The 55,453-nt window shown below is 66.5% G+C and carries 57 protein-coding genes and 1 other annotated feature (1 of these 58 cut by a window edge); of the genes, 35 read left to right on the plus strand and 22 right to left on the minus strand.

Going from position 1 to position 55,453, the window contains the following annotated elements; translation table 11 throughout:
* Positions 1–78: 78 nt before the first annotated feature.
* From sdhC to sdhA, 3 genes are read left to right on the plus strand one after another with little or no spacing between them, the layout of a single operon-like run.
* A complete protein-coding gene (gene sdhC, locus KYX69_RS12705) occupies positions 79–543 on the plus strand; it encodes a succinate dehydrogenase, cytochrome b556 subunit (RefSeq protein ID WP_300497931.1) in 465 nt (154 codons plus the stop codon).
* Positions 543–944, plus strand: a complete 402-nt coding sequence (gene sdhD / locus KYX69_RS12710) for a succinate dehydrogenase, hydrophobic membrane anchor protein (protein ID WP_300497933.1) — start codon at positions 543–545, stop codon at positions 942–944. Before sdhC ends, sdhD begins: the two co-directional genes overlap by 1 nt.
* Positions 941–2,743 carry a succinate dehydrogenase flavoprotein subunit gene (sdhA, locus tag KYX69_RS12715; RefSeq protein ID WP_300497936.1) on the plus strand — a complete coding sequence of 601 codons (1,803 nt, stop codon included), beginning with the start codon at positions 941–943 and terminating at the stop codon, positions 2,741–2,743. The genes sdhD and sdhA overlap by 4 nt, the downstream gene beginning before the upstream one ends.
* Before the next feature lie 42 nt (positions 2,744–2,785).
* Here sdhA and KYX69_RS12720 read toward each other — a convergent pair whose 3' ends face one another.
* Together KYX69_RS12720 and KYX69_RS12725 are read right to left on the minus strand one after the other, a co-directional pair.
* Positions 2,786–3,103, minus strand: a complete 318-nt coding sequence (locus KYX69_RS12720) for a type II toxin-antitoxin system RelE/ParE family toxin (protein WP_300497939.1) — start codon at positions 3,101–3,103, stop codon at positions 2,786–2,788.
* A gap of 14 nt (positions 3,104–3,117) precedes the next feature.
* The gene (locus KYX69_RS12725) at positions 3,118–3,360 is read right to left on the minus strand and encodes a type II toxin-antitoxin system ParD family antitoxin (protein ID WP_300497942.1); all 243 of its coding nucleotides are present in this window, start codon (positions 3,358–3,360) and stop codon (positions 3,118–3,120) included.
* 96 nt (positions 3,361–3,456) lie between these two features.
* Here KYX69_RS12725 and KYX69_RS12730 point away from each other — a divergent pair, with 96 nt between their 5' ends.
* The 6 genes from KYX69_RS12730 (at position 3,457) to zapE (ending at position 9,273) form a co-directional block, all read left to right on the plus strand.
* A complete protein-coding gene (locus tag KYX69_RS12730; protein WP_300497945.1) occupies positions 3,457–4,440 on the plus strand; it encodes a C13 family peptidase in 984 nt (327 codons plus the stop codon).
* A gap of 168 nt (positions 4,441–4,608) precedes the next feature.
* Positions 4,609–5,235, plus strand: coding sequence for an ATP-dependent Clp protease proteolytic subunit (locus tag KYX69_RS12735; protein ID WP_300498177.1), 627 nt, complete (start codon positions 4,609–4,611; stop codon positions 5,233–5,235).
* Positions 5,236–5,319: 84 nt separating this feature from the next.
* Positions 5,320–6,705, plus strand: a complete 1,386-nt coding sequence (creD, locus tag KYX69_RS12740; protein ID WP_300497948.1) for a cell envelope integrity protein CreD — start codon at positions 5,320–5,322, stop codon at positions 6,703–6,705.
* A gap of 199 nt (positions 6,706–6,904) precedes the next feature.
* Positions 6,905–7,687 carry a succinate dehydrogenase iron-sulfur subunit gene (locus tag KYX69_RS12745; RefSeq protein ID WP_300497951.1) on the plus strand — a complete coding sequence of 261 codons (783 nt, stop codon included), beginning with the start codon at positions 6,905–6,907 and terminating at the stop codon, positions 7,685–7,687.
* A 21-nt stretch (positions 7,688–7,708) separates the two neighbouring features.
* Positions 7,709–8,164 (plus strand): PaaI family thioesterase, encoded by a 456-nt coding sequence (locus KYX69_RS12750; RefSeq protein WP_300497954.1) that lies wholly within the window; start codon positions 7,709–7,711, stop codon positions 8,162–8,164.
* Positions 8,161–9,273: a cell division protein ZapE gene (gene zapE, locus KYX69_RS12755; RefSeq protein WP_300497956.1), complete on the plus strand. Its 1,113-nt coding sequence runs from the start codon at positions 8,161–8,163 to the stop codon at positions 9,271–9,273. The genes KYX69_RS12750 and zapE overlap by 4 nt, the downstream gene beginning before the upstream one ends.
* Here zapE and KYX69_RS12760 read toward each other — a convergent pair whose 3' ends face one another.
* On the minus strand, positions 9,274–9,819 hold the full coding sequence (locus KYX69_RS12760) for a helix-turn-helix domain-containing protein (protein WP_300497958.1): 546 nt from the start codon (positions 9,817–9,819) through the stop codon (positions 9,274–9,276). It abuts the gene before it with no gap.
* Between the two features lie 58 nt (positions 9,820–9,877).
* Between KYX69_RS12760 and KYX69_RS12765 the strand changes: the two genes are divergently transcribed.
* On the plus strand, positions 9,878–10,294 hold the full coding sequence (locus KYX69_RS12765) for a VOC family protein (protein ID WP_300497961.1): 417 nt from the start codon (positions 9,878–9,880) through the stop codon (positions 10,292–10,294).
* A gap of 43 nt (positions 10,295–10,337) precedes the next feature.
* Positions 10,338–11,768, plus strand: coding sequence for a transglutaminase family protein (locus KYX69_RS12770; RefSeq protein ID WP_300497964.1), 1,431 nt, complete (start codon positions 10,338–10,340; stop codon positions 11,766–11,768).
* Here the strand turns inward: KYX69_RS12770 and KYX69_RS12775 are convergent.
* Positions 11,746–12,183 carry a hypothetical protein gene (locus KYX69_RS12775; protein WP_300497967.1) on the minus strand — a complete coding sequence of 146 codons (438 nt, stop codon included), beginning with the start codon at positions 12,181–12,183 and terminating at the stop codon, positions 11,746–11,748. The genes KYX69_RS12770 and KYX69_RS12775 overlap by 23 nt on opposite strands.
* A gap of 133 nt (positions 12,184–12,316) precedes the next feature.
* On the opposite strand from KYX69_RS12775, the gene KYX69_RS12780 reads away from it, so the two are divergent.
* The 4 genes from KYX69_RS12780 to arsB are packed head-to-tail and all read left to right on the plus strand — an operon-like array spanning position 12,317 to position 14,621.
* Positions 12,317–12,655 (plus strand): helix-turn-helix transcriptional regulator, encoded by a 339-nt coding sequence (locus tag KYX69_RS12780; protein ID WP_300497970.1) that lies wholly within the window; start codon positions 12,317–12,319, stop codon positions 12,653–12,655.
* Entirely contained in the window at positions 12,652–13,122 is a 471-nt protein-coding gene (locus tag KYX69_RS12785; protein WP_300497973.1) for an ArsI/CadI family heavy metal resistance metalloenzyme, read from the plus strand. Before KYX69_RS12780 ends, KYX69_RS12785 begins: the two co-directional genes overlap by 4 nt.
* Before the next feature lie 10 nt (positions 13,123–13,132).
* Positions 13,133–13,564 carry an arsenate reductase (glutaredoxin) gene (gene arsC / locus KYX69_RS12790; RefSeq protein ID WP_300497975.1) on the plus strand — a complete coding sequence of 144 codons (432 nt, stop codon included), beginning with the start codon at positions 13,133–13,135 and terminating at the stop codon, positions 13,562–13,564.
* 10 nt (positions 13,565–13,574) lie between these two features.
* Positions 13,575–14,621, plus strand: a complete 1,047-nt coding sequence (gene arsB, locus KYX69_RS12795; protein ID WP_300497977.1) for an ACR3 family arsenite efflux transporter — start codon at positions 13,575–13,577, stop codon at positions 14,619–14,621.
* 7 nt (positions 14,622–14,628) lie between these two features.
* Here arsB and KYX69_RS12800 read toward each other — a convergent pair whose 3' ends face one another.
* The 11 genes from KYX69_RS12800 to KYX69_RS12850 form a co-directional block, all read right to left on the minus strand.
* Complete coding sequence (locus KYX69_RS12800) at positions 14,629–16,299, minus strand: tetratricopeptide repeat protein (protein WP_300497980.1); 1,671 nt, start codon at positions 16,297–16,299, stop codon at positions 14,629–14,631.
* Positions 16,300–16,355: 56 nt separating this feature from the next.
* Positions 16,356–18,962, minus strand: coding sequence for a methionine synthase (metH, locus tag KYX69_RS12805; RefSeq protein WP_300497983.1), 2,607 nt, complete (start codon positions 18,960–18,962; stop codon positions 16,356–16,358).
* An 86-nt stretch (positions 18,963–19,048) separates the two neighbouring features.
* Positions 19,049–20,095, minus strand: a complete 1,047-nt coding sequence (locus KYX69_RS12810; protein ID WP_300497986.1) for a homocysteine S-methyltransferase family protein — start codon at positions 20,093–20,095, stop codon at positions 19,049–19,051.
* A gap of 153 nt (positions 20,096–20,248) precedes the next feature.
* Entirely contained in the window at positions 20,249–21,169 is a 921-nt protein-coding gene (gene metF, locus KYX69_RS12815; RefSeq protein WP_300497989.1) for a methylenetetrahydrofolate reductase, read from the minus strand.
* Entirely contained in the window at positions 21,166–22,140 is a 975-nt protein-coding gene (locus KYX69_RS12820) for a metalloregulator ArsR/SmtB family transcription factor (RefSeq protein WP_300497992.1), read from the minus strand. Before KYX69_RS12820 ends, metF begins: the two co-directional genes overlap by 4 nt.
* A 273-nt stretch (positions 22,141–22,413) precedes the next feature.
* Positions 22,414–23,436, minus strand: coding sequence for a glycosyltransferase family 1 protein (locus KYX69_RS12825; protein ID WP_300498179.1), 1,023 nt, complete (start codon positions 23,434–23,436; stop codon positions 22,414–22,416).
* 11 nt (positions 23,437–23,447) lie between these two features.
* Positions 23,448–24,332: a UDP-2,3-diacylglucosamine diphosphatase gene (locus KYX69_RS12830; RefSeq protein ID WP_300497995.1), complete on the minus strand. Its 885-nt coding sequence runs from the start codon at positions 24,330–24,332 to the stop codon at positions 23,448–23,450.
* An 85-nt stretch (positions 24,333–24,417) separates the two neighbouring features.
* Positions 24,418–25,032 (minus strand): glutathione S-transferase family protein, encoded by a 615-nt coding sequence (locus KYX69_RS12835; protein WP_300497998.1) that lies wholly within the window; start codon positions 25,030–25,032, stop codon positions 24,418–24,420.
* Positions 25,013–26,698: a flotillin domain-containing protein gene (locus KYX69_RS12840; RefSeq protein WP_300498001.1), complete on the minus strand. Its 1,686-nt coding sequence runs from the start codon at positions 26,696–26,698 to the stop codon at positions 25,013–25,015. Before KYX69_RS12840 ends, KYX69_RS12835 begins: the two co-directional genes overlap by 20 nt.
* A 3-nt stretch (positions 26,699–26,701) precedes the next feature.
* Complete coding sequence (locus tag KYX69_RS12845) at positions 26,702–27,298, minus strand: YqiJ family protein (RefSeq protein ID WP_300498004.1); 597 nt, start codon at positions 27,296–27,298, stop codon at positions 26,702–26,704.
* Positions 27,299–27,378: 80 nt separating this feature from the next.
* Positions 27,379–28,380: an NAD(P)H-quinone oxidoreductase gene (locus KYX69_RS12850; RefSeq protein ID WP_300498007.1), complete on the minus strand. Its 1,002-nt coding sequence runs from the start codon at positions 28,378–28,380 to the stop codon at positions 27,379–27,381.
* A gap of 123 nt (positions 28,381–28,503) precedes the next feature.
* Here KYX69_RS12850 and KYX69_RS12855 point away from each other — a divergent pair, with 123 nt between their 5' ends.
* From KYX69_RS12855 to clpA, 3 genes are all read left to right on the plus strand, one after another.
* The gene (locus KYX69_RS12855) at positions 28,504–30,165 is read left to right on the plus strand and encodes a tetratricopeptide repeat protein (RefSeq protein ID WP_300498010.1); all 1,662 of its coding nucleotides are present in this window, start codon (positions 28,504–28,506) and stop codon (positions 30,163–30,165) included.
* Between the two features lie 48 nt (positions 30,166–30,213).
* Positions 30,214–30,405: a DUF1192 domain-containing protein gene (locus KYX69_RS12860; protein ID WP_300498012.1), complete on the plus strand. Its 192-nt coding sequence runs from the start codon at positions 30,214–30,216 to the stop codon at positions 30,403–30,405.
* A 140-nt stretch (positions 30,406–30,545) separates the two neighbouring features.
* On the plus strand, positions 30,546–32,858 hold the full coding sequence (gene clpA, locus KYX69_RS12865) for an ATP-dependent Clp protease ATP-binding subunit ClpA (RefSeq protein WP_300498015.1): 2,313 nt from the start codon (positions 30,546–30,548) through the stop codon (positions 32,856–32,858).
* A 217-nt stretch (positions 32,859–33,075) separates the two neighbouring features.
* Here the strand turns inward: clpA and KYX69_RS12870 are convergent, their stop codons facing one another.
* Positions 33,076–34,569, minus strand: coding sequence for a SulP family inorganic anion transporter (locus tag KYX69_RS12870; RefSeq protein WP_300498019.1), 1,494 nt, complete (start codon positions 34,567–34,569; stop codon positions 33,076–33,078).
* A gap of 55 nt (positions 34,570–34,624) precedes the next feature.
* Positions 34,625–34,680, minus strand: a sequence feature (sul1 is cis-regulatory element that is thought to sense ions involved in sulfur or methionine metabolism; They are found in Alphaproteobacteria).
* 115 nt (positions 34,681–34,795) lie between these two features.
* Positions 34,796–35,182 (minus strand): UrcA family protein, encoded by a 387-nt coding sequence (locus KYX69_RS12875; RefSeq protein WP_300498022.1) that lies wholly within the window; start codon positions 35,180–35,182, stop codon positions 34,796–34,798.
* Between the two features lie 205 nt (positions 35,183–35,387).
* Between KYX69_RS12875 and KYX69_RS12880 the strand changes: the two genes are divergently transcribed.
* The 4 genes from KYX69_RS12880 to KYX69_RS12895 all read left to right on the plus strand — a co-directional run bounded on the left by KYX69_RS12880 (position 35,388) and on the right by KYX69_RS12895 (position 39,764).
* Positions 35,388–37,055 (plus strand): diguanylate cyclase, encoded by a 1,668-nt coding sequence (locus tag KYX69_RS12880; protein ID WP_300498025.1) that lies wholly within the window; start codon positions 35,388–35,390, stop codon positions 37,053–37,055.
* 62 nt (positions 37,056–37,117) lie between these two features.
* A complete protein-coding gene (locus KYX69_RS12885; protein WP_300498027.1) occupies positions 37,118–37,327 on the plus strand; it encodes a hypothetical protein in 210 nt (69 codons plus the stop codon).
* A gap of 36 nt (positions 37,328–37,363) precedes the next feature.
* Positions 37,364–39,067 carry an AMP-binding protein gene (locus tag KYX69_RS12890; RefSeq protein WP_300498030.1) on the plus strand — a complete coding sequence of 568 codons (1,704 nt, stop codon included), beginning with the start codon at positions 37,364–37,366 and terminating at the stop codon, positions 39,065–39,067.
* A 400-nt stretch (positions 39,068–39,467) separates the two neighbouring features.
* Positions 39,468–39,764, plus strand: a complete 297-nt coding sequence (locus tag KYX69_RS12895; RefSeq protein WP_300498033.1) for an immunity 53 family protein — start codon at positions 39,468–39,470, stop codon at positions 39,762–39,764.
* 6 nt (positions 39,765–39,770) lie between these two features.
* On the opposite strand, the gene KYX69_RS12900 is transcribed toward KYX69_RS12895, so the two are convergent.
* Complete coding sequence (locus KYX69_RS12900; protein WP_300498036.1) at positions 39,771–41,129, minus strand: NAD-dependent succinate-semialdehyde dehydrogenase; 1,359 nt, start codon at positions 41,127–41,129, stop codon at positions 39,771–39,773.
* A gap of 238 nt (positions 41,130–41,367) precedes the next feature.
* Between KYX69_RS12900 and KYX69_RS12905 the strand changes: the two genes are divergently transcribed.
* The 8 genes from KYX69_RS12905 (at position 41,368) to KYX69_RS12940 (ending at position 47,411) form a co-directional block, all read left to right on the plus strand.
* The gene (locus KYX69_RS12905) at positions 41,368–41,613 is read left to right on the plus strand and encodes an exodeoxyribonuclease VII small subunit (RefSeq protein ID WP_300498039.1); all 246 of its coding nucleotides are present in this window, start codon (positions 41,368–41,370) and stop codon (positions 41,611–41,613) included.
* Positions 41,610–42,521, plus strand: coding sequence for a polyprenyl synthetase family protein (locus KYX69_RS12910; protein WP_300498041.1), 912 nt, complete (start codon positions 41,610–41,612; stop codon positions 42,519–42,521). The genes KYX69_RS12905 and KYX69_RS12910 overlap by 4 nt, the downstream gene beginning before the upstream one ends.
* Positions 42,522–42,625: 104 nt before the next feature.
* Entirely contained in the window at positions 42,626–43,132 is a 507-nt protein-coding gene (gene coaD, locus KYX69_RS12915) for a pantetheine-phosphate adenylyltransferase (RefSeq protein WP_300498044.1), read from the plus strand.
* A 416-nt stretch (positions 43,133–43,548) separates the two neighbouring features.
* Positions 43,549–44,142 (plus strand): peptidylprolyl isomerase, encoded by a 594-nt coding sequence (locus KYX69_RS12920; protein ID WP_300498181.1) that lies wholly within the window; start codon positions 43,549–43,551, stop codon positions 44,140–44,142.
* A gap of 48 nt (positions 44,143–44,190) precedes the next feature.
* Positions 44,191–45,228 carry a tRNA preQ1(34) S-adenosylmethionine ribosyltransferase-isomerase QueA gene (queA, locus tag KYX69_RS12925; RefSeq protein WP_300498047.1) on the plus strand — a complete coding sequence of 346 codons (1,038 nt, stop codon included), beginning with the start codon at positions 44,191–44,193 and terminating at the stop codon, positions 45,226–45,228.
* Positions 45,225–45,752: an EF-hand domain-containing protein gene (locus tag KYX69_RS12930; protein WP_300498049.1), complete on the plus strand. Its 528-nt coding sequence runs from the start codon at positions 45,225–45,227 to the stop codon at positions 45,750–45,752. Before queA ends, KYX69_RS12930 begins: the two co-directional genes overlap by 4 nt.
* A gap of 47 nt (positions 45,753–45,799) precedes the next feature.
* Positions 45,800–46,753: a cation diffusion facilitator family transporter gene (locus KYX69_RS12935; protein ID WP_300498052.1), complete on the plus strand. Its 954-nt coding sequence runs from the start codon at positions 45,800–45,802 to the stop codon at positions 46,751–46,753.
* Positions 46,746–47,411: an HAD hydrolase-like protein gene (locus KYX69_RS12940; protein WP_300498053.1), complete on the plus strand. Its 666-nt coding sequence runs from the start codon at positions 46,746–46,748 to the stop codon at positions 47,409–47,411. Before KYX69_RS12935 ends, KYX69_RS12940 begins: the two co-directional genes overlap by 8 nt.
* On the opposite strand, the gene KYX69_RS12945 is transcribed toward KYX69_RS12940, so the two are convergent.
* On the minus strand, positions 47,385–47,711 hold the full coding sequence (locus KYX69_RS12945) for a cupin domain-containing protein (protein ID WP_300498055.1): 327 nt from the start codon (positions 47,709–47,711) through the stop codon (positions 47,385–47,387). The genes KYX69_RS12940 and KYX69_RS12945 overlap by 27 nt on opposite strands.
* 34 nt (positions 47,712–47,745) lie before the next feature.
* On the opposite strand from KYX69_RS12945, the gene tgt reads away from it, so the two are divergent.
* The 4 genes from tgt to KYX69_RS12965 all read left to right on the plus strand — a co-directional run bounded on the left by tgt (position 47,746) and on the right by KYX69_RS12965 (position 53,230).
* Complete coding sequence (tgt, locus tag KYX69_RS12950) at positions 47,746–48,867, plus strand: tRNA guanosine(34) transglycosylase Tgt (RefSeq protein WP_300498056.1); 1,122 nt, start codon at positions 47,746–47,748, stop codon at positions 48,865–48,867.
* 50 nt (positions 48,868–48,917) lie between these two features.
* Positions 48,918–49,127, plus strand: coding sequence for a hypothetical protein (locus KYX69_RS12955; protein ID WP_300498059.1), 210 nt, complete (start codon positions 48,918–48,920; stop codon positions 49,125–49,127).
* A gap of 31 nt (positions 49,128–49,158) precedes the next feature.
* Positions 49,159–51,999 carry a pitrilysin family protein gene (locus KYX69_RS12960; RefSeq protein ID WP_300498061.1) on the plus strand — a complete coding sequence of 947 codons (2,841 nt, stop codon included), beginning with the start codon at positions 49,159–49,161 and terminating at the stop codon, positions 51,997–51,999.
* A gap of 184 nt (positions 52,000–52,183) precedes the next feature.
* Complete coding sequence (locus KYX69_RS12965) at positions 52,184–53,230, plus strand: cell wall hydrolase (RefSeq protein WP_300498063.1); 1,047 nt, start codon at positions 52,184–52,186, stop codon at positions 53,228–53,230.
* 61 nt (positions 53,231–53,291) lie between these two features.
* On the opposite strand, the gene KYX69_RS12970 is transcribed toward KYX69_RS12965, so the two are convergent.
* Entirely contained in the window at positions 53,292–53,873 is a 582-nt protein-coding gene (locus KYX69_RS12970) for a hypothetical protein (protein ID WP_300498064.1), read from the minus strand.
* A gap of 195 nt (positions 53,874–54,068) precedes the next feature.
* Here KYX69_RS12970 and KYX69_RS12975 point away from each other — a divergent pair, with 195 nt between their 5' ends.
* On the plus strand, positions 54,069–54,290 hold the full coding sequence (locus KYX69_RS12975; protein ID WP_300498065.1) for a hypothetical protein: 222 nt from the start codon (positions 54,069–54,071) through the stop codon (positions 54,288–54,290).
* 43 nt (positions 54,291–54,333) lie between these two features.
* Here KYX69_RS12975 and KYX69_RS12980 read toward each other — a convergent pair whose 3' ends face one another.
* Together KYX69_RS12980 and KYX69_RS12985 are read right to left on the minus strand one after the other, a co-directional pair.
* Positions 54,334–54,900 (minus strand): glycine zipper 2TM domain-containing protein, encoded by a 567-nt coding sequence (locus KYX69_RS12980; protein WP_300498068.1) that lies wholly within the window; start codon positions 54,898–54,900, stop codon positions 54,334–54,336.
* Positions 54,901–54,998: 98 nt separating this feature from the next.
* Positions 54,999–55,453, minus strand: partial view of a phosphoheptose isomerase gene (locus KYX69_RS12985; RefSeq protein WP_300498183.1) — the 3' portion only. It continues 370 nt past the right edge of the window; only the last 455 of its 825 coding nucleotides appear in the window; the start codon falls outside the window, past its right edge; it ends in the stop codon at positions 54,999–55,001.

Genomic DNA, 55,453 nt, shown 5'->3' on the forward strand with positions numbered 1-55,453 from the left:
TCGGCCCGAAGAGGCTCTAGCTTCGTGCATCGTCGGCGGCGGCGGCTATTTGGAGGCGCAAATCATAGGCGACACGCCGTGGCCAAGGCCCGCAATAACAACCGCCCGCTCTCACCGCACCTGCAGGTGTGGAAATGGGGCCCGCACATGCTCGTTTCGATCCTGCACCGCGTGACGGGCAGCGGCATGGCGACGGTTGGGGTCGGCGTGTTCCTGTGGTGGCTGTGCGCGCTGGCATCGGGGCCGGAGAGCTACGCCAAGTTTCTCGACTGTCTGACGGTCGACAGCGGTGCACCGAACGCCATCGGATATATCCTGGGCGTTGGCCTGACGCTCAGCTTCTTCCAGCACATGATGACCGGCATCCGCCACTTCTTCCTGGATGCCGGTGCCGGCTATGAGCTGAAGACGAACAAGAGCTTTGCGGTGCTGACCATGGTCGTGTCGGTCGCGCTGACCGCCGCGCTGTGGGGCTGGATCGTCTATGGCGAACTGGCCAAGGCACCGAAGACCGAAACCCCAATCGCGGTGGAGACGAAGTAATGGGCACCGGAACCAGCATCGGCCGCGTCCGCGGTCTCGGCTCGGCGCATGAGGGCACGCATCACTGGTGGCACCAACGGATGTCGGCAGGATCGAACCTGCTGCTGATGACCTGGCTGATCGTCAGCCTGATCCGCCTCCCCGACCTGGGCTATGAAACCGTGCAGGCATGGCTGTCCGCGCCGATCGCCGCCGTGCCGATGATCCTGCTCGTCCTCAGCGTCTTCTATCACCTCAAGGCCGGGCTTCAGGTCGTGATCGAGGATTATGCGCGCGACGCCGGCCGCATCGTGCTGATGACGCTACTCAACTTCTTCGCCATCGGCGGCGCGGTCTTCGCGATCTTCGCGATCCTCAAGATCGCCTTCACCACCGTCACCACCGGAGCGCCCGCAGCATGACCGCCGCCTACAAGATCATCGACCACAGCTATGACGCCGTCGTCGTCGGCGCGGGTGGTTCGGGCCTGCGCGCGACCATGGGCTGCGCCGAGGCCGGCCTGAAGACCGCATGCATCACCAAGGTGTTCCCGACCCGGTCGCACACCGTCGCGGCACAGGGCGGCATCGCCGCCTCGCTCGGCAACAATTCGCCCGATCACTGGACCTGGCACATGTTCGACACCGTCAAGGGGTCGGACTGGCTGGGTGACCAGGACGCGATCGAATATATGGTGCGCGAGGCACCCGCAGCGGTGATCGAGCTGGAACATGCCGGCGTGCCGTTCAGCCGCAACGACAATGGCACCATCTATCAGCGCCCGTTCGGCGGCCATATGCAGAATATGGGTGAAGGCCCTCCCGTGCAGCGCACCTGCGCCGCGGCCGACCGCACCGGCCACGCGATGCTGCACGCGCTGTACCAGCAGTCGCTGAAATATGACGCGGACTTCTTCATCGAATATTTCGCGCTCGACCTGATCATGGAAAACGGTGCGTGCCGTGGCGTGGTCGCGATGTGCATGGAGGATGGCAGCATCCACCGCTTCCGCAGCCACGCCGTCGTGCTGGCCACCGGCGGCGGCGGGCGCGTCTATCAGTCGGCGACCTCGGCGCACACCTGCACCGGCGACGGCAACGGCATGGCCCTGCGCGCGGGCATCGCGCTGCAGGACATGGAATTCGTTCAGTTCCACCCGACCGGCATTTACGGCGCGGGCGTGCTGATCACCGAGGGTGCACGCGGTGAAGGCGGTTACCTCACCAACTCCGAAGGCGAGCGCTTCATGGAGCGCTATGCCCCCTCGGCCAAGGATCTCGCCAGCCGCGACGTCGTCGCGCGCTCGATGGCGATGGAGATCCGCGAAGGCCGCGGCGTCGGCAAGGACAGCGACCATATCTTCCTGCACCTCGATCATATCGATCCGAAGGTGCTGGCGCAGCGGCTGCCCGGCATCACCGAAACCGGCAAGATCTTTGCGGGCGTCGACCTGACCAAGAAGCCGCTGCCGGTGGTCCCGACCGTCCACTACAATATGGGCGGCGTTCCGACCAACTATCATGGCGAGGTCGTGCAGTTGCGCGACGGCAACCCCGATGCGGTCGTCCCCGGCCTGTTCGCGGTCGGCGAAGCGGCATGCGTTTCGGTGCACGGCGCCAACCGCCTGGGTTCCAACTCGCTGATCGATCTGGTCGTGTTCGGCCGTGCGACCGGCCTGCGGCTCAAGGAGCTGCTCAAGCCCAACACGCCGCACAACCCGCTGCCCAAGGGGTCGGAGGAGTTCGCGCTCACCCGCCTCGACCATTTCCGCAACGCCAAGGGTGGCACCCCGACGGCGAAGATCCGCGCCGAGATGCAGCGCACGATGCAACGCAACGCCGCCGTGTTCCGCGACACCGCGCTGCTGGCCGAGGGCGTGACGAAGATGGACGCGGTGTATCAGAGCATGAACGATGTCGGCGTCACCGACCGGTCGCTGATCTGGAACACCGACCTGATCGAGACGCTGGAGCTGGACAACCTCATCAGCCAGGCCGTCGTCACGATCCGCAGCGCCGACAACCGCAAGGAATCGCGCGGCGCCCACATGCACGAGGACTTCCCGGAGCGCGACGACGCCAACTGGATGAAGCACACCGTGGCGAGCTTCGAAGGTTGGGGCGGCAAGGGCGGCGCGGTCGCAATCGACTACCGCCCGGTCCACGACTACACGCTCACCGACGAGGTCGAGTATATCAAGCCGAAGAAGCGGGTGTATTGAGGGATTTAAGGTCGGTTTCGTTGTAATGAGCGAAACCGGCCTTCATCCCCCCGGACGATACTCCATCGCCGGACTTTGCAAGGTAGCGCGCGCACTGAGGACATCCATGCGGGCGTGCAGGATGCGGACGATCAGCACGACATCGCCGCGGATGCGATAAAAGATATTGTGCGAACCGCTGCGCCACTTGCGCAGTCCGGGCGACACATCCCCGTGATCGCTGCCAGCGAGCGGCATTTTCAGAATCTGCTCCAGGCTGTCGGCAATTGCGTCAAGATAGCGCCGGGCCTGATCGCTTCCCCACCGCTCGTCGGAATAATCACCGATAGCGCGGACATCGGCCCGCGCGCGAGGGCGCATCTCAAGCCGGTAGGTCAAGCCTCGGAATACCGTTCGGCGATCCACGCCCGCATATCGAAGGGCTCGGGATCACCGCTCTCGTCCCCTTCCCGAATCGCCGCGCGCAATTCGGCAAGCCGCTGCTCCTCATCCTCCAGCAGCCTCAGCCCGGCGCGGATCACCTCGCTCATGGACCCATAGCGGCCCGACGCCACCTGCTGAGCGGCGAAGGCGGTGAAGTGGTCGCCCAGGGAGACGCTGGTGTTCTTGGCTGCCATGGCACCACATTACCAAAATCCGGTACCGGCAGCAATGCCCCCCGACGCTTGACCTGAGCGTCTGCGCCACGCACCTTCCTCTCAGGGGGTGATTTGATGCGTTCGATCCTGCCACTTGCTCTGGCGCTGCTCGCGCTTCCCGCTGCGTCGGCGCAGCAACAGCCCTATACACCGCCTAAGCACACCGCCCCGCCCCCGCCGGGTATCGCGCGCTCGACGCCCGAGGAGGTGGTGCAGCAGGCCGATGGCGGCACCCAGATCGAACGCGACCGGCCCGCCACCTATGCGCTCGCCGAACACCGTCGCCTCACCCGCGCGCTCGGCACCCTGCTCCCGCAGCGCAAGGGGGTGGTCGACGCCTATGTCCTGTCGGTCGCGCTCGACAGCGATCCCGTCTTTGGGCGGGAGGCGCGCGAGGCGGGCAAGGTGCTCGCGCGCCGCTACGACGCCGTCGGGCGGACGATCACGCTCGGCGGTAGCGACGGTAAGGCACCGTCGCCCCTCCCGATGGGATCGCCTGCCAACTTGGAAGCCGCACTCGCCCGCATCGCAGAGGTGATGGACGAGCAGGAGGATGTGCTGGTCCTCTACGCCACTAGCCACGGCGCGCCGTTCGGGGTGGTGTATAATGACGGCAATGAGGGGTTTGGCGCGATCTCCCCGCGCCGCCTCGCCGCATTGCTGCGCGCGCATGGGATCGAGCGGCGGCTGCTGATTATCAGCGCCTGTTATTCGGGCGTTTTCGTCCCGCCGCTGTCCGGGCCGCAGAGCGCGGTGTTCAGCGCCGCAGCGTCGGACCGGTCCTCGTTCGGCTGTGCGGCTGAGAATGACTGGACCTTTTTCGGCGACGCGCTGGTCAACCGCGCGCTGCGCAAGCCGCAACCGCTGGAGGCAGCGGTGACCGCAGCCATCGCCAAGATCGCCGCTTGGGAAACGCGCGGCAAGCTCAAGCCGTCGCTGCCGCAGCAAAGCATCGGGGTCGAGGTGCAGGCATGGCTCAAGCCGCTGGAAGCGCGCATGCCCAAGGTTGCGACCGCGCCGGTGGGCAAGCCGTCGGTGGATAGCCTGCAGGCTCCGTGACGCTGATCCTTTTGCGCGCTGGCGGGTTGAGGCGGCGTGGAACCGCTCATCCCGCTCGCCTTTCTGGCACTCATCGCGGCCGGCCTCGCGCTGGTCGCGATCGGCGTGCGCGATGCGTTGCGGCGCCGGCAACGGGAACCTAGTCCCCGGCCGATGGTTGCGCGGGCGATGACCCAGACATTCGACATCCCCGCCCCGGCCTCCGACGCGGCGCCCGCGCCCGCCGCGCCAGCCCCTCACAGCACGCGCTATCCGCTGCTTGCGACGCCGCACATCTGCCTGTCCGGCCCGGTGGACCATGCGATGTATCAGAGCTTTCGCGACCAGCTTGCCACCGCCCCGACCGACGGGACGCTGGTCATCGCGATCTCCACATTGGGTGGCGACCCGGAGGTCGCGCGGCTGATGGGCGACGAGGTGCGGCTGCTGCGCGAATATACCGGGCGCGAGATCCTGTTCCTGGGCAAGGTCGCGGTCTATTCGGCGGGCGCCACCTTCATGGCGCATTTCCCGGTCGACAAACGGTTCCTGACTCAGGGCACGCGCCTGATGATCCATGAGCGCAAGCTGACCGCCGACATCCATCTCGAAGGCCCACTCAAGACGCTCGTCCCGATCCTGCAGGCCAAGCTGCACGAGATCGAGGAATCGATCCGCATCGAGGAAGAGGGGTTCCGCGACATCGTCGCCGGATCGAAGCTCGGCTTTGACGAACTGTGCCAGAAGGCCCCGTCGAACCTGTATCTGGAGGCGGAGGAAGCGCGCGACCTGGGCCTTGTCCTCGACGTCATCTGACCCGCTCAGGAAAAGCTCACCGATCGCTCATGGCGGTTGGACGCCGATGCGCTACGCCAGCGACTTCTCTGACAGGAGTCGCCCATGGACCTATCCGCACCCAACCGTTCGCCGGGAATGAAGATGCTGCTCGCGCTGCTCGTCGGCGCGGTGCTGACCATTCCGCTCTTCGCGGTCTATCTGCTCGTCTATGACCGGCAGAGCCAGTCGGAGACCGCGCGCAGCAGCATTGCCGAGGGCTGGGGCGGGCCGCAGACGCTGGCCGGGCCGCTGCTCGTTATCCCCTATTCCTTGCCGGTGACCGAGACGGTGCAGGAAAATGGCAAGCCGGTGACCCGCACCACCACCCAGCGGCGCGAGCTGTTCATCGCCCCCGACACGCTCGACCTCGACACGCGGATCAAGCCCGAGCGGCGCACGCGATCAATCTATGAGTCGGTGGTGTATGACGCCGACATTTCCGGCAGCGCGTCGTTCCGCCTGCCACCAGACGCAGCGCGTATCGTCGATCTCACTAGCCTTGAGTATGACAAGGCCGAACTGCGCTTCGGTGTCGCCGACCCGCGCGGCCTGAAGCCTGCCAACCGCATCACCATCGACGGCCAGCCAGCTCCGGCCCAGCCCGGCAATGGCGTCGCCGTCACCGGCGGATCTGGCTTCTTCGCCAATCTCGACGCGTCCGCCCTGCGCGAACGCGCCATCACCGCCAAATTCGCCTTTGCCCTGCGCGGCCATTCGGTCGTCGCGCTCGCCCCGCGCGCCGGCGCGACGCGCTGGACCGTCACCTCGCCGTGGAAGCATCCCAGCTACACTGGCGGCTTCCTGCCCGAAACGCGCGACAACACGGCCGAAGGGTTCAGCGCGACCTATCGCATCTCCAACCTCGCGCTCGGCACGACGCTTGTGACGACCAGCGACTCGCCTGCAGCCACGCCCGACGCCCAGCCCGCTTATGACTCGCGCACGCCCGTCGCGGCGCCATCGTCCGCAGCGCAGGTCGGCCTGATCCAGCCCGTCGACCTCTACGCGCAGGTCAACCGCAGCGTGAAATACGGGTTCCTGTTCATCGGCTTCACCTTCATGGCGTTCCTGCTGTTCGATGTCGTCGCCGGGGTGCGCGTGTCGGCGGTGGAGTATCTGCTGGTCGGCGCGGGGCTGGTGCTGTTCTTCGTCCTGCTGCTCGCCTTTGCCGAAGTGATCGGCTTTGCCCCCGCCTATGCGGTGGCCGCGGGCGGGGTCATCGCCCTGCTGACCGCGTATAGCGCCGCCGTGCTGGGCAGCCGCCGCCGCGCCGGGTTCATCGCCGGACTGCTCGTGGCGCTTTATGGCGTGCTCTACATCCTGCTCAGCCTTGAGGCCTATTCGCTGCTGATCGGATCGCTGCTGCTCTTCGCGGCGCTGGCAGCCGTGATGTATCTCACCCGTAATCTCGACTGGAGCGGCCGCAGCGCCGACCCGTCAGAAACCTGACCGGGACCGCGTGGGAGAGGGTCGCAGCCCTCTCCCATAGAGTGGCCGCCGGACGACTATTTCGCCCCTGCTCCGATTGAGATCGCACCCACGTCACCTTATGTTTGCAGCGCGGGCGGGGGTTATGTATCTGGCCTGCAATCTGGGCTGGGGCGGCCGCGTCGCCACCCCGTCCGCGGTGAAGTTTAAGAGGTTCCCGATGGCCGATTTCGTCCTGCCGAAGAACAGCAAGATCACGAAGGGCAAGGCGCATCCGGCGCCGGCGGGCGCATCGCGGAAAAAAACCTTCACCATCTATCGCTATGATCCGGATTCGGGGAAGAACCCGCGTTACGACAGCTTCACCATCGACCTCGACGAGTGCGGCCCGATGGTCCTGGACGCGCTGATCAAGATCAAGTCCGAGATCGACCCGTCGCTCACCTTCCGCCGCTCGTGCCGCGAAGGGATTTGCGGGTCGTGCTCGATGAACATGGACGGCAAGAACGGCCTCGCCTGCACCACCGCGATCGAGGATATCAAGGGCGACATCAAGATCACCCCGCTGCCCGCGATGGACGTGATCAAGGACCTGGTGCCCGACTTCACCCATTTCTACGCGCAGTACGCGTCGATCAAGCCGTGGGTACAGACCGTCACCCCGCCGCCGTCGGGCAAGGAGCGACTGCAGTCGCCGGATGACCGCGCCAAGCTCGACGGCCTGTACGAGTGCATCCTGTGTGCCTGCTGCTCGACCAGCTGCCCCAGCTATTGGTGGAACAGCGACCGGTTCCTGGGCCCGGCGATCCTGCTTCAGGCCTATCGCTGGCTCGCCGACAGCCGCGACGAGGCGACCGGCGAGCGGCTCGACGAGCTGGAGGATCCGTTCCGCCTGTATCGCTGCCACACGATCATGAACTGCGCGAATGTCTGCCCCAAGGGCCTGAGCCCGGCCAAGGCGATTGCCGAGATCAAGAAGATGGAAGCCGAGCGGGTCGTCTGATCCGCTCCGGCCCCCTCTGACTTGTCGCAAGCCGACACGCATTTCGTCTATCTGGACGATCCCGACCATCCGGGGTGGAAGCGCTGGGAACTGCGCGGCCCGACCCGGTTCAATGCGTTCCTGGGCCCGATCCTGACCCGGATCGAGGATGGCAAGGCGCTCGTGCGGATGGTGCCGGGACGCGAACATTCAAACTTGCGCGACTCGACCCATGGCGGCGCGCTGCTGGGCTTCATGGACGTCGCGCTATTCGCCGCCGCGCGCAGCTTCGGCGTCCTCTCCGCAGGTGGCGCAGTCACGCTCGACCTGTCGGCACAGTTCATCGGCACCAGCCGCATCGGTGAGCCAATCGTGGCGGAGGTCGAACTGCTCCGCGAAACCGGACGGATGCTGTTCATGCGCGGACTGGTGCGGCAGGAGGACAATGTCCTCGCCAGCTTCTCCGGCACCGTGCGCAAATCGTCGCCAGCCCCATGACCGCCGTCCTCGAACGCTACCAGGCGCTGGTCGCCGCCGGCGAGCTGCGCGCCGACCCCGATCAGGCCGCCGCCGCGCGCCGCCTCGCCCATCTCGCGCACGAACTCGAACAGGGGCCGCGCAAAGGCAGCGTGCTGTGGCGCCTCGCCCGGCGCGCGCCCGAGGCGCCGCGCGGCGTGTATATGTGGGGCGGCGTCGGGCGCGGCAAGTCGATGCTGATGGACCTGTTCTTCGGTTGCGTCCGCATCGAGCGCAAGCGCCGCGTCCATTTCCACGAGTTCATGATCGAGGTGCACGCGCGCATCGCCGAGGAACGCAAGAAGGAGGCGGGCGACCCGATCCCGCCGGTCGCCAAGGCGCTCGCCGAAAACCTCCGCCTGCTCGCATTCGACGAGATGGTGATCAACAACACCGCCGACGCGATGATCCTCAGCCGGTTGTTCACCGCGATGATGGCCGAGGGGCTGACCGTCGTAGCGACGTCGAACCGCCCGCCCGACGATCTCTACAAGGACGGGCTGCAGCGCGACAGTTTCCTGCCGTTCATCGCGTTGCTCAAGGACAAGCTCGACGTCCTGCCCCTGAACGGCCCGACCGATTATCGCCGCGACCGGCTGGGCATGATGGACATGTGGCTAACCCCCAACAGCCCCGCCAACACCGCCACCCTCTCCGCCGCCTTTTTCCGCCTGACCGACTACCCGGTCGAGGACCGTGCGCATGTGCCGAGCGAAGACCTCGCGGTTCAGGGCCGCACGCTGCACGTGCCCAAGGCGCTGAAGGGCGTCGCCGTCTTCTCGTTCAAGCGCTTGTGCGAGGAAGCGCGCGGCGCGTCCGACTATCTCGCCATCGCGCGGCGCTATCACACCGTCATCATCGTCGGCATCCCGCGCCTCGGCCCGGAAAACCGCAACGAAGCCGCGCGCTTCGTCACGCTGATCGACGCGCTGTACGAGCATAAGGTCAAGCTGCTGGCGATGGCCGACGCGGCGCCGATCGACCTTTATGCCGAAGGCGACGGCAAGTTCGAATTCGAACGCACCGTAAGCCGCCTGATGGAAATGCAGTCGGAAGAGTATCTGGCGCAGGGGCATGGCGCGGCGGGCTGATTATCCCGCCACCGCCTCCGCCAACTCCGTCCCCCGCCCGGTGAGGCCATAGAGCGCCACCGGCGGAAACCGGTCCTCCAGCCGCCGCGTCACCAGATCCTGCCCGATCATCGCCTGCAGCGTCAGCGACAGCGCGCGCGGCGTCACCGGCGCGAGCCGCGACTGAAGCGCGTTGAAGCGGGTCCAGTCGTCGCCCAGCCCGCCCGCCACCGGCAATGTCCAGCGCGACAGGTCCGGCGCCTCCAGCCCCAGCCGCACGCGCGCATCCTCGATCCGCTCGCACGCTGCGCCGATCGCCCGACCGCTGTCAGTTAGCACATATTCGGGGCGCAGCGGGTGGCCATGGCCGGGATTGGGCATCACCCAACCCTGCTCGCGCAGATACGCCAGCGTCCGCGTCAGGCTGTTGCGCGACAGGCTGAACCGCCGCTCGATCACCGCGAAGCGCGATCCGCTCTCGCGGCTGAGCAACGCCAGCACAGGAATCGTCCACCGCCCCGCCGCCAGCCGCTGCAACACCGCACTTGTCAGAACCGGATCATTCACGCGCTTGACCAAATCGCAATCTACTATACAAATGGAACCATAGACTCGGGAGGACGATATGGCAAGCGAAGCTACCCTTGATGCGATCAACACCGCGATTTCCTATGACGGCGGACTGACCTGCGCGCTCAGCGTCACCAGCCTCGACCGCTCGATCCCGTGGTACGAAAACGTGCTGGGGATGACGCTGATGTACCGGATGGACGAGATCGCGTGGTGCGAACTGACCTCGTCGGTCGCGCGCGTCAGCGTCGGCCTGTCGCAGGTCGAAAACGCGGGCGGCCCCGGCGGCGCGACGCTGACCTTCGGCGTCACCGATCTCGACGCGGCCAAGGCGGCGCTGGACGCAGCGGGCGTACGGCAGGACGGGCCGATCAACGAAATCCCCGGCATGGTGCGCCTGCTCACCTTCTACGACCCCGACGGCAATGCGCTGATGTTCTATCAGGACCTCTCCGGCGACGGTGAGGGTTAAGCCGGGTCTAGCTCTGCACGTGGAGGCGGCGTAGCATCACCCGATGCTGCGCCGCCTGCTCTTCCTGACCCTCGCCGTAGCAGCACTGCCCGGCGCGCGTCAGGCCGATCCTGCGCCGCAGAACTGGTACGTCATCGCCGACGATGCCGGCGCGGTGCTCGGCCACGCCAGCACCGCCAGCCGCACACTCCCGGACGGACACGAGACGATCGAACGGCGCGAACTCCGGCTGGCCGATGGCGAACGGCCAGCCGCGACGCTCACCGACACGACCACCACCCGCTTCGACGCATTGGGCCGCCCGCGGCTGATCGTCACCGAATCGCGCGACAGTCGCACCATCCGCCGACTCGAAACCCGCATCGCGGCGACCAGCGCAACCGTCACCCGCCAGAGCGAGAGCGGGCGCCACGTCACCCGTATCGCGCTGCCGCCCGGCACGCGCTTCGACAATGGCGAAGGGTTGATGCGCAGCTGGAACGGCGACTCGACGCTAAGCTTCCTTAACCTCAACCCCGCCGCCGGGCTGGTCGAGCGCATGACGATCGAACGCGCACCGAGCCAGCGGCCCGGCACGCTGACGGTGCTGCGCAAGCGCTATGAGGGGACCGAGCTGCGCGGGATCATGCGGCTCGATCTCGACGCATCGGGACGCATCGTCGCGGCGATCCAGCCGATGTTCGGCGTCGCGGTCACCACCCGCCCCGCCGACCGCGACACCGCACTGCGCTCACATCCGCCCTACCGCCTGCTGCGCAATGTCATGGCCAAGTCGCCGGTGCGGATCGGCCCCGCCGCCGCACAGGGCCGTATCCGCTACCGCTTCGGCTTCATCGACGGCATCGCCTTTGCTCCGCCAGCGACCGGGGAACAGCGGGTGAGCGCCGACGCGACCGGCATCACGCTCGATATCTGCGCGACCTGCGGCCTCGGTCTTCCCAGCGATCCGGCGACCCTTGCCGATGCCCGCCGCGCCACCGCCTGGCTGCAGCATGACCATCCCCGCGTCATGGCGCTCGCCCGCCCGGTGATCCGTCGCCAACTCTCGCCCGCGCGCACGATGGAGGAGCTGGCTATCCGCGCCCGCACCGTCATGCAGCGCATCGACTTCACCGGCCATCGCAGCGCCGCCGACGCGCTGGCCCATGGCGCGGGGGATTGCACCGAGGATGCGGTGGTGCTCGCTGCGCTCGGGCGCGCGGCGGGTATTCCGACCCGCGTCGCCAGCGGCCTCGTCTATTCGCGCGAACGCTATCACGGCGTCAGCAACGTGTTCATGCCGCACAGCTGGACGCTCGCCTATGTCGACGGCGCGTGGCGCAGCTTCGACATGTCGCTCGACGGGTTCGATGCGACGCATATCGCGCTCACCATCGGCGATGGCGACGCGCGCTCGATCACGGCGGCGGGACAGCTCGCCAGCCTGCTCGACTGGCAATCGCTGGCAGAGGTCAGGACGCGGGCTTCGCCGTGACCGGCTGCGGCGCATCGTCATAAACCACCGGCAGTTCGGGCAGGGTCGCATCGGCCGGATCCTCGACCATCGCTACCGCCTTGGGATCCTTGATCCCGCCGACGATGATCATGTCATAGTCTTCGTCCGGGGTCGCGACCTCGATCGGAGTCGGCGCCACATCCTGCGCCGCCGCAGGCAGTCCGACCACCGCCGCCGCCAGCGCTGCAGCGGCCAGGGCCGGCCGCACCGGCAGCGTGTAACGCACGCACACCTCGGTCTCGCACCCCTTCAGGAACGCGACCCGCTCGCCATCGCTCCAGCCCGACAGGTCGAACACCTCGCGCTTGCACATGCGACAGAAATCACCGTCCAGGATCGCGGCCAGATCGGCCTTGTAGGGACAGGGGGTGTCGATCTTCGGGAACTTGGCCATGGCATGCGCTCCGGTCGTTTGCGCGAGCTTAGCCCAATTCGCGCCGAGTGTCAGGCACGGAATACCTTCGATGTTTCTACAATAATCGAAATAATTCTTGCTCCCCGAACAACGATTCGATATTTCCACAATCATGGAACTTAAAGACGACATCGCGGCCGTGACGGCCCTGTCCGCCTTGGCGCAGGAGCATCGCCTCGCGCTCTTCCGCCTGCTGGTCCAGGCGGGACCGGAGGGCCTCCCCGCCGGGGCGATCGCCGAAAAACTGGGCGTCCCCGCGTCGTCGCTGTCCTTCCATCTCGCCCATCTCAACCGCGCGGGTCTGGTCAGCCAGACCCGGCAGGGACGGTCGCTGATCTATGCCGCCGACTATGCCGCGATGAACGGCTTGCTCGGCTATCTCATGGAAAATTGCTGCGGCGGCGCGGGATGCGCGGCCCCGGCCGAACAGTCCGAAAGGAAATCCGCATGAAGCGTATGCATGTCCATGTCGGCGTCACCGATCTCGATCGCTCGATCGCCTTTTATTCCACGCTGTTCGGCGCGGAACCCAGTGTGACCAAGCCGGACTATGCCAAGTGGATGCTGGAGGATCCGCGCGTCAATTTCGCGATCTCCAGCGGCGACCACGCCGTCACGGGGATCGAGCACCTCGGCATCCAGGTCGAGCATGGCGACGAGCTGGTCGAGGTCTACGGCCGCCTCAAGGCTGCCGACCGCCCGGTGCTGGAGGAAGGCGCGACGACCTGCTGCTACGCCAAGAGCGAGAAGAGCTGGATCGCCGATCCCGATGGCGTGGTGTGGGAAGCGTTCCTGACCGAGGGCGAGGCCACCGTTTACGGCGACTCCCCCGCCCTGTCGGCGCTGTCGGACAATGCCCGCCCCGATGCATGCTGCGCGCCGCAGATCGCGCCGGCTCCGAAATCTGCCTGCTGCTGAGGATCGCACGATGGAGCCGGTCGATATCGTCATCTACCACAACCCCGATTGCGGCACGTCGCGCAATACGCTGGCGATGATCCGCAATGCCGGGATCGAGCCGCATGTGGTGGAGTATTTGAAGACCCCACCCAGCCGCGCGCTGCTGGTCGAGCTGCTCGCCCGCGCCGGAGCGACGCCGCGCGACTGGCTGCGCGAGAAGGGCACGCCCTTTGCCGAACTCGGCCTCGACGATGCGGCGCTGTCCGACGATGCGCTGATCGATGCGATGATGACGCATCCGATCCTCATCAACCGCCCGGTCGTCGTCTCCCCGCTCGGCGTCGCACTTTGCCGCCCGTCCGAAGCGGTGCTCGACCTGCTCCCCACCGCCCAGCGCGGTGCCTTCGCCAAGGAAGATGGCGAGCGCGTCGTCGACGCCGCCGGCAACCGCCTCGCCTGACAGGGACGCCATGACCGACACTGCATCCCCGCTGGGCCTGTTCGAGCGCTGGCTTTCGCTCTGGGTCGCGCTCGCGATCCTCGCCGGCCTCGCGCTCGGCCTGATGGCGCCGGGCGTCACCACAATGCTGGCGGAGCTTGAGGTTGCCTCGGTCAACCTCGTGGTGGCGGTGCTCGTCTGGGCGATGATCTACCCGATGATGGTCGGGGTCGATTTCGCCAGCATCCGCGACGTCGGGCGCAAGCCCAAGGGGCTCGTCATCACGCTGGTGGTAAACTGGCTGATCAAGCCGTTCACCATGGCCGCGCTGGCGATCCTGTTCTTCGACTTTATCTATGCCGACCTGATCCCGCGCGACCTGGGCCAGCAATATATCGCCGGGCTGATCCTGCTCGGTGCCGCGCCCTGCACCGCGATGGTGTTCGTCTGGGCCCAGATGACCAAGGGCGACCCCGCCTATACGCTGGTGCAGGTGTCGGTGAACGACCTTGTCATGATCGTCGCCTTCGCCCCGATCGTCGCGCTGCTCCTCGGCGTCACCGACATCGTCGTGCCGTGGGAGACGCTGCTGCTCTCGGTCGCACTCTATGTCGTGATCCCGCTCGCTGCGGGCGCACTCACCCGCCGCCGGGTGATCGTCAGCCATGGCGGCGACGCAGCATCGGTCGATGCCTTCACCGCGCGGCTCAAGCCATGGTCGATCATCGGCCTGCTCGCCACCGTGCTGCTGCTGTTCGCGTTTCAGGCGACCACGATCGTCGCCAACCCGCTGCTGATCGCGCTGATCGCGGTGCCGATCCTGATCCAGTCCTATGCGATCTTCGCCATCGCCTATGCCGCAGCGAAGGCGTGGCGCGTGCCCCACAACATCGCCGCACCCTGCGCGCTGATCGGCACGTCGAACTTTTTCGAGCTGGCGGTGGCGGTCGCGATCGGCCTGTTCGGCCTGTCGAGCGGCGCGGCGCTCGCCACCGTCGTCGGCGTGCTGGTCGAAGTACCGGTGATGCTCAGCCTCGTCGCCTTCGCCAACCGCACGCGGGGGAGTTTTCCGTGCTGATCTGCACCTATTGGCCGCCCACCGACAAATTCCAAGCGGCGCGCACCTGCCCCACGAAAATCGGGCGATAGGTGCGCAGCTCCTGCTGCGCTGCTGCGTCGAACCCGGCTAAGCCGCCGATCCGCTCCTGCGCCCCGCGCGCGGCGGCCCGATAGAGCGCACGCACCTCCGGCATTCCTGCGCCTTGCCGCTGCAAATGCGTTGCCAGCGCCCAATAACCGCCGATCCGGTCGGGATGCGACCGCGCATAGCCCGAACGGATTGCCATCGCGCGCCGATACAACGCTTCGGCGTCCGCCCCGCGCCCCTGTGCCGCCAGATTCGCGGCCAGATTGTTGTAGCTTGTCGCAATCCGGGGATGTCCGGCAGGGAGTGCCCGCTCGTTCAGCTGAACCGCCTTGCGATACAACGGCTCCGCCTCCGCCAGTTTGCCCTGAACGCTCAGATTATAGGCCAGGTTGTTATAACCCGCCGCAATCTCCGGATGTCCGGGCGGCAGCACCGCCTCGCGCATCGCCAGCGCCTTGCGCAAGAACGGCTCGGCCTCGCCATATTTGCCCTGCAGGGTCATGTTGTAGGCGACATTGGCATAGCTGGCGGCGATCTCGGGATGCCCCGCTGGCAGCGCCGCCTCGCGGATCGCCAGCGCGCGGCGATAGAGCGGCTCGGCCTCGGCCGGGCGGTTCTGGTCGTCCAGATTGGACGCAAGGTTGTTATAGGCCTGGCCGACCGCCGGATGTCCGGTGGGCAACGCCGCCTCAAGCGTCGCCAGCGCCCTACGGAACCAGGTTTCCGCCTCGCGATACCGCGCCTGTCCGTTCAGGTTGAAGGCAAGATTGGTGTATGCATCGGCCAGACGCGGGTGCCCGGCGGGCAGCCCCTGTTCGACCATCGCCATCGCGCGGCGGTGGATCGGCTCGCCGTCCGCAAACCGCCCCTGATTGTCGAGCGCAGCGGCAAGGTTGCTCAAATTGGTGGCAATCGCCGCATGGCCCGCCGGCAGCACCTGTTCGTGGATCGCCAACGCCTTGCGATACAGCTGCTCCGCTTCGGCATAGCGCCCCTGATTATTCAGGTTGAACGCGATGTTGTTGTAGCTGGCGGCGATGTCCGCATGCGCGGCGGGCAATGCCTGTTCGCGTATCGCCAGCGCCTTGCGGTACAGCGGCTCAGCATCGGTGTAGCGCCCCTGCCGGTCGAGATTTCCGGCGAGGTTGTTCAGGCTCGTCGCAATGTCGAGATGCCCGGCCGGCAACGCCCGTTCCCGCATTGCCAACGCCTTGCGATAGATCGGCTCGGCTTCCGGCGACCGTCCCAGCGCGTCCAGATTGCTGGCCAGATTGTTGAGGCTTGCGGCGATCCCGGGATGTCCGGCGGGCAAAGTCTTCTCCGCCAGCGCTAGCGCGCGCCGGGCATAGGGTTCCCCCTCTTCGGCCACACCCGCCTGAACTGCGATATTGGTCAGGGCGAGCAGCAGGTCGAGGCACTGGTCGGCATCGGGGCGGCTCGCCTCGCACTTGACCAGTTCGGCCTTCAACGCCGTCAGCGCCCCCGCAAAGTCGCCGCGTCCAAACGCCGACGTCGCAGCATCACCATAGGGCCAACGCTGTGCGGCCTCGGCGGGAACCGCACCAGCGCACAGCGCCAGTGCGACGAAAAGCGGGGAATTTGCCTTCATCGCCCACAGTCTAGCCAGAATCACCCGTGAATAAACTGACGTTTAGCGTCGGTTTCTCAGTCGAGATTGGGCCGCAGATAGCGCTCCGCCAGTTCCAAACTAATGCCCCGCCGCGCCGCATAATCCTCCAGCTGGTCGCGCCCCACGCGCGCCACGCCGAAATACTCAGCTTCCGGATGGCCGAAGTAAAAGCCGCTGACCGCCGCGGTCGGCAGCATCGCGAAGCTTTCGGTCAGGCTGATGCCCGTCGCCTTGTGCGCGTCGAGCATCTCGAACAGCACCGGCTTCAAACTGTGCTCCGGGCAGGCGGGATAGCCGGGTGCCGGGCGGATGCCGCGATACTGCTCCTTGATCAGCGCCTCGTTGGTCAGTTGCTCACCCTCGGCATAGCCCCACAGGGCCGTGCGCACGAAGTGATGCAGCCGCTCGGCAAAAGCTTCGGCCAGACGGTCGGCAAGGGCCTTGAGCAGGATGTCCGAATAATCGTCGATCGCCGCCTTGAACCGCGCCAGATGCGGCTCGATGCCGTGGATCGACACGGCGAACCCGCCGATCCAGTCGCCCGCCGGGTCGATAAAGTCGGCCAGGCACATATTCGCCCGGCCTTCGCGCTTGGCGATCTGCTGGCGCAGCATCGGCAGCGTATAGTGTTTCTCGTCCTCGACATGGACGATGATGTCGTCACCCTTGCGCCGGCACGGCCATAGCCCCGCCACACCGCGCGCGGTCAGCCAGCGTTCCTCGATGATCTTGTCGAGCATCTTCTGCGCGTCGTTAAACAGGCTGGTCGCGCTCTCGCCGACCACCTCATCCTCCAGGATCGCGGGATAATTGCCCGCCAGCTCCCACGCGCGGAAGAACGGCGTCCAGTCGATATACTGGCGCAGGTCCTTCAGGTCCCAATCGGGGAATGTGTGGACGCCGGGCATGCGCGGCTTGCCGGGCTTCAGGCTGAAATCCGCCTCGAACGCATTTGCGCGCGCATCCTCCAGGCTGCGCAGATCGCTCTGCCCCTTGCCGGCGCGGGCGAGGCGCACCGCTTCATATTCATCCGCAACCTTGGCGACATAGTCGTCGCGGATCGTGTCGCTGACGAGCGTGGTGGCGACACCCACCGCGCGGCTGGCGTCGAGCACATGCACCACCGGCCCGTCATAGGCCGGCGCGATCTTGAGCGCCGTATGCACCTTCGACGTCGTCGCGCCGCCGATCAGCAGCGGCATGGTCATGCCGGAGCGCTTCATCTCCTCGGCCACCGTCACCATCTCGTCGAGCGAGGGGGTGATCAGGCCCGACAGGCCGATCATGTCGGCGTCATTCTCGTTCGCCGCCTGCAGGATCGTCGACCACGGCACCATCACGCCCAGATCGACCACCTCGAAGCCGTTGCACTGCAGGACCACGCCGACGATGTTCTTGCCGATGTCATGCACATCGCCCTTGACGGTCGCCATGATGACCTTGCCCTTGCCCTTCGCGCCCGGCTCCTTCGACGCCTCGATATAGGGGAGGAGGTGCGCGACCGCCTTCTTCATCACGCGCGCGCTCTTCACCACCTGCGGCAGGAACATCTTGCCGCTGCCGAACAGGTCGCCGACGACGTTCATCCCGTCCATCAGCGGCCCTTCGATCACCTCGATCGGCTTGGCGGCCTTCTGGCGGCACTCCTCGGTATCCTCGACCACATATTGGTCGATGCCCTTGACCAGCGCATGCTCCAGCCGCTTCTCGACCGCCCAGCCGCGCCACTCCGCCGCCTGCTTCTCGGCCACCGCATCGGTCCCGCGAAACTTCTCCGCCAGCGCGACCAGCCGGTCGCCCGCCTCGGGATCGCGGTTGAGGATCACGTCCTCGCACGCGGTACGCAGCTCGGGGTCGATCGTGTCGTACACGTCGAGCTGCCCGGCGTTCACGATCGCCATGTCGAGCCCTGCGGGGATCGCGTGGTACAGGAACACGCTGTGCATCGCGCGGCGGACCGGTTCATTGCCCCGGAACGAGAAGCTGAGGTTCGACAGACCGCCCGAGAAGTGGACATGCGGGCAGCGCGCCTTGATCTCCTTCACCGCCTCGATGAAGTCGACGCCGTAATTATTATGCTCCTCGATCCCGGTCGCGACCGCGAAGACGTTGGCGTCGAAGATGATGTCCTCGGGCGGGAAGCCGATCGCCATCAGCTCCTTGTACGCGCGCTCGCAAATCTCGACCTTGCGCGCTTGGGTGTCGGCCTGCCCGACCTCGTCGAACGCCATCACCACGACCGCCGCGCCATAGTTCATGCACTTGCGCGCATGCTCCAGGAACTGGGGCACGCCCTCCTTCATGCTGATCGAATTGACGATCGGCTTGCCCGAAACGCATTTCAGCCCCGCCTCGATCACGTCCCATTTGGAGCTGTCGATCATCACCGGCACGCGCGCGATGTCCGGCTCCGCCGCGATCAGCTTGAGGAAGGTCGTCATCGCCTCATGCGCGTCGAGCAGGCCTTCGTCCATGTTGACGTCGATCACCTGCGCGCCATTCTCGACCTGCTGCCGCGCAACCTCGACCGCCGCGGTATAGTCGCCGGCCATGATCAGCTTCTTGAACTTGGCAGAGCCGGTGACGTTGGTGCGCTCGCCGATATTGACGAAGGCGGTGGAGGTGGGGGTGGTCGAGGTCATTTTAGTCTTTCGTCGCCCCGGCGAAGGCCGGGGCCGCTAGATTGGGTGCGGTAACAGGGCGGCCCCGGCCTGCGCCGGGGCGACGGTCATGCCGCCATCACAAACGGCTCGAGCCCCGCCAGCTGCGTGCGCACCGGCGGCGTCGGGATCGCGCGCGGGGGCAGGTCCTTCACCGCATCGGCAATCGCCTTGATATGCGCCGGGGTCGATCCGCAGCATCCGCCCAGGATGTTGACCTGCCCCTGATCAGCCCATTCCTTGACCAGCCCGGCGGTGGTCACCGGCGCCTCGTCATACGCGCCCAATTCGTTGGGCAGGCCGGCATTGGGGTACACCATGATCAGCGTGTCGCAGAGCTTGGAGAGCGTCGCGACATGCGGCCGCAGCTGCTCCGCGCCGAACGAGCAGTTGAGCCCGATCGTCACCGGCTTGGCATGCCGCACCGCCGCCCAGAACGCCTCGACCGTATGCCCTGACAGATTACGGCCTGACAGGTCGGTCAGCGTCATCGACATCATGATCGGCAGATCGCGGCCCAGCGCCTCACCGGCCTCGATCGCCGCCATCACGCCGGCCTTGGCATTGAGCGTGTCGAACACAGTCTCGATCAGGATGAAGTCCACCCCACCCTCGACCAGCGCGTCGATCTGCTCGCGATACACATCCTTCAGCGTATCGAAGTCGATTTCGCGATAGCCCGGATCGTTGACGTCGGGCGACAGCGACAGCGTCTTGTTGGTCGGGCCAAGCGCCCCGGCGACGAAGCGCGGACGCCCGTCCTTTGCCTCGAACTCGTCCGCAATCGACCGCGCGAGCTTCGCCGATTCAACATTGATCTCACGCACCAGATGCTCCGCACCATAATCGGCCTGGCTGATCCGGTTGGCGGAGAAGGTGTTGGTCTCGGCAATATCCGCCCCCGCCTCGAAATAGGCGCGGTGGATGCTCGCGGGCACATCCGGGCGGGTCAGCGCCAGAATGTCGTTATTGCCCTTCTGATCATGGCTGAGGCCAAGGTTCCCGGCATAGGCCGCCTCGTCCAGCTTCCAGTTCTGGATCTCGGTCCCGAATGCGCCGTCGGTGATCAGGATGCGCTTGGCCGCCTCGGCCAGCAATTTCTCACGTGGTGTCATGTCAACTTCCTAATCCTCCCCGGAACGGGGAGGGGGACCATGCGCAGCATGGTGGAGGGGGCCCTCCTCTAGCCGATCCGCTGGTGGAGGGCCCCCTCCACCACGCCGCTTCGCGTCGCGGTCCCCCTCCCCGTTCCGGGGAGGATTTTAAGCTCAAGCCGCCACGCTCGCCGCCGCGCCGCGCGGACGCACGCCCAGCAGGTGGCAGATCGCATAGCTCAGCTCGGCCCGGTTGAGCGTGTAGAAGTGAAACTGCCGCACGCCGCCGGCATAGAGGTTGCGGCACAATTCCGCCGCCAGCGTCGCAGACACCAGCTGACGCGCAGCCGGACGATCGTCGAGCCCGTCGAACAGCCGCTCCATCCAGCCCGGCACCGCCGTCCCGCACATCGCCGACATCTTCTGGACCGCGGCAAAGCTCATCACCGGCATGATCCCCGGCACGATCTCCGCATCGATCCCCGCCGCCGCCGCCGCGTCGCGGAAGCGCAGGAAGGTATCGGCCTCGAAGAAGAACTGCGTGATCGCGCGGTTCGCGCCCGCATCGATCTTGCGCTTCAAATTGTCCAGATCATGCGCCGCATCGGGCGAATCCGGATGGCATTCGGGATAGGCCGCAACCGAAATCTCGAACGGGTGCAGCTTGCGCAGCCCCGCAACCAGATCGGCGGCATTCTCATAGCCGCCCGGATGCGTCGCGTATTTCTCACCCGCACGCGGCGGATCACCGCGCAGTGCGACGATGTGGCGCACGCCCGCCGCCCAATATTCCTCGGCCACGGCGTCGATCTCGGCCTTGGTCGCGTCGACGCAAGTCAGGTGCGCGGCGACCGCGATCGGCGTTTCGCGCGCGATCCGGGCGACGGTGTTGTGCGTCCGCTCGCGCGTCGTCCCGCCCGCGCCATAGGTCACCGAAACGAAACGCGGATCGAACGGGCTCAGCGTCTCGACCGATTCCCACAGCGTCTTTTCCATCGCCTCGGTCTTGGGCGGAAAGAATTCGAAGCTGACGTCGATGTCGCCTGCAACGTCCGCGAACAGCGGCGGAGAGGACGGGTCGCGATCGATACTCATGCTGCCTTCACCTCATTCACTGGCAGTTGTTCACCCGGCTGCCCCGCCTTGCGGCCCAGCCATAATTTCACGGTCAGCGCGCCGCCCTCCAGCGTCTGGGTCTGGACCGGCGCCAGGCCCGCCTTGCTGAACCAGCCGAGCATCTGCTCGTCTGAAAAGCCGAGGCGCACATGACCCTCGCGGCTGCGCAATTCCTCACGATCATGCGGCGCGAAATCGACGATCAGCAGGCGGCCATTTGGCGATAGCACCCGCGCCGCCTCGCCGATCGCGGCCCCCGGCTGCTGCGCGAAGTGCAGCACATGGTGCAGGATCGCGGCATCCGCCTCGCCATCGCTCATCGGCAGCGCATAAAGGTCGGCCTGACGCAGTTCGGCATTGCCGATACCCTGTTCCGACAATTTCGCCCGCGCCAGCCGCAGCATTTCCGACGAGCGGTCAATGCCCAGCGCACTGTCGGCATGCGGCGCGAACAGCTCGAGCATCCGCCCGGTGCCGGTGCCGATATCGATCAGCCGCGCAATCGGCGCCGCGCCCAAAACCGCAACCATCGCCGCCTCAACCTGTTCCTCAGCGACATGCAGCGAGCGGATCGCGTCCCATTCGCCGGCATGCGCCTCGAACCACTCGGCCGCAGCAGCCGCGCGATCGGCGCGCACCGCCGCGAGCCGCGCGCTGTCCGCCACCGCCCAATGATCCTCGCTCTCGCTGCGCCACGCATCGATCGCGGCAAAGATCGGCCCGGTCCGCTTCGCCTCGCCCAGCGCGACGAACACCCAGCTGCCTTCCTTGCGCCGCTCGGCCAGGCCGGCATCGCACAGGATTTTCACGTGGCGGCTCACCCGCGGTTGGCTCTGCCCCAGCACCTGCGCCAGCTCGCCCACCGACAGCTCCATCAGCCGCAGCAGCGCAAGAATGCGCAGCCGCGTCGAATCCGCGAGTGCGCGGAAGGATTCGAGCGCCGTGTTCATAGGTATATAGATATAAAGATATCTTTATATCAGGTCAATGCGGGTGTAGCTTTAGCGACGAACCGCTCTTCTTTAGCCCCTCCCGCTTGCGGGAGGGGTTGGGGAGGGTCTTCTTCTGATCCTGCCACCTCACCACCGTCACCCCCGCGAAAGCGGGGGCCCATCTCCCGGACTGTCCACCTCCCACACCGGTGTGATGCGCCGTGCTTGCTGGAGATGGGCCCCCACTTTCGCGGGGGTGACGAGCGATTGGGCAAGCCCGCAGCCCGATGCTCACGCCGCCCGCGCTTCCTCGATAATCGGCACTAGCGCCGCCAGAAACTGCGCCGCGCTCGCCTCCCAGGTGAAGCTGCGACCATAGGCCGCACATGCCGCGCGATCGCGGGTTAGCGCTTCGCCGATCGCCGCATCCAGATCCTCGGCCATCGCTCCGGTCTCGGGCGTCAGGATATCGACCGGCCCTGTCACGGGATAGGCCGCGACCGGCGTGCCGCACGCCAGCGCCTCGATCATCACCAGCCCGAACGTGTCGGTCTTGCTCGGGAAAACGAAGACATCCGCCGCGCGATAGGCCTGCGCCAGCTCCGCTCCGAACATCGACCCCATGAACTTCGCCTCAGGGTATTTCGCCTCCAGCGCCGCGCGGGCCGGGCCGTCACCGACGACAACCTTCGTCCCCGGATGGTCTGAGGCGAGAAACGCCTCCAGATTCTTCTCCACCGCGACCCGCCCGACATAAAGCTGCACCGGCCCGGGCAGCTCCGCCATCGCCGGATGCGGCGTCACGCCGGGGTGGAAATTGGCCAGGTCTACGCCCCGCCCCCAATGCTGCACCTGGGTCAGCCCGTGGTCGACCAGCGCCTGCCGGATCGACGCGGTCGAAGCGAGAATTGCCCGCGCCGGCGCATGGAACCAGCGGATGTAGCGCCACACCCACTCCGCCGGCACGCCCGACCGCGCCTCGACATAGTCCGGAAACTGCGTGTGATAGGCGGTGGTGAACGGAAAATCATGCCGCAGGCACCAGCGCCGCGCCGCGACGCATACCGGCCCCTCGGTCGCGAGATGCACCGCGTGCGGCGAAAATTCGTCGAGCAGATCGCCGATCGTCCGGCTGCGCACCATCGCCAGGCGAATCTCGGGATAGGTCGGGCACGGCACCGAATAGAACAGGTCGGGTGAGATCACCTTGACCTTGTGACCCTGCCCCTCAAGCACGCACCGCACCGACTGGAGCGTGCGCACGACGCCGTTCACCTGAGGCTCCCAGGCGTCGGTTACGATGGCGATCCGCATCTCCGTTTCGCTCAAGCCGCTACGCGCTCCTCGACCCGTTCCGGGCCGAGGTCACGCGCAGCGATCTCATCGGCCCAATGGAGAATTTCCATCCGGCCATCGTAATGCTCGACCAGCGCGGTGCAACCCTCCACCCAGTCGCCGTCATTATAATAGTCGATCCCGTCGATCGTGCGCATCTCGGCGGTGTGGATATGCCCGGCGATCACGCCATCGACCCCGCGTGCGGCGGCTTCCTTGGCGACGATTTCCTCAAAACCGCAGATGAATTCGACCGCGTTCTTGACCTTCTGCTTGGCGTGCTTGGACAGCGACCAATAGGGCAGGCCACGCCAGCTGCGATATTTGTTGCACCAGCGGTTCAGCGCCATCACCGCGGTGTAGGCCGCGTCGCCGACATGGGCGAGCCAGCGGTGGCTCAGCGTGATCGCGTCGAACTCGTCGCCGTGGAGCACCAGCAGGCGGCGGCCATCGGCGGTCTGGTGGATCGCCTGGCGCTTGATCTCGACCCCGCCAAAGCTGAGGCCGGTGAACTGGCGGAAAATCTCGTCATGATTGCCGGGGATATAGATCACCCGCGTGCCACGCTTGGCGCGCTTCAGCAGGCGCCACACGATGTCGTTATGCGCTGCGGGCCAGTAGAATTTCTTCTTGAGCTGCCACCCGTCGATAATGTCGCCGACCAGATAGATCGTGTCACTGTCCACGTGATCCAGAAAGTCGATCAGCATCTCGGCGTTGCAGCCGCGGGTCCCCAAGTGGATATCGCTGATCCAGATGGTGCGATATTGCCGACGCCCGCCGATCGTCTTTTCCAGGATCGCGGGTTCCGCGGCGGTGAAGTCTGCGAATTCTGCGACATTCGTGTCGAACGGAAGTCGAGTGATCGTGGCCATTGTAGCGCCCCGTGCAATGCCCTTGCCTGGGTCGCCTATGGCGATGGAATGTTACAGCTCGAATCGTTGCCGCGTCACCGAAGTGTCACGCAGTAATCGCGATATAGTCATCGAGACCTTCGACCCGCGCGATCCACGCCCGCACCGCCGGGAACGGCGCGAGCGCAAAGCCGCCCTCTTCGGCGACATGCGTATAGGCATAGAGGCAGATATCGGCGAGGCTCGGCGCATCTCCGACGAACCAGTCGCGCCCCGCCAGATGTTCGTCCATCAGCTTGAGCGCCGCCTCCCCCGCCGCACGCTTGCCCGGCAACAGCGCGCGCTGGAGGTCGTCGAGATTGGCCTCTCCCACCCAACCCATCCAGAACCGCACCGTCGCGATGTTCGGCTCGTGGTTATACTGCTCCCAGAACATCCAGCGCAGCATGTCCGCACGGTCGAACGGGTCGGCGGGGATCAGCGCCGTCCCATCGGCGAGGTAGAAGCACGCCGCATTGCTTTCGGGCAGAAACCGTTCGCCATGCTGCAGCACCGGGATGCGCCCATTGGCGTTGACGTTGGCGAGGAACGCGGCCGTCCGCGTCTCCCCCGCCAATATGTCATAGCCGCGCCGCTCGATCGCCGTGCCGGTCAGCGCGGCGGTCAGGCGGATCTTGTAGCAATTCCCGGACGGGGCATATTCATGCAGGATCAGCGACATCGCCCTTCTCCTTGGGGGCATCCGCAACCGACTTGACCAGTCCGTCGAGCGATCCGCCCGAAAAGCCCAGCTCCTTCATCAGCCCGTCGAGCATCGGCGCCTGCGCGCGATAGCGCAACGCGGCGGCAACGGCATTGTCGGCCAGATTGCCGTCGCCCTGCCCGGCCCCGCCCGCTGCTGCCGAACCCGCGCCGCCACCGGCGGTAAGCCCGTCGACCTGCACGATCTTGATGCTGTCGATCGCCTCCATCGGCTTGACCGATTCGCGGATCACGTCGGGCAGAACCTTGAGCAGCGCCAGCTTGGTCTGCAGCGAAATCTGGTCCGACGACAACAGGTTCGCCGCCTCGTTCACCGCGCGCTGGCCCGCCGCCTCGACCTCGAACCGCACCCGATCCGCCTCGGCGCGCAGCTTCGCCGCCTCCGCCTCGCCCTCCGCGACCAGCCTTGCCGCCTCGGCGCGGTCGGCGGCCGCCGCCTTCTCCGCCTCGGCCTCGACCCGCACGCTGATCGCCGCGCGCTCCGCCTCGCGCGCCGCGTCGATCAGTTCGATGCGCTTGGTACGCTCGGCAATCTCGGTCTCGCGTGAAGTAACGACCTGTTCCTCCGCCGCGACCGCCTTGGCGCGCGCCGCATCGGCCTCGGCCTTGGCCTGGCTTTCCTCGCGGCTCTTGTTCTGCACCGCGATCTGCTGTTCCTGCCGGGCGAGTTCCAGCGCCTGGTGCTGCGCGATCTTGGCTTCCTGCACCGCGCGGTCGGCCTCGATCTGCTGGCTGTCGACCAGCTTCTTCGCCTCGATCTTCGCCTGATCGGCTTCCTGCTGGCGCAGCGCCTGTTCGCGCGCGACCTCGGCCGCCTGCGCCGCGCGGCGCATCTCGACCTCGCGCTCCTGCTCCAGCCGCGCGAATTCGGTGTCGCGCCCGATCAGGAACGACTGGCGCTGCGCCTCCAGATTCTTGGTCTCGATCTGGACTCGGGTATCCTGCTCGATGTCGTTGCGCGCCTTCTTGCGCAGCTCGATCTGCTCGGTCAGCTTGGTCAGACCTTCGGCGTCGAACGCGTTATTGGCGTTGAAATGCTCGATGCTGGTCTGGTCGAGGCCCGTCAGCGACACGCTCTCCAGCTCCAGCCCGTTCATCGCCAGATCGGCCGACGACACCTGCTGCACCTTTTGCACGAACTCGCTGCGCTGCTCGTGCAGTTGCGCCATCGTCATCCCCGCAGCAACCGATCGCAGCGCATCGACGAACTTGCCCTCGACCAGCTCTTTCAGCGCATCGGGATTCATCGTGCGCAGGCCGAGCGTCTGCGCCGCCGTCGCGATCGACTGGCTGTCGGGCTTCACGCGGACATAGAATTCGGCCTTCACGTCGATGCGCAGCCGGTCGAGCGTGATCAGCGCGTCGGCATTCTTGCGCTCGACCGCGAGGCGCACGGTGTTCATGTTGACCGGCATCGTCTCATGAAACACCGGCAGCACCAGCGCGCCGCCGTTGATCACGACCTTTTCGCCGCCAAAACCGGTACGGACGAAGCCGATCTCCTTCGACGCGCGCTTGTACAGCCGCGCAATGATCAGTCCGATGACCAGCAGCGTCAGCAGCCCGCCGCCGACATAGATCAGATAGGGAAGGATCGATCCCCCGGTCGCGGCTACTTCCTGCATATACTAAACCCCCAGTCTCGGCAGATGATGATCGCCAACCGCGATCGCACGAAAGACATCGCCCTCGCGCCGCACCAGCAGCACGCGCTCGCCTTCCTCGAAAACCTGTCCCGCATTGTCGGGCTCGACCATGAGGTAATGCGCCTGGCCGTGCCAGTCCTCGACCCGCGCGCGCGCTGGCGATCCGGTGGTGGCGCGCCCGGTGAGGATCGTCGCGGCGCTGCCGACCAGATCCTCGACATCGATCGCCGTCGTATGGTCCTGTGGCAGGATCGGCGCGAGCAGCCGTGCGCCCAGCGCAGTAACAGGCAGCGCCAGCGCCCCCGCACCCGGCATTGCAATCCATGCCGGAAGCAGCGCACCGGATAAGTCGCGCGCCAATTGCTGCCCGATCAGCCCGATCAGGCCAAAGCTCGCCAGCAACAGGACGATGACCACCAGCAGCGGCACACGCCCGAACCCCAGCCAGTCAAGCCAGTCGGGCGCATCGATATCCGCATCGCCCGCCAGACCCACCGCCTGAACGACGCCAAGCAGCAGCATCAGGATGAGCGCCGACACAAAGACGACATTCTCCGGCGCGGACAGAAAGGCGAACACGTCGAAAACCCCCGATTCGCCAATAGTCTAGGGGCTAGCCCCCGGCCCCGCCAGCGAATCCGGAACGCAGAAACACCGATTCAGGTAAGGGTGAGGACGATCTTTCCCATATGCGCGCCGCTTTCCATGCGGCGGTGCGCTTCGGCCGCTTCGGCGAGTGGATAGGTCCGGTCGATCACCGGCTTCAACCGCCCGTCCGCCACGAACGGCCACACCGACCGCGACAGCTCATCGGCGACCAATGTCTTGAATGCCGTGTCGCGCGCACGCAGCGTCGATCCGGTCAGCGTCAGGCGGCGGCGCATGATCTCGAACACCGGCACGGTCGCCATCGCGCCGCCCTGCACCGCGATCGACACATGCCGTCCGTCATCGGCCATGCACTTCAGGTTGCGGGCAACATAATCGCCGCCGACCATGTCGAGTACGACATTGGCCCCGCGCCCCTCGGTCAGATCCTTGACCCGCGCCACGAAATCCTCGGTGCGATAATTGATCGCATGATCCGCGCCATGCGCCAGGCACGCCGCAACCTTGTCGTCGCTGCCTGCGGTCACGATCACCGTGACGCCGAACAGCTTGCACAGGCTGATCGCCATCGTGCCGATCCCGCTGGTGCCGCCATGGACCAGCGCGACATCGCCCTCGCTGGCGTAACCGCGCTCGAACAGGTTCGTCCACACGGTGAACAGCGTCTCCGGGATCGCCGCCGCCTCGACCATCGTCAGGCTTTCGGGCACCGACAGGCACTGACCGAGCGGCGCAACCGCATATTCGGCATAGCCCCCGCCGGCGATCAGCGCACACATCGGCTGGCCGATCAGCTCGGGCGGCAGATCCGCGCCGACCGCGACCACCGTTCCCGCAACCTCCAGCCCCGGGATGCTCGTCACCCCCGGCGGCGGCGGATAGCCGCCCATCCGCTGCAGCACATCGGGCCGGTTGACCCCGGCGGCGGCGACGCGGATCAGCACTTCGTCCGCGCGCGGCACGGGCACCGACCGCTCGACCGGGACCAGCACTTCAGGACCCCCCGGTTGTTCGGGGTCGATCGCGATCATCCGGTCGGGCAGGCTGGTCATGCGGATCCCCCAAGAACTGCGTCTGAATCGGGGCGAGGCCCGGTGACGTCAAGGCCGCAGTTGCGCAAAACGGAACAGGCTTCATCGGTTGACACTGCCGCGACGGGGCGAAAATCTCGTGCCATGCCTGTGCCCATCCGCCCTGCCCTGCTGTTCCTCTCCCTCGCCATGGCCGTGCCCGCCGCAGCGCAGACGCGCGACCAGATGCCGTTGCCGGACGGATTTCAAGCGGCGATCGAGAAGGGCGATCTCGCGCAGGCGCAGGCGCTAATTGCCCCGGCGACCGACGCCTGTCTCGCCGCCGATCCAACCGCAGCACGCTGCATCGACTTGCTCAACTGGCTGGCCTCGGTCGGACAGCGGCGCGAAGACCGCCCGCTTCAGCTACGCGCGGCGCGCCTCGCCGCCACTGCGGCTGCGCGATATGCGCCGGGTACCGCGCGGGAATATTATGCGCTCGTGAACCTCTCCGGCGGCCTCGATCATTCGGGCACGCCGCTCGAAGCGGAAGCACCTGCGCGCCGCGCGCTCGCTATCGCCGAGCGACTCTGGCCCGAACCCAGCGACAATGTCGCGCTGATCTGCCGCAACCTCGCCACCACGCTCACCGCGCTCGGCAAGCATGCCGAGGCGGCGACGCTGATGCGCCGTGCGGTTGCGATCCGAACGGCACAGGGCGGTGCCGAATCGCTAGCCGCGCTCGACGCCAGCCGCGTGCTCGGCGTCACCCTCAACGAAGGCGGGCAGATCGCCCCCGCAGTCGCGCTGCTCACCCGGGTCGCAGACACCCTCGCCGCGCGCCACCCCCGCCGCATCGTCGAGCGCGCCCGCGCCGAGGGCGATCTCGCCGCCGTGCTCAACGATGCCGGGCGCTTCACCGACGCGGCGCAGCGCTATTACAACGCCATCCTGCTGTGGGAGGAAGCGGGCGAAACCGGGGAGAGTCTGCTGACCGCGCTCAACAATGCCGCGCGTAATTTTGTCGCGATGGGGGATTACACCCGCGCCGAGCAGATCGACCGGCTGGTGCTGCGCATCAAGAGCGACCGGCTCGGCCCCGACGATCCCTCGCTGGCGCGCTCCTACGGCAATCTCGGCGTCGTGTTGGAAGCGCAGGGCAAGCTCGAGGAGGCGCGGCCGCTGCTCCGCAAGGCGCTGGCGATGGCGATCTCTGCCTATGGCGCCGACCATCTGCGCACCGCGCCGTTTCGTGGCTACCTCGCCGACGCGCTCCCGCTGGCCGAGCAGGAAGGGGAGCGCCGGACGCTGGTCGCGCTCTACCGCGACCAGCTCGGGGCCGGTCATCCCGACACGCTCAACGCGCTGGCCCAGCTCGCCAATGTGCTGGCGGCACTCGGCCGCCATGCCGAGGCGGAGGCAGCCTATCGCGAGGTCGTTGCGCAGGGCGAGCGCACCTGGGGCCCGGATAATGTCAATTTCGCCAACTCCCTTGTCGCGCTGGCGCTGTCGCTCGCCCGTCAGCTTCGGCCCGGCACGCTGGGTGAGATGCGCTCGCTGATCGCGCGCGGCTGGTCGATTCAGCGCGCCGCGCTCGGCCCCGAACATCCCGACACGATCGAATCCGCCATCTATCTGGCACAGATGAGCGACGACCCCCGCGCCCGCACCCTGTCGCGCGGCGCCCAGTCCGGCATCCTCGCGCGGATCGGGCGCAGCCGCGACTTCAGCGCCGCCGCGCAGGCGGAGCTGCGCGCCTTTTCCGCGGCGTTCGGACAAGCGGTCCAGATCAACTGGCGATTGTCGCATCCGGGGGCGGCAAAATAGCGCCGCATCGGCTTGACATCGCCCGGATGCCGTCCGACCTTTCGGCATATGGAAGACGATCTTCCCCGCCGCACCGATGATCCCGCCGCACAGCTGGCGCGCCAGGATCTCGACCCGTTTTCGGTGGCAGAGCTAGAGGCGCGTATCGCGCTGCTCGAAACCGAAATCGCGCGCTGCCGTGCGATCATTCAACGCGCCGTTTACCATCGCGCAAGCGCGGATGCCTTATTCAAGCGATGAGTGGAGCACCGATCCCCGGGCGTCACGCTATAAGAGTCTTGGGGACAGGTGCGGCGCTTGATGCACGGTGCAACACTCCCGACATAGGGAATGCACGGGCCGCGTGTCTCTCTTCTTCGGCCCGACTGGAGTAAGCCCGAATGCCTAGTTTTGCTTCCGCCCTCGAATCGACCCTTCACCGCGCGCTGGAAGCCGCCAGCTCGCGTCGCCACGAATATGCGACGCTCGAACATCTGCTGCTGGCGCTGGTGGACGATGAACATGCGTCCAAGGTGATGGGTGCGTGCGGGGTGGATCTGGGTGAGCTGAAAACCACCGTCGCCCATTATCTCGATACCGAGCTTCAGGCGCTGCGCGTCGACCAGCAGACCGACCCCTCGCCCACCAGCGGGTTCCAGCGCGTCGTCCAGCGCGCGATCCTGCACGTCCAGTCGTCGGGCCGCGACGAAGTGACCGGCGCCAACGTCCTCGTCGCCCTGTTCAGCGAGCGCGAGAGCTATGCCGTCTATTTCCTGCAGCAGCAGGACATGAGCCGCCTCGACGCGGTCAGCTATATCAGCCATGGCGTCGGCAAGGGCGCAACCCCGGCCGAAGCCACTCCGCCCAAGGGCGCGGAAGAGGACAAGAGCCAGAAGAGCGACGGCAAGAAGGGCGAGAGCGCGCTCAAGCAGTTCACCGTCAACCTCAATGAAAAGGCCAAGACCGGCAAGATCGATCCCCTGATCGGCCGCGGGCCTGAGGTCGACCGCACCGTCCAGATCCTGTGCCGCCGCAGCAAGAACAATCCGCTCTATGTCGGCGATCCCGGCGTCGGCAAAACCGCGATCGCGGAAGGGCTGGCGCGCAAGATCATCGAAGGCGACGTGCCCGAAGTGCTCAAGGAAGCTGTCATCTACTCGCTCGACATGGGCGCTCTGCTCGCCGGCACCCGCTATCGCGGCGACTTCGAGGAGCGGCTGAAGCAGGTCGTGTCGGAGCTGGAAAAGCTGCCCCATGCGGTGCTGTTCATCGATGAAATCCACACCGTGATTGGCGCTGGCGCGACCAGCGGCGGCGCGATGGACGCGTCGAACCTGCTCAAGCCGGCGCTGTCGGGCGGTTCGATCCGCTGCATCGGCTCGACCACCTACAAGGAATTCCGCAACCACTTCGAAAAGGACCGCGCGCTGCTGCGCCGGTTCCAGAAGATCGACGTCAACGAACCGACGATCGAGGATACGATCAAGATCCTCGCCGGCCTGCGCTCGGCGTTCGAGGATCACCACAACGTCAAATACACCCCCGACGCGATCAAGTCGGCGGTGGAGCTGAGCTCGCGCTACATCAATGACCGCAAGCTGCCCGACAAGGCGATCGACGTGATCGACGAGGTCGGCGCGATGCAGATGCTGGTGCCGCCGTCCAAGCGCAAGAAGACGATCACCCCCAAGGAGATCGAAATGGTCATCGCGACCATGGCGCGCATCCCGCCGAAAACCGTGTCGAGCGACGATACCAAGGTGCTGGCGAACATCGAAACCGACCTCAAGCGCGTCGTGTTCGGTCAGGACAAGGCGATCGAGGTGCTGTCGTCGGCGATCAAGCTCAGCCGCGCGGGCCTGCGCGATCCGGAAAAGCCGATCGGCAACTATCTGTTCAGCGGCCCGACCGGCGTCGGCAAGACCGAAGTGACCAAGCAGCTCGCCGAACTGCTCGGCATCCCGCTGCAGCGCTTCGACATGTCCGAATATATGGAACGCCATTCGGTCAGCCGCCTGATCGGTGCCCCTCCGGGCTATGTCGGATACGATCAGGGCGGCCTGCTGACCGATGCGATCGATCAGAACCCGCATTGCGTGCTGCTGCTCGACGAAATCGAAAAGGCGCATCCGGACCTGTTCGCGATCCTGCTGCAGGTGATGGATAATGGCCGCCTGACTGACCACCACGGCAAGACGGTCGATTTCCGCAACGTCATCCTGATCATGACGACCAATGCCGGCGCGTCCGACATGGCGCGGGAGTCGATCGGTTTCGGCGAAATCAGCCGCGACGATGTTCAGGAAGACGCGGTGAAGAAGCTCTTCACCCCCGAATTCCGCAACCGTCTCGATGCAATCGTGCCGTTCGATTATCTCCCGACCAAGGTGGTCGAGCGGGTGGTGGAGAAGTTCATCCTTCAGCTCGAACTCCAGCTCGCCGACCGCAACGTCCATATCAGCCTGGACGATGAGGCAAAGGCGTGGCTCACCGAACGCGGTTACGACAAGCTCTACGGCGCCCGCCCGATGGGCCGCCTGATCCAGGAAAAGATCAAGCAGCCGCTGGCCGAGGAACTGCTGTTCGGCAAGCTCGTCCATGGCGGCGAGGTCGAGGTGAAGCTGAAGGACAACGCCCTCACCTTCGCGATCACGCCGGCAGCGCCAAAGGGATCGAAGAAGGGCGGCAAAAAGGCTCCGGCCAAGGCGAAGTAAGCGCCCTCACCTGCGAACAACGAAACCGCCCCGGTGCAAACCGGGGCGGTTTTGCTTTGGGCACCGCGACGCCCGCTTCTTCTAAAGCCCCTCCCGCTTGCGGGAGGGGTTGGGGAGGGTCTTCTTCTTCTGGCAAACCTCACAACGTTCGTGCTGAGCTTGCCGAAGCGTAAGCCCCACCCAACGGAGCGCAGGCAGCTGCCAGCGCAGCAACCCCTCAGTGAGGCGCCAACCCCATCTCAACCCCGGTCTTGTCGTGCAGCGCAAAGCGATCGACGATGTCCGCGCTCGCCCGATTATATCCGATGACCTCGACATCCCGGCCTGACGCGCGCAGCCGCGCCACGACCTTGTCCAGCGCGGCCACCCCCGAAATGTCCCAGAAATGCGCGCCGGAAACGTCGATCGTCACACGCTTGGCGCTGTCCTCCGCCTGAAACGCCCGCGTGAAGCGATCGACCGAAGCAAAGAAAATCTCTCCGTTCACGCTATAGACCGCGACGCCATCGGCCGATCGCGTGCGCTCGACCGAGAACATGCGCTGCACCTTGCCGGCGAAGAAGATGCCCGAAAGCAGCACGCCCGCCAGCACGCCAAGCGACAGATCGTGCGTCGCCACGACCACCACCACTGTCGTCAGCATCACGATCGACGATGGCAGCGGGTGACGGCGCAAATTGGGGATCGAGTTCCAGCTGAACGTCCCGATCGACACCATGATCATCACCGCCACCAGCGCGGGCATCGGCACACGCCCGACATAGGGGCCGAGCACCGCGAGCAGAAACAACAGAAACGCGCCCGCAACAAAGGTCGAGAGCCGCCCGCGCCCGCCCGATGTCACGTTGATCACCGACTGCCCGATCATCGCGCAACCGCCCATGCCGCCGAAGAATGCGGCCACGATATTCGACCCACCCTGCCCCGCACATTCCTGCCGCTTGTCGCTGTCGGTATCGGTCATGTCGTCCACGATCTGCGCCGTCAGAAGCGATTCGAGCAGACCGACCGCAGCCATCGTCACCGAATAGGGCAGAATGATCCGCAGCGTTTCGAGCGTGAGCGGAACCTGTGGCAGCGCAAAGGAGGGCAGGCCTTCGGGCAGCTTGCCCATATCGCTCACCGTATTGACCGGCAGGCCCAGCGCGATGCTGACACCGCTCAGGATCAGGATTGCGACCAGCGGCGACGGGATCGCCTTGGTCAGGCGCGGCAGGCCATAGATGATCGCCAGGCCCGCCGCGACCATCGCATAGGTCTGCCAGCCGACATTGGTCAGTTGGGGCAGCTGCGCGAGGAAGATCAGGATGGCGAGCGCGTTGACGAACCCGGTGATGACCGAACGGGACACGAATTGCATGACCAGATCGAGCCGCAACAGACCGGCGACGATCTGGATCAGCCCCATCAGGATCGTCGCGGCGAACAGATACTCCACGCCATGATCGCGCACGAGTGGGACGACCAGCACCGCAACCGCGGCAGTGGCAGCCGAAATCATGCCCGGTCGGCCGCCGATCAGAGCAATCACCATCGCGATCGCGACCGACGCATAAAGACCAACGCGCGGATCGACCCCGGCGATGATCGAAAAGCCGATGGCTTCGGGGATCAGCGCAAGCGCGACGACGATGCCGGCCATGATGTCGCGGCGGGCAGCGGTGCCATCAGTGAACCACTGGCGGCGATAGGCAGAAAGATTGAATGTCATTGAAATTCCACAACAGGGCACATGGCGCGAATAGCGCGTGATTAACGGTGCGTGTTGTTGTCCGGCGGATCGGCGGCCGGAATAGCCACCCGGAATTTCACCGGGTCCTTGCGAATAGCGGCCCCTTAACGGGAGGGTCGATCAGATGCAATTGCGCCGTGCAACAAAGCCGGCCGATGCTCGCCCCGCACAGTGCCGACAAATGGTGCGCCAGCGCGCTGCCCGCCTAATCCCGTACCACCACCACGGTCACCCCCACCGGCACCGCCGGCGCACCTCGCGCCGCCGGCCGCGCGCACCGCTCCCGGCACGCCCGCAGCTGCGCCGCGCGCTCGTCGGCCAGCCGTCGCCACGCCCGCGCCTCGCGGATCAGCCGGTCGACCTGCCACTCGGTGCTTTGCCACGCCCCGTCGGCGCATGCGCGGTCGCGCCCGCAGATGCGCTTCACTGCATGGTCGATCCGCGCCGCCAGAATGTCGATCCCGGCCTCGGTCGACAGGTCCAGCCCCGCCGCCGGAACCGCGATCCGGCGCGTCTCGTAACGCTCGCCCGCGCTCGCCGAGCCGGCCAGCATCATTGCCGCCGCAACGGCGAACAGGTGCCTCACATTCATCGCAAACCTCGCTGCGCAGCACATTACCGAAATGCGTATCTCGCGTTAACCACCATGTCCCGCGCCACGTCCCGCCATTGGACAGGCTTCGCATCGACTTGCACCCCGTCCAGCCGCGCGCGCACGGTGCAGCGGCTGCGAAATGTTAACCGCTTCTTCGGGTTCGGCGGTTTAGTTCCGTGACATGACAAGGGGGATCGTCACGTTGCTGGGACTCGCGGTCGCGCTGGCCGCTATGCTCGCGGTTCCGGCACAGGCCCGCCCGCCTGGCTGGAGCGCGGGAACCACCGGCCGCCCGCTCGCCACCTGCATCCGCCGCGCCGCGCCCGGCGACGATCCGCGCGCCATCGCCCGCGATCTTGCCGGCTTCGACTGCAGCACGGCGCAAAAAGAGTTCGGCAGCGGCGATTTCTGGGTGATCTCCGAACCGGTCGGCGAACGCTCGCGCTCGCGCCGCCCGCTCAATGCGCGCATGCTCAGCCTGTGGCAGGATCGGCTAACGCTGCACGTCCTGTATGCCGATGGCCGGATCGAGACGATGGCCGACGACACGGTCGGCATGACCAAGCGCATCCAGCTCGGCGCCGTTGTCGAATATCCGATGCCGCGGCTGCGCGCGCCGGTCGACCGGCTGCTCTGGAAAGTCGAAGGCGCAAGCAATGTCTATGCGGTGGTTCGCAACCCGCGCATCGCGACGGAGGCGGAAAGCAACCGCGCCAACCTGTTCATCGCCGCGCTCTATGCCGCGTTCGGCGGGCTGTGCATCGCGCTGCTGACCTACAATCTCGCGCTATGGACGACGCTGCGCTACCGGTTCCAGCTGGCCTATGCAGCGATGGTCGCGGCGCTGATGGCCTATGCCTTTACCTCGTCGGGCGCGCTCGCGTGGCTGGTGCCCGATATCGCCAATACCACACGCATGCGGCTCAACTATTTGCTGCTGACCGTCACCGCCGCATCCGCGATCTGGTTCGCCCGCGCCTTTTTCGAAGAACATGTGTTTGGCCCGCGCATGCGCATGCTGATCCGGGTCAGCATCGCTACCCTGCTGCTCAGCGGCATCGGCTTCGCCGCTTGTGCGCCACTCGCGCCGGCCCTTGCGCACACCATCTACAGCTGGGTGTTCGCCAGCATCCTGATCCCGATCGTCGCGATCGTGGTCTCCGCATGGGTCAACCGGTCCAACTTCCTGTGGCTGTTCGGCATTGCCTGGGCCGCGCCGATCGTGGCGGGGTGTCTGCGCGTGCTCAACGGGCTGGGCGTGATGCCGTGGAGCTTCTGGCTCGACAATTCGACCCTGATCTCGATGTCTGCGGAGGCGTTGCTGTCGTCGATCGCGATCACCTACCGCATCCGCCTGCTCAGCCGCGAGCGGGACGCAGCACTCGCCGCCGAGACCGTCGCGCGCCGCCTCGCCGATCTCGACCCGCTCACCGGCCTGCTCAACCGCCGCGCCTTCCTTGGCCACGCCATCGGGCGCGGCGGGCCGCAGACCTTGCTGATCCTCGACCTCGACCGGTTCAAGCAGGTCAACGACACGATCGGCCATGATGGCGGTGACGAAGTGCTGCGCACCGTCGCCCGCATGCTGCGCATGGTCGCGCCCGAAACCGCGCTGATCGCGCGCCTGGGTGGCGAGGAGTTCGCGCTGCTGTGCAATGCCGCCCAGCCGGTCGATCCCGACACCATCCTCGCCCGGTTGCGCGCGACGCGCATGCCCTATGACCTGCGCGTCACCGCCAGCATCGGCAGCGCGCACGGCACCATGGCCGATGAGCGCGACTGGAAATCGCTCTACCGCGCCGCCGATCAGGCGCTGTTCGACGCCAAGTCGGCCGGCCGCGACCGCGCGCGCGCCAGCATCGCCGCCTGACCGGCAATTCAGCTTTCGTTCAGCCCGCTTCTGCCCTAAAACGCGCCCATCGGGAGGGCATGATGGACCAGTTGAACAAACGCAGGATCGCGCTGGCCGCCGGTGCCGCCGCATTGCTCGTCACTGCCACCACCGTGCACCCGACCGCCGAGTTCGAGATCCTGACGCACGAGATCACCGACAAGACCCCGCGCAAGTTCCAGGCTGCGGTCGATACCGGCATCCTCGCGGTTTCGGTCCTGTATACCTGGACGGAGCGCACGCTCCGCTGACTTGCCTTCCGCCGGGCTTTGCTTACACTCGTGTAAATGAGCGATCCTGAGACAATCTGGCGGAATAGTTATCGTCACCCCGGTCCGTGGGACCAGACCCTGCCCCCGCTCTCCATGGTCGATGCGTTCGAGGAATCGGCGCGGCGCAAGGGCAATGCCCCGTTGCTCGACTTCCTCGGTCGCCATTACAGCTTTGCCGAAACGCTCGACGGCGCGAACCGCGTCGCCTGCGGCCTCAAGGCGCTGGGTTACGGCCCAGGCGACCGCATCGGCCTGTTCCTGCCCAACGTCCCCCACTATGTCGCGGCCTATTACGGCATCCTCAAGCTCGGCGCGACCGTGGTCAATTTCTCGCCGCTCTACAGCGTCGACGAACTCGCAGCGCAAGTCGCCGACAGCGGCACCCGCCTGCTGTTCACGCTCAGCGCCACCGCCCTGCTCCCCACCGCGCTCAAGGTGCTGGACAAGAGCGGCCTCGAACGCCTCGTCGTCGGATCGGTCGCCGGCGCGCTGCCCACCACCAAATCGATCCTCTACCGCCTGTTCAAGCGGGCCGAGGTCGCGGAAAAGCCCGACGACCCGCGCATCACCGCCTTCTCGCAGCTGATCGCCAATGACGGCGCATGCGTCGCGGCGCCGATCGACCCCGAAACCCATCTGGCGCTGATCCAGTACACCGGCGGCACCACCGGCGTGCCCAAGGGCGCGATGCTGACCCACCAGAACCTCTCCGCCAATGCGCGACAGGTGGCCAAGCTCGACCCCGATCTCGGCTCCAGCCTCGACCGCGTGCTCGGCGTCCTCCCCTTCTTCCACGTCTTCGCCAACACCTGCGTGCTCAACCGCACCGTGCTGACCGGCGGCGAGATCGTGATGCTCCCCCGCTTCGACGCGGCGCAGGCGCTGGCGGCGATCAACCGCACCAAGCCGACCGCGCTCCCCGGCGTGCCGACCATGTTCCAGGCGCTGATCGACCACCCGCACTCCAAATCGACCGACTGGTCGAGCCTCAAATATTGCATCTCCGGCGGCGCGCCTTTGCCCGCCGAACTCAAGAAGCGGTTCGAGGCCGAAACCGGCGCGACGCTGATCGAAGGCTATGGCCTGTCCGAAAGCTCGGGCGTCGTCTCCGCCAACCCCTATCGCGGCGAAGGCAAGTCCGGCACCATCGGCCAGCCGATCGTCGCCACCCGCGTGCGACTGGTGGACAAGGAAGACCCCTCCCGCGACGCACCGCCGGGCGAACCGGGCGAGATCGTCCTCGCCGGCCCGCAGATCATGGCCGGCTATTGGGACCGCCCGGAGACCGACGACACCACCTTCTGCCACGACGCCAACGGCACCCGCTGGCTGCGCACCGGCGATGTCGGCCAGATCGACGAAGACGGCTTCATCCGCATCGTCGATCGCCTCAAGGACATGATCTCGGTCGGCGGGTTCAAGGTGTTCCCCAAACATGTCGAGGACGTCCTCTACCACCACCCCGCGATCAAGGAGGCGCTGGTCGTCGGCATGCCCGACCCCCGCATGGGCGAAGTCCCCCGCGCCTATGTCGCGCTCAACGAGGATGCCGATCCGGTGACCGGCGACGACCTGCGCACCTGGCTCAACCCGCAAGTCGGCAAGCACGAACGCGTGGATGCGGTGGTGGTGCGGGAAAAGCTGCCCAAGACGATGATCGGCAAGCTGAGCCGCAAGGACCTGCTTCTGGAAATCGCGGCGGAGGCGGCGGCCTCCTAGCCCCTCCCCTTTTTCTAAAGCCCCTCCCGCTCGCGGGAGGGGTTGGGGAGGGTCTTCTTCTTTTTTTTGAGGCAAGCCCCCACACCCGTTTGTGCTGAGCTTGTCGAAGCACCACTCCTGCCCTCTCAAACGACAGGCTGCCGCCCTTCGACAAGCTCAGGGCAAACGGTCGGTGGTATGCCCCACCATCGCAACCACTCCCATCGTCACCCCGGCCTTGTGCCGGGGTCCACCGGGAGGCTGGCGCGGCGCATGAGGCTCTCGCGCGGGGCGTAGGGTGGGGTGGACCGCGGCACAGGGCCGGGGTGATGGATGAGGATGATGCACCCACTGCCCTGATTCATCGAGTGCGGGTGATAGTTGCCTTCACTTGATCAGGACAGTTCGGTAGCGTGTCCGCATGGACGTCCTAGATTGGCTTGCCCGCTGGTATGAGGCGCAGTGCGATGGAGACTGGGAGCATGGCTTCGGTCCAAAAATCGGCACTATCGACAATCCCGGCTGGTCGGTGAAAATCGATCTAACCGGAACGGATTGCGACGGGCGCATCCTTGAACGCATCAAGCACAATTATGAACATGAAAACGATTGGTGGACCTGCTGGACGGAAGGCAATGTGTTCCACGGAGCTGGCGGACCGCTCCAGCTTCGATCACTTCTAGAGGCGTTTCGAGGCTGGGCCACAAACGGCCTTTAGCCCCCCTCACCCCCGCATCTCAGCCTTCAAATTCATAAACTCATGCAGCCCCCACGGCCCCAGCTCGCGGCCATGGCCGGACAGCTTGACCCCACCGAACGGCGCACCCGGCACTGACGCCAGCATCTGGTTCACCGCGGTCATCCCCGCCGCGATATCGCGCACCAGCCGCGCCTGCTCATCGGCATCCTGGGTCCACACGCTCGACCCCAGCCCATAGGGTACATCGTTCGCCAGCCGGATCGCGTCATCGATCGACTCCGCCCGGAACAGCATCGCGACCGGCCCGAATACCTCCTCCTTCGCAAACTCCGCCTCGGGATCGACCCCGGTTAGCACGCCAGCCCGCATCCACGCACCCTCACGCTCGATCTTCTCGCCACCATGCAGCGTCGCGCCAGCCGCCACCGCCCGCTCCAGTTGCTCCAGCACCGCATCGCGCTGCTCGACGCTCGACAGCGGACCCATCTCGACGCTGTCCTCCATCGGATCGCCGATCTTCACCGCATCCATCGCCGCCACGAACTTCTCCGCGAACGCGTCGTACACTTGCGAGTGCACGATCATCCGCTTCGCGCAGATGCAGCTTTGCCCGGCATTCTGGATACGCGCCTTCACCGCCGTCTTCACCGCCGCGTCCAGATCGGCTGAGGGCATGACGACAAACGGGTCCGACCCGCCCAGTTCCAGCACCACCTTCTTGAGCGCCCGCCCCGCCGCCTCGGCGACCTTGGCCCCCGCCCCCTCACTCCCGGTCAGCGTCACCGCGACCACGCGCTTGTCGGCGATGATCCGCGACACCTTGTCCGACTTCACGGCCAAATTCTGGAACAGCCCGTCCGGCGCGCCGGCCGCCTGTACCATCTGCTGGATCAGCGCCGCGACACCCTGCGTCAGCGAGGCATGCTTCAACAATCCGACATTGCCCGCCAGGATCGTCGGCGCGAGCCAGCGCACCACCTGCCAGTACGGGAAATTCCACGGCATAATCGCCAGCACCGGCCCCAGCGGCAGCCAGTGCGTCACCACCCGCCCGGTCGGCAGCGCGATCTCCTCGCCCTTCAGAAACGCCGGCCCATGCTCGGCATAATAGCGAAACCCCGCGACGCATTTCTCGACCTCGGCCACCGCCGACGCCAGCGTCTTGCCCATCTCCCGCGTCGCAGTCTGCGCCAGATGCTGCTTCCCGGCCTCGAACCGGTCGGCAATCGCATTGAGCAACGCCACGCGCTGATCCACCGGGCTGACCCGCCACGACGCAAACGCCGCATCCGCGCGCACCAGCGCCGCCTCTACGCCATCGCCATCCAGTTCCGCAAAGCTCTCGCCCGGTTCACCCGTCGCCGGATTGATGCTGGTAAACATGCGCGCTCCTTTGGATTAATCTTATCCTCCCCCGCCAGGGGGAGGTGGCGCCGAAGGCGACGGAGGGGGAGGACGGCAATGCCCCCAACCTCGTGCCGCTCCGCTTCCTCCCCCTCCGTCACGCTACGCGTGCCACCTCCCCCTTGCGGGGGAGGATCAGGAGGCTCGACCCATTCTACAGTCGCAACGCCAATCGCGGGAGGTTGAATTGGTTCCGCCGCCATCGCATAGCATCGCCATGACCGATCCGATCGACATCGCCGCTTTGTCCTTTGAAGACGCCCTTCGCGAACTGGAGCGGATCGTCGGACAGCTCGAAACCGGCGATGTGCCGCTCGATCAGGCGATCACCCTGTACGAACGCGGCGACGCGCTGCGCCGCCAGTGTCAGGCGCGGCTCGATGCGGCCCAGGCGCGGATCGAACAGGTGCGCGCCGATGCCAGCGGCACCGTCACCGGCACCACCCCCTTCGCCGCAGGATGAGCGCGGACGTGGCCGACGCCAGCCAGACCCTCGAAACCGCGCTGCGCGATGTCGCGGCGGAGATCGACCATCAGTTCGACCAGTTCCTCGCCGTCCCCGCCGACCCGCGCGCGCGCCTCTATGAAGCGATGCGCCACGCCGCGATCGGCGGCGGCAAGCGGCTGCGCCCGCTCCTGACCTTCGCCACGGCGCAGCTGTTCGCGGTCGACCGCCGCTGCACCGCGCGTGTGGCGACGGCGATCGAGGCGATCCATGTCTATTCGCTGATCCATGACGATCTGCCTGCGATGGACGACGATGACATGCGCCGCGGCAAGCCAACGGTGCACCGCGCGTTCGATGAGGCGACCGCGATCCTCGCCGGCGACTGCCTCCACGCGCTCGCCTTCGAAATCCTCGCCGATCCCGCCACCCATGCCGACCCGTTCGTCCGCGCCGAGCTGATCGCCGATCTGGCACAGGCATCCGGCCCCTCGGGCATGGCGGGTGGCCAGATGATGGATCTGGTCGCAGAGAATACCAGCTTCGACCTCGCCACCGTCACCCGGTGCCAGGCGCTCAAGACCGGCGCGCTGATCGCCTGCTCGGTCGAGGCGGGCGCGATCCTCGGCCGCCTGCCCCCGGAGGGCCGCACCGGCCTGCGCGGCTATGCCCGCGACATCGGCCTCGCCTTCCAGATCGCCGACGACATCCTCGACGTCGAGGGCGATCAGGACGCGGTCGGCAAGCAGCTGCGCAAGGATGAAGCGGCGGGCAAGGAAACCTTCCTCTCGCTGCTCGGCATCGACCGCGCGCGCGAACAGGCGCGGATGCTGGTCGATCAGGCGATCGCTCATCTCCACAGCTACGGCCCCGAAGCCGACCTCCTGCGCGCCATCGCCCGCTTCGTGCTCGAGCGGGATCGGTGACACCGCCCGCATCCGTCACCCCAGCGAAAGCTGGGGTCTCCCGCCACAAGCGCCGCGCCTGCGGCACAATATGCCAGCGTTCGCTGGCATGACGAGGTAGCGTTATGACCACCCGCACCGGCGTCTATCCCGGCACCTTCGATCCGATCACGCTCGGCCATATGGACATCATCCGGCGCGGCGCGAAGCTGGTCGACCGGCTCGTCATCGGCGTCACCACCAACCCGTCAAAAAACCCGATGTTCACGGTCGAGGAGCGGATGGACATGGTCCGGCGCGAGGTCGCGGGCCTCGACGGCGAGATCCACGTCGTCAGCTTCGATTCGCTGCTGATGGACTTTGCCGAGCGGGAGGGCGCGAGCATGATCGTCCGCGGCCTGCGCGCCGTCGCCGATTTCGAATATGAATATCAGATGGCGGGCATGAACCAGCAGCTCAACGGCCGGATCGAAACCGTCTTCCTGATGGCCGACGTCTCGCTCCAGCCGATCGCGTCGCGCCTCGTCAAGGAAATCGCCCTGTTCGGCGGCGAAATCCGCAAGTTCGTCCCCCCCACCGTCCGCGACGAGGTGGTGGCCCGCGTCGAAAAGATCGGCCGCAAGGGCAGCTGACGAATTACAATCCTCCCCCGCCAGGGGGAGGTGGCGCCGCAGGCGACGGAGGGGGAGGACGGCTGTGTCCCATCGCCTCTTGCCGACAACGTTCCTCCCCCTCCGTCACGCTTCGCGTGCCACCTCCCCCTGGCGGGGGAGGATCAAACAGGCCGGCGGATCCAACACGCTTGCAATGTTGGAAATTCCCTGATTGGGTGAGGCTCAGGCGGCCCCCGCCGTCCCGGCCAGCGACGGGCCCGGCACGTTGATCGCGATAGTGTAAAGCCAGTGTAAACTTCCGCGCGCGACGCCCGCCGCATTCACTTTGCTGCCAGCGGCGATTTGCTCTAAGCCGCTCTCGTTTTGTAAGTCCGGTGGGGATGTCGATGCGTCTTGTTGCCCTGTTTCTTGCCCTGCTGACGTCGCTGTTCGCGATGCCGGCCGCTGCCCAATATGTCCCCGGCCCGGCCGGCCGCGCGGCCCCGCCCGCGACGACGGACAAGGAGAATCTGTGGATTCTCGACCTGTCGACCGGCGGCCGCGTCACCATCTGGCTGCGCCCCGATGTCGCGCCCAAGGCGGTCGAGCGGATCAAGGAGCTGACCCGCCGCAAATTCTATGACGGCCTGATCTTTCACCGCGTGATCGACGGCTTCATGGCGCAGGGCGGCGATCCCAAGGGCGACGGCACCGGCGGCAGCGACCTGCCCGACCTGCCCAAGGAGTTCAATTACCTCCCCCATGTCCGCGGCGCCGTGGCTGCGGCCCGTGCGGAGGATGAGAATAGCGCGAACAGCCAGTTCTTCATCATGCTGACCCCGCGCCTCCAGCTTGACCAGAAATACACCGTGTTCGGCCGCGTGCTCGACGGGATGCAGTGGGTCGACGCGATCCCGAAGGGCGAGCCGCCCGCGAATCCCGCGCGCGTCGTCCGCGCCTACATCGCCGCCGACAATCCCCCGCCCTTCACTGCGGCTCCCGCTCCGGCGGAGGAGCCAGCAGCGCTCCCGGCAGGCCCGGCCAAGTGAAATCCAATTCCTCCCCCAGCGCGCTGGGGGAGGAATGAGAAGTATCGAATGAACGTCGACCTGTTCGATTTCGAGCTGCCGCCGGAGCGGATTGCGCTGCGCCCAGCCAGCCCCCGCGATTCGGCGCGCCTCCTCCTGCTCGACGGCGACAAGACCCAAGACCGCATCGTCACCGACCTCCCCGCCCTGCTCCGTACCGGGGACATGCTGGTGTTCAACGACACCCGCGTCATCCCCGCCCAGCTCGAAGGCACGCGGGGCGAGGCCCGGATCGGCGCCACGCTGCATAAGCGCGAAGGCCCGCGCCACTGGATCGCCTTCATCCGCAACGCAAAGCGGCTGAAGGTCGGCGACACCATCGACTTCGGCAACGCCGTCACCGCCACCGCCGAGGCGCGCCACGACGATGGCAGTTTCACCCTGTTCTTCCCCGGCGAAGAGCCGGTCGAACTGCTGCTGGAGCGCGCCGGGCGCATGCCGCTGCCGCCCTATATCGCCGCCAAGCGCCCGACCGACGCCCGCGACGCCGACGATTACCAGACGATGTTCGCCAACGAGCCCGGCGCGGTCGCCGCGCCGACGGCGGCGCTGCACTTCACGCCGGAGCTGATCGCCGCGCTCGACGCCGCCGGGATCGGCCACACCACGCTGACGCTGCATGTCGGCGCGGGCACCTTCCTGCCGGTCAAGGCCGACGACACCGACGACCACAAGATGCACGCCGAATGGGGCCGTATCGATGCCAACACCGCCGACCGCCTCAACGCCGTCCGCACTGCGGGTGGCCGGGTGATCGCGGTCGGCACCACCAGTCTCCGCCTGATCGAAAGCGCGGCAGGTGAGGACAATGTGATCCGCCCGTTCGAAGGCGACACAGCGATCTTCATCACCCCCGGCTACCGTTTCCGCGGCATTGATGGCCTCCTGACCAACTTCCATCTGCCGCGATCTACGCTGTTCATGCTGGTATCGGCACTGATGGGGTTGGATCGGATGCAGGCCGCCTATGCGCATGCCATTGCATCGGGCTATCGTTTCTACAGCTATGGTGACGCCAGCCTGTTGTTGCCCGGAGTCCGATCATGATTCTCAGCCTCGCCCTGCTCGCCGCCGCTCAGCAAGGTCCTGAGGACCTGCCCAACCGCGCGCGCGTGCCGGTCACGGTCGACCTGCGCGGCCAGCAGCAGCCCGCGACCGCCCCCACCCCGATCCCGCTGATGATCGCCGAGCCGGTCGCGATGGCCATCGCCACGTTCGACAGTGATCAGGACGGCGTCGTCATCCGTGCCGAGTTCGACGCCGGGCTGCGCAAGACCTTCGAGCTGAGCGCCAAGGGCCAACCCTCGCTCGGCTATATCGCATTCGGCGACTGGTCGGAGCGCTGGCTGGGCAACCGCAACGCCCTGCCCAGCCCGTTCGAGGTCGATGGCGACGGCGACAACCGCATCACGCTCACCGAATTGCAGGCGCGGTTCGACCTGTTCTTCACCCGCTTCGATACCGACAAGGATGGGGCGATCCGCCGCAGCGAGTTACTGACCGTGCGCACCCTGCCGACTCCGGGCCAGCGCGGTGGCGAGCAGCCCGACCGCCGCAAGCGCGACCGCTGAACTGATGTCCTAGCATCTCCTGCCGCACTGCGGCTAAGGTTTGCGCGATGCACGGCTCGCACCATCATCACGGCCCCGCCGGGCATAGCCATTCGGGCCATGGCCATAGCCACGCGCCCGCGGATTTCGGCCGCGCCTTCGCGATCGGCACCGTCCTCAATCTCGGCTTCGTGCTGGTCGAGGGGCTGGCGGGGATCGCCACCGGGTCGATGGCGCTGCTGGCCGATGCCGGGCACAACCTCTCCGACGTTCTCGGCCTGCTGATCGCCTGGGGCGGCGCATCCCTCGCCAAGCGTCCCGCGTCGCGCCGCTTCACTTATGGCCTGAGCAGCTCCACCATCCTCGGCGCGCTCGCCAATGCCGTGCTGCTGCTGTTCGCGGTCGGCGCGATCGCGCTGGAGGCGGTGCAACGGCTCGGCTCCCCTGCCCCCGTGCCCGGCGCGACGGTGATGATCGTCGCGGGCATCGGCATCGTCATCAACACCGCGACCGCGTTGCTGTTCATGCGCGGCAGCAAGCATGACCTCAACATCCGCGGCGCCTATCTCCACATGGCCGCCGATGCCGCCGTGTCTGCCGCTGTGGTTGTCGGCGGCGCGCTGATCCTGCTGACGGGCAAGACGTGGATCGACCCAGCGCTTAGCCTGCTGATCGTCGCCGTCATCCTGTGGAGCACCTGGGGCCTGCTGCGCGACTCGGTAACCATGGCGCTCCACGCGGTGCCGCCGGGGATCGACGCCGAGAAGGTGGAGGAAACGCTGGCGACCCTGCCCGGCGTGGCGCGCGTCCATGACCTCCATATCTGGCCAATGAGCACGACCCAGGTCGCACTGACCGCGCACCTCCAGATGCCGGACGGCCATCCCGGCGACGCCTTTCTGCACGATGTCCAGCACCGGCTGGAGCATGAGTTCGGCATCCACCACATGACGCTGCAGATCGAGATCGGCGACGGCGACCCGTGCCACCTGCATAGCGCACATGGAGCCGGACATGACTGAGCCCGCACCGCTGCGCCTCGTGATCTTCGACTTCGACGGCACCCTGTCCGACAGCGGCAACTGGTTCCTGTCGATCGTCGATCATCTTTCCGACCGCTACGGCTTTCGCAAGGTCGCGCCCGACGAGATCGAACCGCTGCGCAAGATGACGTCGCGCGACGTGATCAGCCATCTGCGCATCCCGCGCTGGAAACTGCCCTTCATCGCCCGCTATGTCCGCAAGCTGTTCGGGCGCAACACCGACAAGGTCCATCTGTTCGCCGGCGTCACCGAAATGCTCGCCGCGATCGAGGCGATGGGCATCCCGCTCGCGCTCGTCACCTCGAACAGCGAGGCCAATGCCCGCGCGGTGCTCGGCCCCGAAAATGCCGCGCGGTTCAGCTGGTGGGCGTGCGGGGCGTCGCTGTTCGGCAAGGCGCCCAAATTCCGCTCGGTCCTGAAGCAAAGCGGGATCCCGCCCGAGCGGATCGTCTCGCTCGGCGACGAAACCCGCGATATCGACGCGGCGCGCGCCGTCGGGATCCGCGCCGGGGCAGTGCTGTGGGGCTATGCCGAGCCCGAGGCGTTCGCGCACCTCAACCCCGATCTTGCCTTTTCAACCCCAGATCAGGTCGTCGCCTTCGTCCGCGCGTCAGCCCAGATGCACCGCCAGCCATAGAGTCGGCTCGCCCGGATCGGTCCGCGTCACCCAATGCCGCATACCGCCGGGGATGAAGACATGATCGCCGGGCGACAGCAAGACCTCCTCCTGCCCTTCGATCCGCAGTGCCGCGCTTCCACGCAGCACCACCACCCACTCATCGGCATCCTGCACGAACGGCGCATCTTCGGGCGTCGCCTGCCCGTGCGAGACGATGCGTTCGATCCGCACCCCGCCCCGGTCCAGCAACAGGGTGAACACTTCCCCGTCCCGCGCATCGGGCAGAGGCGCGAAGAGATTGCCGCCGCTTTCAGCCATTGCCATTGCCCCTTCAACATCGCATCGGACGCCTATGTCCCGTTTCACCTTCACCATCCACGCCACCGACGGCAAGGCGCGCACCGGTACGATCGCCATGCAACGCGGCAAGATTCGCACCCCCGCCTTCATGCCCGTGGGCACCGCCGCCACGGTCAAGGCGATGAAGCCCCAGGATGTACGCGCATCGGGCGCTGACATCATTCTTGGCAACACCTATCACCTCATGCTGCGCCCCAGTGCCGAGCGGATCGATCGGCTGGGCGGCCTGCACGGCTTCATGGGCTGGGACCGCCCGATCCTCACCGACAGTGGCGGCTATCAGGTGATGAGCCTGTCCGACCTCACCAAGCGCAGCGAGGAGGGGATCGTCTTCAAGTCGCACCTCGACGGCACCCGCCACATGTTGAGCCCCGAACGCTCGATGGAGATTCAGCGGCTGCTGGGATCGAACATCGTCATGGCGTTCGACGAGCTTGTCCCAACCACCTCGACCCGCGAGGTGCAGGCGGCCGCCATGGAACGCTCGATGCGCTGGGCGAAGCGGTCGCGCGACGCTTTCGACGCGGGCGGCGCGCATGCCGCCAACAACGCGCTGTTCGGCATCCAGCAGGGCGCGCTCGACGAAGGACTGCGCAAGGCAAGCGCCGACGCGCTGCTCGACATCGGGTTCGACGGCTATGCCGTGGGCGGCCTCGCGGTCGGTGAGGGGCAGGAGGCGATGTTCGGCTGCCTCGACTATGCCCCCGGCCAGCTCGACGCGACCAAGCCACGCTACCTGATGGGCGTCGGCAAGCCCGACGACATTGTCGGAGCGGTCGAGCGCGGGATCGACATGTTCGACTGCGTCCTCCCGACCCGCTCGGGCCGCACCGGACAGGCGTTCACCCGCACCGGTCCGATCAACATCCGCAACGCCAAATTCGCCGAGGATCAGAGCCCGCTCGATCCCGACTCGCCGGTCGCCGGGTGGAGCAAGGCCTATCTCCATCACCTCGTCCGCTCGGGCGAGATCCTGGGCGCGATGCTGATGACCGAACATAATCTGTGGTTCTATCAGCGGCTGATGGCCGATCTGCGCGCCGCGATTGCCGAGGGGCGGCTGACCGCCTTCGCCAATGATTTCCGCGCAGCATATTATGGCGGTCGCGACTGATTGCACCCGCTCCGTCCCTGTCCTACTCCTGTGCCACCAAGGAGTATCCAGTGACCGACAAGACCGACGCCGCTGAAGAGATCGCCAACGAAATCACCGCCGCCGCGCGCCAGGCCCGCGAGATCGCCGAACGGGCAGAGGGCACGCCCAAGCCGGGCGACGCCAAGAAATGGCCGCTGGCCAAGATCGGCATCGGCATCGGCTCCGCCGCCCTCGCCGCCGCCGTGATCTACGCCGCACGCAGCCGCAAGAAAGACTGATCCCCTTCCCTCCCGACCGGAGACCGAATTGATGCGCCTGACCCGCACCGCGCTTTACCTGAGCGCCGCTCTGCTCCCCTTCGCCGCACAGGCGCAGCAGGCGGCGCCCGCCTCTGCCCCTTCCGCGCAGCAGCAGATTGCCGTCGCCCCGCTCAACTTTACCGAGCGCACTCTGCCCAACGGCCTCAAGGTTTACGCAATCCGCGACACCAGCACCGCCAACGTCTCGGTCCAGGTGTGGTACGATGTCGGCAGCAAGGACGACCCGGCGGGCAAATCGGGCTTCGCGCACATGTTCGAACATCTCATGTTCAAGGGCACGAAGAACTTGGTCGACGAGCAGATGGACCGGCTGACCGAGGATGTTGGCGGCTACAACAACGCCTCGACCAATTCCGACTACACCAATTATTTCGAGGTCGTCCCGGCCAACCACCTCGAGCGCCTGCTGTTCGCCGAGGCCGACCGCATGGCCAGTCTCGTGGTCGATGAGAAGGTGTTCGCCTCCGAACGCGACGTGGTGAAGGAAGAGCTGCGCAGCCGCGTGCTCGCCGCGCCTTATGGCAAGCTCTTCTACATCTACTTCCCGAACATCAGCTATTCGGTGCCCCCCTATGCCCGCCCCGGCATCGGCAGCATCGAGGATCTCGACGCCGCGACGATCGACGATATCCGCGCCTTCCACGCCACCTATTACCGCCCCGACAATGCCGTGCTGGTCGTCGCCGGGAATTTCGACCCGGCGCAGCTGGACAAATGGGTAGACAAATATTTCGCGCCGATTGCGAAGCCCGACCGCCCGATCCCGCGCGTGACCGTCGCCGAACCGCCCCGCACCACGGCGGTGCGCAAGACCGTCTATGAGGCCAACACCCCGCTGCCCGCCGTGCTGCTCAGCTATCAGCTGCCGCCCGACAATCACCCGGAATTGGCGGCGCTGACGGTGCTCGACGGCATCCTGTCGGGGGGTGCCAATTCGCGGCTCTACCGCAACCTCGTCTATCGCGATCAACTGGCGGCGCAGGCCGGCACGTTCCTCGATACACGTCAGTCGACCGGTGCCTATGCGATGTACGCGATCCTCGCCGGTGGAAAGGCGGCTGACGCCGGCGAGGCGGCGATGCGGCGCGAAATCGCCGAACTGCGCGACAAGCCGGTCAGCGCAGCCGAACTGGCCGAGGCGAAGAATGAGATCCTGACCAGCGCGCTCAAGAGCCGTGAAACGGCGGAGGGCAAGGCATCCACCCTCGCCGCATCGATCATCGTCAGCCGCGATCCGAAGGCGGCGGACCAGCAGCTCGCCGCGATCGCCCGCGTCACCGCCGCCGATGTCCAGCGCGTCGCGCGCCAGTATCTCGGCGACAACCAGTCCGCCGCGCTCACCTACCTGCCCGAAGCGCCGGGTGCGAAGGGCGACAGCGTCGGCATCGCCGACACGGTCCAGGTCGCAGCTCTGGTCGCGCCCAAGGACATCGTGATCCACACCCAGGCCAGTCCGGAGACGCGCATCGCGGTCCCGGCGCCCGGCGCGCCGGTTTCGCCGACGATTCCCACTGCGTCCGAGAGCAAGCTCGCCAACGGCATGCGCCTGATCGTGGTGGAAAAGCGCGACCTGCCGATCGTCACCGCCACAATCGTCTCGCCCGCAGGCGGCACGCGCGACCCGGCGGGCAAAGCCGGTACCGCGTCGCTTGCCGCGTCGCTGCTGACCAAGGGCACCACCACCCGCTCGGCCGAACAGATTGCGCAGCAGATCGAATCGCTCGGCGGATCGATCGGGGCCGGCGCAGACTGGGACGCCGCCTTCGCCACCGTGACGGTGAAGGCCGATCAGGTCGAACCCGCGCTCACCGTCCTCGCCGATGTCGCGCGCAACCCCGCATTCGCGCAGGAAGAGCTCGACCGCGCGCGCAAGCAGACGGTCGATGGCGTGACGGTCCAGCTCAAGGATCCCGCCGCGCTCGCCGGCATCGCCGCCAGCCGCGCGGTGTTCGGCAACCGCGCCTATGGCAACATGCTCTCGGGCACCCCCACCTCGCTGCCGCGCATCACCCGCGATGACGTGGCAAGCGCCTATGCCCGCGCGTGGAGCCCCGACCAGTCGGCGCTGGTTGTGGTCGGCGACATCGCTGCCAAGGATGCAACCGCACTGGCGCAGAAGCTGTTCGGCGACTGGAAGCCCGGCAACGTCACCTACATTGCCGCACCGGTCACCGCAGCGCCCAAGCCGCGCGTCATCGTCGTCGACCTGCCCGAAGCGGGTCAGGCCGGCGTCGTCGTCGCGCGTCCGGGCATCGCGCGCAGCGACAAGGAGTTCTACGCGGCACAGGTCGCCAACGCCACGCTGGGCGTCGGCTTCACCTCACGCCTCAATCGCGAAATCCGCATCAAGCGCGGCCTGTCCTATGGCGCGGGCAGCAGCGTCGACGCCCGCCGCCAGCCCGGCATCGTCAGCGCCTCCACCCAGACCAAGAACCCCTCCGCGCCGGAGGTGGTCAAGCTGATCGCCGAGGAGATGGCGCGGATGGGCGCCGCGCCGGTCCCCGCCGCCGAACTCGATTCGCGTAAGGCAGTGCTGATCGGCAGCTTCGGCCGCCGCATCGAACGCACCGACGGCATCGCCGGCGCGCTCGCCGACTATGTCGCCGACGGCGTCCCGCTGGGCACGCTGCAAAGCTACATCCCGTCGATCCAGAGCGTCGATCCGGCGGCGGTGCAGGCCGCGGCGAAGCGCGTGCTGGATCCTGCCAGCGCCAGCATCGTCGTGGTCGGCGACGCCAAGTCGTTCGTGGACGAACTGCGCAAGGCGTATCCGCAGCTGGAGGTGATCCCGGCGAGCGCGCTCAACCTCGACAGCGCGACGCTGAAGTAAGCCGACAAGCCCCTCCCCTAATGGGGAGGGGCTGGAGATATCCGCCTCCCCGCATCCCTAATATTACCTTAACTATCAATCGTTTCACCCCGGGACGCGCCCAAAACGACAGCAGAATTTAAACCTCCGCCACGCTACATCGCACGCTCGGGATTCTCCCGGCGGGACGAACATGCTGCGGCGGATGACACGGGTACAGCTGAGGGGCCTTGCGGCGGCGCTGATCGCGTCGCTGATCGGTGCCGGCTTTTCCGCGCATGCCGGGCTGACCGGGCCGAGCATTGCTGATCGCGGTGCACGGCCAGCCGGGCCGGAGCCGACCGGCTATGAGGCCGACGATCATTTCCCCGGCGCAGCATTCTACCAGCTCGCCGATGACGATGCCGCGGTCCCCTCGGCGCAGGGCGCGACCGGCACGGTCGAGCTGCCCGACGCGCCTGTCCCCGACGGCGCGGTGATCGACCCCACGATCCGCCCCGCCCCGCCGTTCGAGCTGCGCGGATCGGCGCAGGACAAGGCACGCGCGCTGCAATGCCTGACCACCGCCATTTATTACGAAGCCGCGACCGAGCCCGATGACGGCCAGCGCGCGGTGGCACAGGTGATCCTCAACCGCGCGCGCCACCCGACCTTCCCGGCCACCGTCTGCGGCGTAGTCTATCAGGGGTCGGAAAAGTCGGGATGCCAGTTCAGCTTCGCCTGTGACGGGTCGATGGCGCGCAAGCCGTCGCGTCAATATTGGGACCGCGCCGCGCGCGTCGCATCGGCGGCGCTGGCGGGCGAGGTGTTCGCGCCCGTCGGCATGGCGACGCATTACCACACCCATGCCGTTACCCCGCGCTGGAACACCTCGCTGGTGATGACCGGTGTGTTCGGCGCGCATTTCTTCCATCGCTGGAAAGGCTATTGGGGCACCGGCGCGGCGTTCACGCAACGCTATCGCGGCGGTGAGCCCGTGCCCGGCCCCAAGATTCAGGTCGCGACCGCCGCGCCTGCCCCGGATGCCGCCAAACCCGCGCCGCAACAGACGCCGGTCGCAGCGGTCGGCGCAGTTCAGCGCCCCGGCAACCCCCTGCTCCGCCCGACTCCTGCGGTTCCGATGCCCCGCACCGAACGGCCGGCCCCGCGCCGCGCTGAAGCCGAAAGCGGCGACGTCCTCCCCCGCTATGCCGAGCCTGCCGACTCACAGGTGCTCGACCGCTGGAAGGACAGCGGCAAACCGATCCGCTGACGCGAAACGGCCCCCGCACCGGGGTGCGGAGGCCGTCATCGTTAAAGCTTAACGCTCAGGCTTAGCGGCGATTCTGCCAGTCGCGACGCTCCCAGCGGATCTTGCGCGCCAGCACATCGAAGCGCCGGTCGAGGTCGGCCCGCTCGGCTACGGTCAGGCCCGGAGCAGTCCGGCGATAGCGTGCCTCGAGCGCCACGATCCCGCGGAACTCGGCCCGCAGACGAACCGCCTCAGCGCGGGTCAGCTGGCCGCTGCGCACGCCCTGATCGATCCGGCGATCGAGCTGCGCCTGACGCTGGTTGATGTTCCACCAGTTGCCGGCACCCTGGCCGTCATGACGCTCGGCGCGAATCTTGCGCGACAGGGCGTCGAACCGGCGGTCCAGGTCGGCACGTTCCGCGACGGTCAGGCCGGGGGCCGAACGGCGATAGCGGATCTCAAGGTCCGCAATGCCGCGGAACTCGGCGCGCAGGCGCGCTGCCTCGGCGCGGTTCAGCTGGCCGCTGCGCACGCCCTGGTCGATCCGCTGATCGAGCTGCGCCTGGCGCTGGTTGATATTCTGCCACCCGGCCTGCGCGGTCGCGGCGGGAACGGTGGCGGCGGCGATGCCAAGACCGGCAATCATCAGTGCAAACTTCTTCATCGAACGTCTCCTCTTCAAATTCATCGCCGCATCGGCGGCTGTGTTCGTTATCGTGCGCAGGTGTCGCAGCGATTTGGCGGGAATGTCGTTATTGTGTCGCGGCGTGTCGCACGCGCGACGGGTCCGTTCATAATCGTTAACGCAACCGAAGTGTTTTACCTTGCCAAAACACCTTCAAGGAGCCATGATAGGGACATGCTGAACATTCTCTCGCTCGTCGTTGGCATCGTTGCCTTTCCGGTGATGATGATTGGTCTCATCCCGCTGCTCGGCTGGCTCAACTATCTCGTCATCCCGATGGCGATCCTGGGCGTGACCCTGGGTGCGCTGTCCGATTCGAAGGTCGGGCGGAACCTCAACATCGTCGTCCTGATCGTGGGCGGGGTGCGGCTGTGGATGGGCGGCTTCCTGCTCTAAGCAAAGGCTGGCGGGGTCCGGTTACCCGAACCCCGCCCGTTGCTTAACGACAGCGCACGTTGCCGCGATCGATCGACGCGCCCAGCGCCGCGCCACCGGCGGCACCCAGCAGCGTTCCGAGCACGTTCGAACGCCCGTTCGACAGCGCATTGCCGAGCAGACCACCGGCAATCCCGCCCACGATCAGGCCGGTCGTGCCATCACTGCGGCGGCAATAGTAACGGCCGTCACGCCCGCGATAGATGCGGTCCTGGCGGGTCAGGCGACGCTCCTGATAATAGCGGCCATCCCGGTAATAATCGTCGGCATAATAGGCCCGCTGACCGCGCGCCGGCCGGTTCCAGTCATAGTTGCGATACTGGCGCCAGTCGCGGCGGTCCTCGCGACGGTCCCGACGCGCATCGCGCAATTCGCGCTGATATTCGCGCTGAGCGGCACGCCGCTCGGCCGGGGTATCGGCGCGGCGCAGGTCGCGGCGATAGTCGCGCTGCGCATCACGGACCTCGTCGCGATATTCGCGGTTCGATTCGCGCGGTGTCTGCTGGGCCATGGCCGGAACCGGGGCGAGCGCCACCGATGCCATGATGGCGGCGATCAAGGGGGTACGCATGCAACTTCTCCTGCATCTTCAGTGCCGGGCTAAACGGCTCTGCGTGCTGGGAAGTTGCGTGAACGAAAAACTACCCGGCGTTCATCGCGCGGCCAGCTTCAGATGCGCGTGTCGCCGGGATAAGCGAACAGCAGGTCGGCATCGCTCGACGCGGTCAGCACTGCGCTGCCGCTGACGCTCACGCAATCACCCGCCCGCCACGCGACGCCATCGACATCGCCGCTGCCCCGCACCGGCACCAGCCACCCGGCCTCCCCATGCGGCAGCCGAATCATGCGGTCGCCACCGATCCAGCGCTCCAGCACGAATTTCGGTCCCTCGACCAGCACGGTGCGCCCATGGTCGACAATGCCGGGGCTCGGCTGCGGCACCCACGGTTCCAGCACCGCGACGTCGATCCCGTCGTCCAGATGCAGTTCGCGCGGGCGGCCATAATCATAGAGGCGATAGGTCGTCTCGCTGTTCTGCTGTACCTCGATCAGCGTGATCCCCGCGCCGATCGCATGCACCGTCCCCGACGGCGCATAAAAGAAATCGCCCGCGCGCACCGGCT

Origin of the sequence: Sphingomonas sp. (genome assembly GCF_030145815.1) — a bacterium.
Classification (GTDB): Bacteria; Pseudomonadota; Alphaproteobacteria; order Sphingomonadales; family Sphingomonadaceae; genus Sphingomonas.

Excerpts from the sequence above, each read along its gene's own strand:
- KYX69_RS12745 (WP_300497951.1), top strand. The coding sequence starts at position 6,905 with ATGGCCGATTTCGTCCTGCCGAAGAACAGCAAGATCACGAAGGGCAAG.
- KYX69_RS12930 (WP_300498049.1), top strand. The coding sequence starts at position 45,225 with ATGATTCTCAGCCTCGCCCTGCTCGCCGCCGCTCAGCAAGGTCCTGAG.
- metH (WP_300497983.1), bottom strand. The coding sequence starts at position 18,962 with ATGACCTCGACCACCCCCACCTCCACCGCCTTCGTCAATATCGGCGAG.
- arsC (WP_300497975.1), top strand. The coding sequence starts at position 13,133 with ATGGAGCCGGTCGATATCGTCATCTACCACAACCCCGATTGCGGCACG.
- KYX69_RS12785 (WP_300497973.1), top strand. The coding sequence starts at position 12,652 with ATGAAGCGTATGCATGTCCATGTCGGCGTCACCGATCTCGATCGCTCG.
- KYX69_RS12770 (WP_300497964.1), top strand. The coding sequence starts at position 10,338 with ATGCTGCGCCGCCTGCTCTTCCTGACCCTCGCCGTAGCAGCACTGCCC.
- KYX69_RS12975 (WP_300498065.1), top strand. The coding sequence starts at position 54,069 with ATGCTGAACATTCTCTCGCTCGTCGTTGGCATCGTTGCCTTTCCGGTG.
- sdhD (WP_300497933.1), top strand. The coding sequence starts at position 543 with ATGGGCACCGGAACCAGCATCGGCCGCGTCCGCGGTCTCGGCTCGGCG.
- KYX69_RS12875 (WP_300498022.1), bottom strand. The coding sequence starts at position 35,182 with ATGAATGTGAGGCACCTGTTCGCCGTTGCGGCGGCAATGATGCTGGCC.
- KYX69_RS12895 (WP_300498033.1), top strand. The coding sequence starts at position 39,468 with ATGGACGTCCTAGATTGGCTTGCCCGCTGGTATGAGGCGCAGTGCGAT.
- KYX69_RS12900 (WP_300498036.1), bottom strand. The coding sequence starts at position 41,129 with ATGTTTACCAGCATCAATCCGGCGACGGGTGAACCGGGCGAGAGCTTT.
- KYX69_RS12970 (WP_300498064.1), bottom strand. The coding sequence starts at position 53,873 with ATGAAGAAGTTTGCACTGATGATTGCCGGTCTTGGCATCGCCGCCGCC.
- KYX69_RS12935 (WP_300498052.1), top strand. The coding sequence starts at position 45,800 with ATGCACGGCTCGCACCATCATCACGGCCCCGCCGGGCATAGCCATTCG.
- KYX69_RS12735 (WP_300498177.1), top strand. The coding sequence starts at position 4,609 with ATGACCCAGACATTCGACATCCCCGCCCCGGCCTCCGACGCGGCGCCC.
- tgt (WP_300498056.1), top strand. The coding sequence starts at position 47,746 with ATGTCCCGTTTCACCTTCACCATCCACGCCACCGACGGCAAGGCGCGC.
- creD (WP_300497948.1), top strand. The coding sequence starts at position 5,320 with ATGGACCTATCCGCACCCAACCGTTCGCCGGGAATGAAGATGCTGCTC.
- KYX69_RS12820 (WP_300497992.1), bottom strand. The coding sequence starts at position 22,140 with ATGAACACGGCGCTCGAATCCTTCCGCGCACTCGCGGATTCGACGCGG.
- KYX69_RS12810 (WP_300497986.1), bottom strand. The coding sequence starts at position 20,095 with ATGACACCACGTGAGAAATTGCTGGCCGAGGCGGCCAAGCGCATCCTG.
- sdhA (WP_300497936.1), top strand. The coding sequence starts at position 941 with ATGACCGCCGCCTACAAGATCATCGACCACAGCTATGACGCCGTCGTC.
- KYX69_RS12945 (WP_300498055.1), bottom strand. The coding sequence starts at position 47,711 with ATGGCTGAAAGCGGCGGCAATCTCTTCGCGCCTCTGCCCGATGCGCGG.
- queA (WP_300498047.1), top strand. The coding sequence starts at position 44,191 with ATGAACGTCGACCTGTTCGATTTCGAGCTGCCGCCGGAGCGGATTGCG.
- coaD (WP_300498044.1), top strand. The coding sequence starts at position 42,626 with ATGACCACCCGCACCGGCGTCTATCCCGGCACCTTCGATCCGATCACG.
- KYX69_RS12725 (WP_300497942.1), bottom strand. The coding sequence starts at position 3,360 with ATGGCAGCCAAGAACACCAGCGTCTCCCTGGGCGACCACTTCACCGCC.
- KYX69_RS12885 (WP_300498027.1), top strand. The coding sequence starts at position 37,118 with ATGGACCAGTTGAACAAACGCAGGATCGCGCTGGCCGCCGGTGCCGCC.
- zapE (WP_300497956.1), top strand. The coding sequence starts at position 8,161 with ATGACCGCCGTCCTCGAACGCTACCAGGCGCTGGTCGCCGCCGGCGAG.
- KYX69_RS12960 (WP_300498061.1), top strand. The coding sequence starts at position 49,159 with ATGCGCCTGACCCGCACCGCGCTTTACCTGAGCGCCGCTCTGCTCCCC.
- KYX69_RS12855 (WP_300498010.1), top strand. The coding sequence starts at position 28,504 with ATGCCTGTGCCCATCCGCCCTGCCCTGCTGTTCCTCTCCCTCGCCATG.
- KYX69_RS12720 (WP_300497939.1), bottom strand. The coding sequence starts at position 3,103 with ATGCGCCCTCGCGCGCGGGCCGATGTCCGCGCTATCGGTGATTATTCC.
- KYX69_RS12920 (WP_300498181.1), top strand. The coding sequence starts at position 43,549 with ATGCCGGCCGCTGCCCAATATGTCCCCGGCCCGGCCGGCCGCGCGGCC.
- KYX69_RS12800 (WP_300497980.1), bottom strand. The coding sequence starts at position 16,299 with ATGAAGGCAAATTCCCCGCTTTTCGTCGCACTGGCGCTGTGCGCTGGT.
- clpA (WP_300498015.1), top strand. The coding sequence starts at position 30,546 with ATGCCTAGTTTTGCTTCCGCCCTCGAATCGACCCTTCACCGCGCGCTG.
- KYX69_RS12870 (WP_300498019.1), bottom strand. The coding sequence starts at position 34,569 with ATGACATTCAATCTTTCTGCCTATCGCCGCCAGTGGTTCACTGATGGC.
- KYX69_RS12765 (WP_300497961.1), top strand. The coding sequence starts at position 9,878 with ATGGCAAGCGAAGCTACCCTTGATGCGATCAACACCGCGATTTCCTAT.
- KYX69_RS12825 (WP_300498179.1), bottom strand. The coding sequence starts at position 23,436 with ATGCGGATCGCCATCGTAACCGACGCCTGGGAGCCTCAGGTGAACGGC.
- arsB (WP_300497977.1), top strand. The coding sequence starts at position 13,575 with ATGACCGACACTGCATCCCCGCTGGGCCTGTTCGAGCGCTGGCTTTCG.
- metF (WP_300497989.1), bottom strand. The coding sequence starts at position 21,169 with ATGAGTATCGATCGCGACCCGTCCTCTCCGCCGCTGTTCGCGGACGTT.
- KYX69_RS12835 (WP_300497998.1), bottom strand. The coding sequence starts at position 25,032 with ATGTCGCTGATCCTGCATGAATATGCCCCGTCCGGGAATTGCTACAAG.
- KYX69_RS12840 (WP_300498001.1), bottom strand. The coding sequence starts at position 26,698 with ATGCAGGAAGTAGCCGCGACCGGGGGATCGATCCTTCCCTATCTGATC.
- KYX69_RS12780 (WP_300497970.1), top strand. The coding sequence starts at position 12,317 with ATGGAACTTAAAGACGACATCGCGGCCGTGACGGCCCTGTCCGCCTTG.
- KYX69_RS12940 (WP_300498053.1), top strand. The coding sequence starts at position 46,746 with ATGACTGAGCCCGCACCGCTGCGCCTCGTGATCTTCGACTTCGACGGC.
- KYX69_RS12830 (WP_300497995.1), bottom strand. The coding sequence starts at position 24,332 with ATGGCCACGATCACTCGACTTCCGTTCGACACGAATGTCGCAGAATTC.
- KYX69_RS12890 (WP_300498030.1), top strand. The coding sequence starts at position 37,364 with ATGAGCGATCCTGAGACAATCTGGCGGAATAGTTATCGTCACCCCGGT.
- KYX69_RS12980 (WP_300498068.1), bottom strand. The coding sequence starts at position 54,900 with ATGCGTACCCCCTTGATCGCCGCCATCATGGCATCGGTGGCGCTCGCC.
- KYX69_RS12965 (WP_300498063.1), top strand. The coding sequence starts at position 52,184 with ATGACACGGGTACAGCTGAGGGGCCTTGCGGCGGCGCTGATCGCGTCG.
- KYX69_RS12905 (WP_300498039.1), top strand. The coding sequence starts at position 41,368 with ATGACCGATCCGATCGACATCGCCGCTTTGTCCTTTGAAGACGCCCTT.
- KYX69_RS12775 (WP_300497967.1), bottom strand. The coding sequence starts at position 12,183 with ATGGCCAAGTTCCCGAAGATCGACACCCCCTGTCCCTACAAGGCCGAT.
- KYX69_RS12850 (WP_300498007.1), bottom strand. The coding sequence starts at position 28,380 with ATGACCAGCCTGCCCGACCGGATGATCGCGATCGACCCCGAACAACCG.
- KYX69_RS12730 (WP_300497945.1), top strand. The coding sequence starts at position 3,457 with ATGCGTTCGATCCTGCCACTTGCTCTGGCGCTGCTCGCGCTTCCCGCT.
- KYX69_RS12860 (WP_300498012.1), top strand. The coding sequence starts at position 30,214 with ATGGAAGACGATCTTCCCCGCCGCACCGATGATCCCGCCGCACAGCTG.
- KYX69_RS12910 (WP_300498041.1), top strand. The coding sequence starts at position 41,610 with ATGAGCGCGGACGTGGCCGACGCCAGCCAGACCCTCGAAACCGCGCTG.